We start from the raw sequence: 57671 nt of genomic DNA, 5'->3' as shown, positions 1-57671 counted from the left end.
TGATGCTGGTGCTGCCCGCCGACCACGTGATCGATGATCAGAAAGCCCTGCAACGCGCCCTGGCCCTGGCCACCGTGGCCGCCGAACGTGGCGAGATGGTGCTGTTCGGTGTACCGGCGACCCGTCCGGAAACCGGCTATGGCTACATCAAGTCCACCAACGATTCGCTGCTGCCCGAAGGCGTGAGCCGTGTGCAGCAGTTCGTGGAAAAACCCGATGAAAAACGCGCCGTCGAGTTCGTCAAAAGCGGCGGTTACTTCTGGAACAGCGGCATGTTCCTGTTCCGCGCCAGCCGCTTCCTTGAAGAGCTGAAAAAACACGACCCGGACATCTACGACACTTGCGTGCTGACCCTGGAGCGCAGTGAGCAGACCAATGACACCATAACCTTCGACGATGCCACCTTCGCCTGCTGCCCGGACAATTCCATCGACTACGCCGTGATGGAAAAAACCCAACGCGCCTGCGTGGTGCCACTGAGCGCCGGTTGGAGCGACGTGGGCTGCTGGGCCTCGCTGTGGGCGGTCAACGATAAAGACGCCAACGGCAACGTGAGCAAAGGCGACGTGGTGATCCAGGACAGCCGCAACTGCATGGTGCACGGCAACGGCAAACTGGTGTCGGTGATCGGCCTGGACAACATCGTCGTGGTGGAAACCAAGGACGCGATGATGATTGCCCACAAGGACAAGGTCCAGGGCGTCAAGCAGATGGTCAACACCCTCAACGAACAGGGCCGCAGCGAAACCCAGAACCACTGCGAAGTCTATCGCCCGTGGGGCTCCTACGACTCGGTGGACATGGGCGGGCGTTTCCAGGTCAAGCACATCTCGGTCAAGCCGGGCGCGTGCCTGTCCCTGCAAATGCACCACCACCGCGCCGAACACTGGATCGTGGTCAGCGGCACCGCCGAAGTCACCTGTGACGATAACGTGTTCCTGCTCTGCGAAAACCAGTCCACCTACATCCCGATCGCTTCGGTGCACCGCCTGCGCAACCCGGGCAAGATCCCGCTTGAGATCATCGAAGTGCAATCGGGCAGCTACCTGGGCGAAGACGATATCGAGCGCTTCGAAGATATCTACGGCCGCTCGACGCCGATTGAGCGTGGCGTGTCGGTGAAAACTATCGCGCAGTAAAACAGTCGTACAAGAAGCCCTCGCCCAGCCCATTGCGTCCCCTATCCGCAGTGGGTTGGGTGGGGGCTTTTTGTTTGGGATCTGCGCTGGCTGTGAGGGCGCCATCGGGAGCAAGCCCCCTCCTACAGTTTGACCGTATTCCAAGGCTGTAACCGGTCCAAATGTGGGAGGGGGCTTGCTCCCGATGAGGCTCGTGAGAACAATCGCCATCATTGACCCCTGCCCCCATCCTGCCTATCCTCGCGCCTGTCACGACTCATTCGTGATGAGGTTTGACGGCCTCGCTGTTCTCAAGATGCATAGTCCCTTTACTTTGCTCGTGCACTCATGTGCCCGCAGCACAGCGTTATGGCGACTGTGCGTGGGGCACCTTCGGGTGCGCCGGGTTCTTGAGACCGGTCCGTCAACCTGCGCACAGTTGCCACCCAATCGTTTGACGGCGATCAGAGGCAGCTTCTTTTTCTCAAGGAGCAAGACAATGCCCAAACAAACCACCCGCCCCACCCCCTTCGGCCCCTGCGAGCGCAGTGAAATACCACTGTTTCGCGTACAACCCGACATCCCCATCGAACATGCACTGGAACATGCCAGCTATGTACTGGGCACTGCCCGAGTCCTTACCTTGGCGGCTCAAGACCTGTGCACCGAACACCAGAGCTACCTGAACTGGGCCAGCCTGCAATTGGCGGAAACCGGCTTGGCCTTGGTTGAGGCTTCAATTGATGGTTTGCAGGCAGACTCTGCTGCTCAGTAAGTAAGTCATCGGGAGCAAGCCCCCTCCCACATTCGAATGTATTCACAATTTTAGTGTGGGAGGGGGCTTGCTCCCGATGGCGTCAGCCCAATCACCCCCCTCTCAAGGTAACCAATCCCACCTAAGCTTAAGTTAGGATGCTCGTTCCCTATTCGAGGCGGTCTCCATGTTCTTCGGCGTTCTACTGATCATCACCTGGCTGATCCTGCTGCTGCGCTACCCGGCCAGGGCCCTGCCGGTTTCCCTCGCAGCCTTGGCGGGCCTGGGTTGCGTGGCCGTCTGGGTGGTGTGGCTGGACAACCGCGAAGCCTCGCAGCTGGCGCGCCTGGAACTGCGCATCACCTACGCCCCGCAGGAATGCCCCGCCGACCGTCCGCTGAAACTGACCCTCAACAACGGCAACAACGTACCACTGACCGAACTGCGCTGGCGCGTCGCCGCCTATGCGCCGGGCGACACCGTAAACCTGGCCGACAACGTCTACGCCGCCCCGCGCTATCGCGGCCCCGGCGAGTTGCAGGCCGGCGCCACCTGGGACGACTGCCTGCCCACCCCACCGCTGCGCCCCGGCTACCGCCCGCAAACCCTGGAATTTCGCGCCGAGCACCTGCAAGGCAGTTTCTCGGACTGACAAAGGATTGAGCCATGCCCAACGTACTCATCACCGGTTGCTCCAGCGGCATCGGCCGCGCTTTGGCCGATGCCTTCAAGGCGGCAGGCTTCGACGTGTGGGCCAGCGCCCGCCGCATCGATGACGTCGCGGCCCTCACCGCAGCCGGCTTCCATGCCGTGCAACTGGACGTCAACGACAGCACCGCCCTGTGTCATCTGGCCGAACAGCTGGGCGAGCTGGATGTACTGATCAACAACGCCGGCTACGGCGCCATGGGCCCGTTGCTCGACGGCGGCACCGAGGCGATGCAGCGCCAATTCGAGACCAACGTGTTTTCCATCGTCGGCGTGACCCAGGCGTTCTTTCCCGCACTGCGTCGCGGCAAAGGCCTGGTGGTGAATATAGGCAGCGTTTCCGGGGTGCTGGTGACGCCATTTGCCGGTGCCTACTGCGCCTCCAAAGCGGCGGTGCATGCGTTGAGCGACGCATTGCGCATGGAATTGGCGCCGTTTGGGATTCGAGTCATGGAAGTCCAGCCCGGAGCCATTAATACAAGCTTCGCGAAAAACGCCGGCGCCCAGGCCGAATTGTTGATCAACGAACAATCGCCGTGGTGGCCGTTGCGCGAAGGTATTCGGGCACGCAGCCAGGCGTCACAGGACAAGCCGACGCCAGCCAGTGTGTTTGCGGCGGATGTGCTCAAGGCCGTGCAACAGGCTCAGCCGCCACGGCTGTTGCGTTCGGGCAATGGCAGCCGGGCGTTGCCCTTGTTGGCGGCGTTGCTGCCCAAAGGATTATTGGAAAGTGTGTTGAAGAAGCGCTTTGGTTTGAATAGGAGTTTGTAAATGATCGACTACAGCGAGTTTTTCGAAGAAGTGATCCAGACCCACGTCGAGATCGAGCAATGGTTTGCCGGCGTTGCGCCTGAAGGCACCCTGCAACATCTACTGGCGCGCTTCTCGCCCGAGTTCAGCATGGTCGCCCCCGCCACCGGCACGCGAGTGAATGCGGCCGGGGTCAACGCGCTGTTCACGCGCCTGGGCGGCATGCGCCCGGGGTTGAAGATCACCTTGAGTGAAATGGCCGGGATTGATCGGCATGCGCGCGGTGCGACGGTGACGTACCGCGAACATCAGGTGGATGACAGCGGTACACAGACGGACCGCCGGGCCACGGTGGTGTTTGAAAAGCAGGCCAATGGCGCGCTGTTGTGGCGACATTTGCATGAGACCTTTATCAAGGCCTGACTCTCACACTTTAGCCTGCATCCGGCCAGGTCCTACAGAAAACAGCGAACAGCCTGACATCATTATAAGCAGACTACCCTCAGGCTCTTTCACCTCTGTCGATTCACAGGTGAAAGGATGCCAAGCGATTTCCTGCGTAGCGGTGTGCCGGACGCGCACACTACAACCCGCCAGCGACTGACCGGTCTGCTGGACCTGCCCAAACTATATCGAACTATTGACGCCGACCCGGCCATCGTCGGGGCCGGTGTGGTGCATATCGGCAGTGATTATCAGGTGACGGTGCTGCGTGAGTTTGTGCCGCTGTGCAGCATCAGGCCCAAGCGGGTGATTCTGCGGGAGGTGGCGGGACCAATGATGACGACCGACGAATACGCGCAGTGGGTAGCGAACTTGCCACGTGAGTCGCAGCTATGGCGCGAGGCAGCGGGCATGACGCTGGCATGTGGTGGAGCTGTGATTGGCATTATCGTTGCCAAGGCAGGCATCGCGTCAGCGCCGCTCAGTGCAGGTTCCAGCCTTGCAGTTACTTACATTGCTTATACAGCGGCAGCCGCCAGCGCTTTGCAATGTGGCAACGGCGTATGGCGAACCTACAAAGAGCTGACCGAACCCGCTGAGAACGATTATTACGATAGCCTTGGTTGGTATCAGGCAATGACCGTAGCCTTGGATAGCATTTCACTGGTAGGCACGGGCAGCACGACGTTTGTCACGGTAAAAACTGTCATGGCTATCAAAAATACGTCAGGCCGCAACCTGACCGACATATTGAGGCACATGAGCCGCCAGGAGCGCGCAAAGCTGACAAACGAAGTTCTGCGTTTGCAGAACCCTCGTCATCCTCGCGAAATGATCCGGTTAAAGCAGTTGGCAGGAACACTGCCCAAGCGCTTCAGCAATGTCCAATTACGTCAGGACCTGCTCATTCAATTAGCTGATCAAGTGGGCTCCGCTCTGACGGTCACTGGCAGCGGCCTGTCCGGAAACATCAACTCTGTCGTTATTGGCCTTTATGAGGAGTTCGGCAACCATGAACAATGACATTATCAGCGCCCAGGATCCCCGAACCTTACGTTATTACACCCGACGTTTTGCGTTCACGGTGGGCATGGGGGTATCAATGAGCCTCGTCAGTACTTCCGGCAACTTGTCACATAGCCTGTCGTATTACACCCGAATATATTACCTGCCAAGCGAATATGCGGTTTTGGCGGCTCTGGTATTACTACTGGTCATCTGCATTGGGATGGCGCTGGTGGCGGCGGGGTTTCGTTTCGGCCCTGCCCTCCTGGTAGGCGTCGCAGCCTTGAACGCTATGCTTGCGGCCGACTACCTGGGTAACCAACGAGTGACGATGTTTGCAGTGTTCCCTTTATTTCAAGCGCTGTTCTGTTTGTTCCTTCTCCACACAAGAAACCACCGCCGCTACGTCGGTATGTTGCGGGTCAGGCGTCGACGAAAAATCAGAGCCTAAGTCCTCATCTGAGACAGAGTCCGATCTGCCTATCAACAAAAAAACGAATGTGGGCGCTTGCCAGCTCCCATAATTTAGTTTCGTGTCTGCTCAACGATCACCGTGCAAGTAATCCCCGCCGCCAACAACACCCCTTCCGACACCTCATCAATATGAATCCGCACCGGCACCCGCTGGGCCAATCTCACCCAGTTGAAGGTCGGGTTCACATCCGCAATCAGCTCACGGCTCTCGGGGTTGTCACGGTCGTAAATACCGCGCGAGATGCTTTCCACATGCCCTTTGAGGGTCTCGCCGCTCATCAATTGCATATCGGCTTTATCGCCGACCTTCACATGGGGCAACTTGGTCTCTTCAAAGAAGCCATACACCCAGAACGAGTTCATATCCACCACGGCCATCTTGGCGTCGCCGATGCGCGCATAGTCGCCGCGATGCACGTTGAGGTTGGTGACATAACCGTCCACCGCCGCCAGCACTTGCGTGCGTTTCAGGTTGAGTTCGGCGGCTTCCAACTGGGCCAGTGCGTGCTGGTAATCCGCCTGGGCCGAGTCGGCGATGTTGCTGGCGTCGTCGCGGTTTTCCCTGGAGATCACCAGGGCATCGAGGTCGGCGCGGCGGTGGGCGTTGAGTTTGCGCATTTCCCAGGTGGCCTTGCGTGAAGCGACCAACGACTGCGCCTGTTTGACGGCGATGCGATAGTGCTCGGGGTCGATCTGCATCAGCAGGTCGCCCTTTTTAACCAACTGGTTATCGCGCACCGGCACGTCGATCACAACGCCGGTGACGTCGGCCGCCACGTTGATGATGTCGGCGCGCACGCGGCCGTCGCGGGTCCAGGGGGTCTCCATGTAGTGCACCCACAATGTGCGGCCAATCCAGATCGCCAGGGCCAGTACGAGCAAGGTGGCGAGCAGGCTGAAAAACTTTTTCATCGGGGCATTCTCAACGGTAGACGCTCAGCGCCAGGGCGCCGAACAGGCAAACGAACAAACTCAGGCGCAGCAACGCCGGGTGCCAGAAAAAACGGTACAGGTCGAACCCGGCCAGGAAACGGTCCAGTGCCCAGGCCAGCACCGCGGCGATCAGGAACATCAGGGTCATGGTCGGCATGTACAGGCCGTGGAACGCGATTTCACGGGGCATGCGGGGCTCCTTTGAGGGCCGCCAACGGCGATTGCGGGTCGAGCAACGAGGTGCGGATAAAGTGCAGGTAGCTCTTCACCCGACGCAGGGCCGAGGTGTCGAAGTGCGGGGCGAAGGGTTCGTCGGTGGCCTGCACGCGGCTGATCGCATGGTCGACGGCGATCAGCCCACGCTCCAGATTGCTGGCGCTGGGTTGCAGGAACAGCCGCACCAATGAGCGGCCCATCACGCGGATCGCCTGGCGCCACGGCTGGGATTCGGCGTAGGCCGGATGCACCGGCAAAATCGCCTGTTCCTTGCGCAACTCGATGATCGCGTGGCCGACTTCCAGCACCACGAACATCCAGCGCAACAGGTCGCGCTGCACCTGCGGCTGGCCGACGGCGAGGCCGTAGGCCTGGTGCAGCAGGTCACGGGTACGGCTCTCGAAGCTCGACGTCAGGCCCTTGAGCTTGCCGCTGATCGCGTACACCACTTGCTCGCGCAGGTCCTGCTCCAGGCGGCGCCACAACCAGCGGCTGTTGGGCGGCAGGATGATCGCGCCGGCGGCTGCGCACACCAGCATGCCGAGGACCATGGCGATGTAGTCGTTGATAAAGGTGTAGGGGTTGTAGACCGTAAGGTTGTCCGGCACTGAACCGGTGCTGAAGAAGATCAACAGGCCCACGCCGACACCGGCGTATTGCGGGCGCGAAGCGAGGAAAGCACCGAGGATGATCACCGGCGCGAGCATTACGCATAGCAATGGGAAGCCGTCGATCAACGGAAACACGAAGAACATCTCGACAAAGCCCACCAGCGCACCGATCAAGGTGCCGCAGGCCATCTGGAACGCCATGCGCTTGGGGTTGGGCGTGGCGGCGGACAGGCCGACGGTGGCGGCGGCGATCAACGTCATGGTGGCGCCGCTGGGCCAGGCCGTGGCCACCCAGTAGCTGCCGAGCACGATCAGGATAAATGAGGCACGAATCCCCGAAGCGGCGCAGGCCAGCCAGTTGGTTTTCGGCGTGTAGGGCTCGTCCCAGTCTTCCCGCGCGTGGGAGTGATCGGCCAGGGAGGCGTGGGTTTGCGCGTAGTTGTGCAGGTCATCGACAAAGCGGTACAGCAACTCGTAGGCGGTATGAAAATCCAGTTGCTCGGCGTCGCTCGGATTGCCCTGCTGGAATGCCGTGCGCAGGCTGCGCACCGTGGCGGGCAGGCCGTCCTTATAGGCACTGAGCTGGCTGACCAACCGCGCGGCGTCGGGGCTGGTGAGCGCGCGACCGGAAAAACCGTCGAGCACTTCGGCCAGGTCTTGCAGGCCCGGTTTGATCGCGGCAACCACATGATCAGCCGCATCGCTGCGCAGCCGCTCCAGCAACTGGTGCAGGGCATTGAAGCGTGTGGTGATGCTCATGAATTCGCTGTTGAGGCGACTGAGCCGCCCGTTGCGCCGCCGCATGTGCGGGTCTTCGAACACAGTGATGCTGCGCAGCCCTTCCAGGCCCACGGCTTCGGCGATAAAGCGCACGTTGCTGGCCTCGAACCCTTCGCGCTGGCTGCGACCGCGCAGGCCGTCGGTGACGAACAACGCGAACACGCCGAAGCGCTGGTACAAGGCATTGCGCATGGCGGCGCTGGCGGTCTGCGGCAGAATCGCCGCGCTGACCAGCGTCGAGCAGATAATTCCCAGAGAGATTTCCAGCACACGCCACACCGCCGCCATGAACGCGCCGTCCGGATGGGCCAGGGCCGGCAAACCGACCATTGCGGCCGTATAGCCGGCCAGCACAAAACCATAGGCGCGAAAGTTGCGGTTACGCGTGGCGCCGGCCGTGCAAATGCCCACCCAGATCGCCAGCGCGCCAAGGAACAATTCGGTGTTCTGCGCGAACAAGGCGATCAGCAACACCATCACCGCCGAGCCCGCCAGGGTACCGAGGAAGCGATAAAAACTCTTGGCGAACACCTGGCCGCTTTGCGGCTGCATCACGATAAACACGGTGATCATTGCCGTGCGCGGTTGCGGCAGTTCCAGGCGCATGGCCAACCACAGGGTGAGAAACGCCGCGATCAGTACCTTGAAGATATACACCCAGGTCACGCCGTCGCTGCGTGCCCAGTCGAAAAAACCACGGCGCCACTCAAGGGCATACAGCCAGCGCAGCGGTGCAGGCAAGGGCGTCATCGCAACCTACTCAGTGATCGAACACGGCCAGCGCCGCCGGGGTTTTGCTCGGGAGGGTCCGGGCATCTTGGGGTACGTCCCTGCCGGCATCGAGGCCGCCGCCCAAGGCCGTCACCAGTTCGGCATGCACACTCAGGCGCGCCGCCTGTACCTGCTGTTCGATCTGTTGCTGGCGAAACAGCAGGGTCTGGGCGTTGAGCACATTCAGGTAATCGGTGAGGCCGCGCTGGTAAGCGACCGTCGCGATGTCATAGGTTTTCTGCGCCGAGGCCACCGACTGCGCGGCGAACAACGATTGCTTGTCCATCGATTCGCGGCGGATCAACTGGTCGCTGAGGCCCTTGAGTGCGTTGACCAGGGTCTGGTTGTATCGCGCCACGGCGAGGTCATAGCCCGCGCTGGCTGCACCCAGCTCGGCCCGCAGACGGCCGCCGTCGAAGATCGGCAGGGTGAGCGCCGGGCCGACGCTGTAGTTGAATTTCTTGCCGGCCAGAAATGCCAGCATGCCGCCGCCGGTGGCCATATAGCCAAGGCTGCCGACCAGGTCGACGTTGGGGTAGAACCCCGCATGAGCCACGTCGATTCCGCGCGCCTGGGCTGCGACTTGCCAGCGGGCGGCGACCACGTCCGGGCGCTGGCCGAGCAATTGCGCGGGCAAGGTCGATGGCAGTTTCAATGGCGCGGCCAGAGACAGACTCGGGCGTTGCAGCTGCGCGCCCTCCCCCGGTCCTTTGCCTGCCAATGCGGCCAACTGGTTACGGCTCAGGGCGATGGCTTCGTCGAGGGCGTCCAGTTGGCGGTGGGTTTCCGGCAACGGGCTTTCGGCCTGGCTCACGTCCAAATGCGTGCCGATGCCGGCATTCAGGCGTTTGTTGGCCAGGTCAAGGATCTGCTGTTGCTGGGCCAGGGTCGCCGCGACGATAACGCGATTGGCGTAGTGCAACGACAGCTGGATATAGGCGCGCACGACGTTGTTCTGCAGTTCAAGCCGGGCCTGGCGCGCGTCGGCGACGCTCATGTGCGCCAGGTCCACGGCGCGCTCGCTGGCGTTGCTTTCGCGGCCCCACAGGTCGAGGGGGTAGCTCAGGCCCAACGACGAATTGTTGTCCCAGGTGTTGGCACCGCTCAATTCGCCGGGGCCGTAGAACTGATCCTCGGGCCAGTTGTGGCGCTTGAGGGTGGTGTCGCTGTTGATCTGCAACGACTCGGCCGACTCGGCAACCCCGGCCATGGCCCGCGCTTCGCGCACCCGCGCGGCGGCCATGGCCATGCTCGGGCTGTCACGGGTGGCCAGCTCGACCCAGCGGTCGAGTTGCGGGTCGCCGTAGGCTTGCCACCACTGGGCGGTGGGCCAATGGGCATCCTGGGCGGCGCTCTGGATGGCTTCGTCGGTGGCCAGGGTATTGGCGTTGAGGGCCTGGCCCTGGGGGGCGATTCCTCCGGTTCCGATGCAGCCGCTGATAGCTAACGATAAAGCCCAAACACTGAGAGTCTTCAGCTCTCTGCTGATGCGACGCGGCACGGCAAGCGAATTCCTGAGGTGGTGATGCACGGTAGGTGGCGCAATTCTAGGCGGCAGCATGGGGCACGATAAGCAGGTATTCCTGTGATTCTTTATTACCGTTCAGGCGATAATCCATTGGTAGGGATCACTGGTCGACGTAACTTTCTGTCACAATTTGCTATCTCCCCAGAGAACACTCCATGGACACCTTGCAAAACATGCGCGCCTTCAGTTGTGTGGCCGACGCCGGCAGCTTCACCGCCGCCGCCGCGCAACTGGACACCACCACGGCCAACGTCTCGCGCGCGGTCTCCAATCTGGAGGCCCATCTGCAAACCCGCTTGCTCAACCGCACCACCCGGCGCATTGCCCTCACCGAGGCGGGTAAACGCTACCTGTTGCGCTGTGAACAGATCCTCGCCTACGTCGAAGAAGCCGAAGCCGAGGCCAGCGACGCCCATGCGCGCCCCGCCGGGCAGTTGAAAGTGCACACCATGACCGGCATCGGCCAGCACTTCGTGATCGACGCCATCGCCCGCTACCGTCGCACTCACCCGGACGTAACCTTCGACCTGACCCTGGCCAACCGCGTGCCGGACCTGCTCGACGAGGGCTACGATGTGTCCATCGTGCTGGCCAGCGAGCTGCCGGATTCGGGCTTCGTCTCCCAGCGCCTGGGCATCACCTACAGCATCGCCTGTGCCTCGCCGGATTACGTCAAGGCCAAGGGCTGCGCGCACCGTCCCCATGACCTGCTTAACCATGCCTGCCTGCGCCTGGTCAGCCCTGTGGTGCAGTTGGACAAGTGGACCTTCAACGGCCCCGAAGGCCAGGAGAGTGTGGCGATCAACACCTCGCCCTTTCTGGTGAACTCGGCGGACGCGATGAAAACCGCAATCACCAGCGGCATGGGCGTCGGCCTGTTGCCGGTGTACGCGGCCATCGAAGGCCTGCGCAACGGCACGCTGGTGCGGGTGATGCCCAACTACCGCTCCCAGGAGCTGAACCTGTACGCCATCTACCCGTCGCGCCAGTACCTGGATGCGAAGATCAAAACGTGGGTGGAATACCTGCGCGGTTCGTTGCCGGAAATTCTGGCGGCGCATCAGGCGGAGTTGGTGGCGTATGAATTGAGCGGCAGTTTGGGTGGGGCGCGGTTGTCGAACTGACTGATGTCTACCAGACGATAGAGATCAAATGTGGGAGGGGCGGTGTCCTGACAATTGACGACAAGAATGTTAGCGTGCTTGGCATTCTTCCGTAGTCGATGAGCCCGCCTGCCATGAAAAAGACTGTCCTCGCCTTCAGCCGTATCACCCCGCCAATGATCGAACGCCTGCAACAGGATTTCGAGGTGATCGCGCCCAACCCCAAGCTGGGTGACATCAACGCGCAGTTCAACGAAGCCCTGCCCCACGTCCATGGCCTGATTGGCGTGGGACGCAAGCTGGGCCGGACGCAACTCGAAGGCGCGAGCAAACTGGAGGTGGTGTCCAGCGTGTCGGTGGGCTACGACAACTACGACGTGCCATATTTCAACGAGCGCGGGATCATGCTCACCAATACCCCTGACGTGCTCACCGAAAGCACCGCCGACCTGGCCTTCGCCCTGCTGATGAGCAGCGCGCGCCGGGTGGCGGAGTTGGACGCCTGGACCAAGGCCGGCCAGTGGAAAGCCAGTGTCGGCGCGCCGTTGTTTGGCAGCGATGTGCATGGCAAGACCCTGGGCATCGTCGGCCTGGGCAATATTGGCGCGGCCGTGGCCCGTCGTGGTCGCCTGGGCTTCAACATGCCGATCCTGTACAGCGGCAACAGCCGTAAGGTCGAGCTTGAGCAGGAACTGGGCGCGCAGTTTCGCAGCCTGGAGCAGTTGCTGGCCGAGGCGGATTTCGTCTGCCTGGTGGTGCCTTTGAGTGACAAGACTCGTCACCTGATCAGCACCCGTGAGTTGGCGCTGATGAAGTCCAGCGCGATCCTGATCAACATCTCCCGCGGCCCGGTGGTAGACGAACCGGCGCTGATCCAGGCCCTGCAAAACCAGACCATTCGTGGCGCCGGGCTGGACGTGTACGAGCAGGAGCCATTGGCCGAGTCGCCGCTGTTCCAACTGAGCAATGCCGTGACCCTGCCGCACATCGGCTCGGCGACCCACGAAACCCGTGAAGCCATGGCCAACCGCGCCCTGGACAACCTGCGCAGCGCCCTGCTGGGCCAACGCCCGCAGGACCTGGTGAATCCGCAGGTGTGGAAGGGCTGATACAGACTCAATGTCGGAGGAGCTGGCCCAGTCCGACACAAAATCCGGTTAAAGCCTGGCTCTCCCAAGTCGATAACCTTCCATAGAAGATCGTCATCCCTGATCCACAGAAGGTTCTTATGCCCACCACTAAAGCCCGCGCAGACTCACTCTCGCTTCTGCTCTTTACCTTGCGCAGCGGCAAGCTGATGGCCATCAACCTGCTGAAAGTCAGCGAAATCATTCCCTGCCCGCCGCTGACCAAGCTGCCGGAGTCGCACCCCCACGTCAAAGGTATCGCCACCTTGCGCGGTAACTCGTTGGCGGTAATCGACCTGAGCCGCGCCCTGGGGGAAATGCCCCTGGAAGACCCGGACGGCGGTTGCCTGATCGTCACCGACGTGAGCCGTTCCAAGCAGGGCCTGCATGTGCAGGCGGTGAGCAAGATCGTGCACTGCCTGACCACCGATATCCGCCCGCCGCCCTACGGCTCCGGCGGCAACCGCGCGTTCATCACCGGGGTGACCCAGGTCGAAGGCGGGCTGGTGCAGGTGCTGGATATCGAAAAGGTCATCCATGGCATTGCACCGGCACCGATTGAAGTGGCGCCGACCGACCTGACCATGGAAGAAGCGGAAGTCTTGGGCCACGCGCGGATTCTGGTGGTAGACGACAGCCAGGTCGCCCTGCAGCAATCGGTGCATACCTTGCGCAACCTCGGCCTGACGTGCCATACCGCGCGCAGTGCCAAGGAAGCCATCGACGTGCTGCTGGAGCTGCAAGGCACGGCTGAGGAAATCAACGTGGTGGTGTCGGACATCGAGATGTCAGAGATGGACGGTTACGCCCTCACCCGCACCTTGCGAGAAACCCCGGATTTCCAACATCTCTATGTGCTGTTGCACACCTCCCTGGACAGCGCGATGAACAGCGAAAAAGCGCGCCTGGCCGGGGCCAACTCGGTGCTGACCAAATTCTCCTCGCCGGAATTGACCAAGTGCCTGGTGATCGCCGCCCAAAGCGTCGCGCAACAAAGGCGGTAAGGGTTGGCCGAGTATTACCAGCTGCTGCGCCGTCACCTTACCGGCAGCCTGCCTGCGCCACAGTGGCCGGCCAATACCCGGCTGGATCATTATCGCGACGACCTCGCGCCAGCGATTCATGCCGTGTTGCGCATGACCCAGGAGCAGGGTGGCGGCCGGGTGCCCAGCCTGCAAACCTGGCAGCGACAGTTCACCACCGATGCCGAGTTCGACCCCAGGCTATGCCTGGTGGCCAGCAACGACGAGGGCATCCTTGGCGTGGCGCAGTGCTGGACCAGCGCGTTTATCAAGAACCTGTCCGTGCACCCCTGTGCCCAGGGCCAGGGGCTGGGCCGGGCCTTGTTGCTGCATTGCTTCCAGGTGTTCAAGCAACGCGGCGAACCCTACGTGGATCTCAAGGTGCTGGAAAGCAACCTGCGCGCCCGGCATCTGTACGAAAGCGCAGGCATGGTGTTTGTGCTGCGCGATGTCGTCGCCGAGGACTGACGGACGCTGGCGCATAACTTGCTTCCAACAGAGGCGCAAGGGTGCAAAGAGGTGAAAACCCGTCGCCCATGCTGCATGCCCTCTGACCTAGCCTGGTGACAGATCTGCCCATGAACACCCACTTTTCCTGCGTCGGTTGCGGCAAATGCTGCAGCGACCACCATGTGCCCCTGACCCTCGACGAAGCCCGTATGTGGGCGGCGGACGGCGGTAATGTCATCGTGCTGGTGGAGGGGTTCCTGGGCAATGGCCTGGGTCTGCCGGTGCAACAGCGCGAGCACGCCGAACGCCGTTCGGTGGTGGTGCCCAGTGGCGGCGCCGAGGCCTTCGTGGCGATCACCTTTGCCGCGTACAACGCCGGTCGCTGCCGGAATCTTGACGAAGACAACCTGTGCCGCATCTATGAGCGCCGCCCGCTGGTGTGCCGGATCTACCCGATGGAGATCAACCCGCATATTCCATTGACCCCCGCCGCCAAGGATTGCCCACCCGAGTCCTGGGAACAGGGCCCGGCATTGATCGTCGGTGGCGAGTTGGTGGACCTGGAACTGACGGAGCTGATCCGCCGCTCGCGCCAGGCCGACCGGGATGACGTGCAGACCAAAGAAGCGGTGTGCGCCTTGCTGGGTATTCGCACCACCGCACTCAAGGGTGACGGGTTTACCGCGTACCTGCCGGATATGGGTGCGTTTGCCCAGGCGATTGAACTGGCGGTTGAGCGGCCGTCCATGGCCAGCGAGTGGGTGTTTCATGTGTCGGGCATGGACATCGCCGAACAGTTGCTGGACGCCGGGGCGCAGATTGCCACCGAGGTGCCGGCCAACTATGCGTTTATCCCGTTGCGGGTAGCGTAAGCCGAAATCAGCCGCCTGTGGGTTCGGTCCAATCCATTCTCAATAGCTGGCCAGGCACTCGATTTCGACACGAGCGTCAAGCGCCAGCCCTGCCGCTGCGAACGTGGTTCGGGCGGGCGGATGATCGATGGAAAAGTAGCGGGCATACACCTTGTTCATGGCGGCAAACTCTTTGATATCGGCAAGGATGACGGTGCATTTGACGACGCGCTCCATCGACAACCCGTTTTCCCGGAGGATCGTTTGCATGTTTTCCAATGCCCTGGCTGTCTCGGCCTCTACTCCGCCAGGTACGCGCTTGCGGTTTTCATCCAGCCCAAGCAGGCCGGACAAGTAAAGAAAAGACCCCGCCCGCACGGTCCGCGAAACAGGAAAGCCCGGCGCGGCGGGTGAAAAGCGCAGGGGACTTCGCTCGGTACTCTGCGCGTCTGAGGCCGCGACCGGATAGCCCTGGATGATGGCATCGAAACGACCCGCGTCAAGCGCCGCCAGATTGGTCGCGCTGTCCTGCTCAACCCACTCGCAGCGCACCTTGGGCTCGGTGCACAGCGCATTGCCCGACTCTATATTCCGCCCCACCCGTTCGCCTTGGACGTTACGGCTTTCGAAGGGCGGCACCCGCGATTCCACGCCAGAGTGTATGACATTCCATGGCGTTTGCCGCGCGTAGGCAGGAGCCCACAGCACACCGGTCAGGGTGCATAAAACCAGCGCCAACATCAGTCGGTTCAGGGTCATGATTCAGTCCTTGCAAAGAGTGGGAAGGTGTCCAGGCATCGATCATCGACCGCCCGAATACCGCAAACTCTTTAGCAGGCCTATGCACCCTATTGAATCGAGCCGCTTCCTCTAATGTTGTGGGAAACAGCCTAAACAGCGGACTGCATTAACCTCACAGCGGCCATCAAGGCGTCGTGATGCCTGCATCCAAGTGGTAAGGCTGGATAATTCGTTGGTACTCACCGTTCTTCTTAAGCGCCTCAAGCGCACGGTTGAGTGCGTTACGCAAGGCGGTATCGGGCCTGCGCACTGCAATCGCCACACCATCGCCCAACAGCGCCGCCGTGACAGGATCGCCCACAAAATCGAAATCCTGGCCGGCCTCGGTGTCGAGCAGGGCTTGTCGAATTTCCACGGTGCCCTGCAAGGTTGCATCGATCTCGCCGGCGACCAGGCTGCGGACCAGATCGTCATTGAGCCAGAAGCTCTTGACGATGACGCCCCTGGGCGCCCACTTCGAGTGGGCAAAGGCTTCGCGATTGCTGCCCAGCAAGACACCGACCCGCTTGCCCTTGAGCGACTTTGCGCTGGGCAACAGGCCGGATCGGCGGCGAGCCACCAGGCGCGTGGTGAAGGGGTAGAGGTTATCGGTGAAGCTTGCCCAACGTCGCCGTTCGGACGTGGGCGCCATGCCCATGATCGCGTCGAACCGGCGGGCTTCAAGGGCGCGAAAATCTTCGACCTGCACCTGGTCGACCCAGGTGCAACGCCTATTCAGTTGCGCACACAGGGCGTTACCCAACTCGATGTTCAAGCCAACCAACTGCCCTTGCGGGTTGCGGCTCTGGAAGGGCGGGAAAAGCGCTGCGACGCCAAAACGGATCTCACCCTGGGGGTGTTCATCCGCCGCAACAGTGCCAACCGAGAGCAAGAGGGCAAGCGCTACACCGATGTGTATCAGGGCCACAGGAAACGTCCTTTTCCGCAGAGACAAGCTTCACCACGCCCTACCCGGCAATCAGCAGGACAGAGCAGCAACGCAGCAAGCTTTCAAGAAACGGTCGTCCGCATACAATAAGAAGATTCAGCAGATGCTGTAGGCAACAGTCGACACAGACTTCGCCTTATTAATCTCAGCGTTTACCCATCGAACGACGTGTACCGGGTGGCGGCATGCCCGGCGACTGGGTGTGGCCGTTCTTCGCGCCGTTTTTGTACCAAGGCTGCCCCGCCCCCTTGGCGCTGGCCAACTCACCTGGTTTGAACGGAAACTTAAACGCTGGGATTTCGGCTTTTTCAACGCCGTCAGGGCTGGCCGGATCGACGATGTCGATCGCTTCAACAGGGGGGTGTGTCGGGGAAGTCATAGGGGCTCCGGTGCAGCTATTTGTGTGAAAGCGCGAGTATAGCGAGGCCGGGGCGGCAAGCGGTAAGCTTCAAGCGGCAAGTTACGAGCGCTAGCTGTCCGCTCTGTCAGTTTGGCGTCACGCTCCTGACCGAATCACAGCGCTATAAAGCTTCTCTCCAATCTCCAACTTGCAGCTTGCAGCTTGAAACCTGCAACTGCGCCTCTGGCGCCTATCTATGCATATTCAACGCAAAACCGTCCTGATAGTGGGGGCCATCGTGGTGCTGGCGGTTGCGGCCTGGGCGCTGACCCGACCGCCCAAGGCCAGGCTGGCGGCGCCCGCCGCGATCCCGGTGCGCGTGGTGAGCGTGGCGCAGCAGGACGTTCCACGCTTTGTCAGCGGCATCGGCACGGTGTTGTCGCTGCACAGTGTGGTGATTCGTCCGCAGGTCGACGGCATCCTTACCCAAGTGCTGGTCAAGGAAGGCCAATTGGTCAAGGCCGGAGACCTGCTGGCCAGCATCGATGACCGTTCGATTCGCGCCAGCCTTGATCAGGCCAAGGCGCAACTGGGCGAGAGCCAGGCGCAATTGCAAGTGGCGCTGGTCAACCTCAAGCGCTACAAGCAATTGAGCGTCGACGACGGCGTGTCCAAGCAGACCTACGATCAACAACAAGCCTTGGTCAACCAGCTCAAGGCCACCGCCCAGGGCAACCAGGCCGCCATCGATGCGGCCAAGGTGCAACTGTCCTACACACAAATTCGCTCACCGGTCAGTGGCCGCGTCGGTATCCGCAACGTGGATGAAGGCAACTTCCTGCGCACCAGCGATGCCCAGGGTTTGTTCTCCGTGACCCAGATCGACCCGATCGCCGTCGAATTCTCGCTGCCGCAACAGATGCTGCCGACCCTGCAAGGCCTGATCGCCGCGCCCACACGGGCCAGTGTCGACGCGTACCTGGGCGCCGACACCGACGGCCAGACCGGCGACCTGCTGGGCGAAGGCCACTTGAGCCTGATCGACAACCAGATCAGCTCCACCACCGGCACGCTGCGCGCCAAGGCCGAGTTCAACAATGCTGCGCAACGCCTGTGGCCGGGCCAACTGGTGACCATCAAGATCCAGACCGCCCTCGACAAGAACGCCTTGGTGGTGCCGCCGACGGTGGTACAACGCGGCCTGGATTCGCACTTTGTGTACCGGGTCAACGCTGACAAGGTCGCGGTGGTACCCGTGCAGGTGACCTATCAGGACAGCGATGTGAACATCATCAAGGGCGTACAGGCCGGGGATGTCCTGGTCAGCGATGGCCAGTCGCGGCTCAAGGCCGGTGCGCAGGTGGAGGTGCTCAAGGAACCGCCGCAGGTGATCCAGACCGTCGACGCCAAGGTGCAGCCGTGAGCCGCTCGCCGTCGGCCTGGTGCGTCGATCACCCGGTCGCCACCCTGTTGCTGACCTTTGCCCTGGTACTGCTCGGGACGATCGCCTTCCCGCGCTTGGCCATCGCGCCACTTCCAGAGGCGGAATTTCCCACCATCCAGGTCACCGCCACGCTGCCCGGCGCCAGCCCCGACACCATGGCGTCCTCAGTGGCAACGCCCTTGGAGGTGCAATTCAGCGCTATCCCCGGCATGACCCAAATGACCTCCAGCAGCGCCTTGGGCTCCAGCCAGTTGACCCTGCAATTCACTCTAAACAAGAGCATCGACACCGCCGCCCAGGAAGTACAGGCGGCAATCAATACGGCGTCCGGCAAACTGCCCAGCGACATGCCGAGCCTGCCGACCTGGAAGAAGGTCAACCCGGCGGACAGCCCGGTGCTGATCCTCAGCGTCAGTTCCGACAGCATGCCCAGCACCGAGCTGAGCGACTACGTGGAAACACTGCTGGCCCGACAGATCAGCCAGATCGACGGCGTAGGCCAGATCAACATCACCGGTCAGCAGCGCCCGGCCATCCGTGTGCAAGCCTCACCCGACAAACTCGCCGCCATCGGCCTGACCCTCGCCGATCTGCGCCTGAGCATCCAGCAATCGAGCCTCAACCTGGCCAAGGGCGCGATCTATGGTGAGAACAGCGTGTCAACCCTGTCGACCAACGACCAGTTGTTTAAAGCGCAGGACTACGCGCAACTGATCGTGTCCTATAAAAATGGCGCGCCGGTTCAACTGCGCGACATCGCCAAAGTCATCAATGGCTCGGAAAACGCCTACGTACAGGCCTGGTCCGGCGATACGCCGGGGGTCAACCTGGTGATTTCGCGCCAGCCCGGCGCCAACATCGTCGAGACGGTCGACCGTATCCAAGCTGAGCTTCCACGCTTGCAAGCCATGCTGCCGGCCTCGGTGCAGGTCAACGTATTGACCGACCGCACCAAGACTATCCGAGCCTCATTGCATGAGGTGGAAGTCACCTTGCTGATCGCGATTTTGCTGGTGGTGGCGGTGATGGCGCTGTTCCTGCGCCAGCTGTCGGCGACGCTGATTGTGTCCAGCGTGCTCGGTGTGTCGCTGGTAGCCAGTTTTGCACTGATGTACGTGATGGGTTTCAGCCTGAACAACCTGACCCTGGTAGCGATCGTGATCGCCGTCGGCTTTGTAGTGGACGACGCCATCGTGGTGGTGGAGAACATCCACCGGCATCTGGAGGCGGGGCTCGACAAACGCGAAGCGGCGATCAAGGGTGCCGGCGAGATTGGTTTTACCGTGGTGTCCATCAGCTTCTCGCTGGTGGCGGCGTTTATCCCGCTGCTGTTCATGGGCGGCGTGGTCGGGCGTTTGTTCAAGGAATTTGCGCTGACGGCGACCTCGACCATCCTGATTTCGGTAGTGGTGTCCCTGACCCTGGCGCCGACACTGGCCGCGCTGTTCATGCGTGCGCCGAGCCATCGCGCCCACGACAAACCCGGCTTCAGCGAACGCCTGCTGGCCGGTTACGCACGCAACCTGCGCCGCGCGCTGGCCCATCAACGCTCCATGGCCGCCATCTTCATCGTGACGTTGGCCCTGGCCGTGGTCGGCTACGTGTTTATTCCCAAGGGATTCTTTCCGGTGCAAGACACCGGCTTCGTGCTCGGCACCAGCGAAGCGGCGGCCGACGTGTCGTACCCGGACATGGTCGCCAAGCACAAGGCCCTGGCCGAGATCATCAAGGACGACCCGGCGGTGCAGGCGTTTTCCCATTCGGTGGGGGTGACCGGCAGCAACCAGACCATCGCCAACGGCCGCTTCTGGATCGCCTTGAAAGACCGCGGTGATCGCGATGTGTCCGCCAGCCAGTTTATCGACCGCATCCGCCCGAAACTGGCGAAGGTACCCGGCATCGTGCTGTATCTGCGTGCGGGCCAGGACATCAACCTCAGCTCCGGTCCCAGCCGTGCGCAGTACCAGTACGTACTCAAGAGCAACGACGGCCCGACGCTCAATACCTGGACCCAGCGCCTTACCGAAAAACTGCGCGCCAACCCGGCGTTTCGCGACCTGTCCAACGACCTGCAACTGGGGGGCAGCATCACCCACATCAGCATCGACCGGCAGGCCGCCGCGCGCTTCGGCCTGACCGCCACCGATGTCGACCAGGCCCTGTACGACGCCTTCGGCCAACGCCAGATCAACGAGTTCCAGACCGAGATCAACCAGTACCAGGTGGTACTGGAGCTGGACACCCAACAACGCGGCAAGGTCGAGAGCCTGAACTACTTCTACCTGCGCTCACCGCTCACCAACGAGATGGTGCCGCTGTCGGCCCTGGCCAAGGTCGACCCGCCCACCGTGGGGCCGTTGTCCATCAGCCACGATGGCATGTTCCCGGCCGCCAACCTGTCGTTCAACCTGGCCCCCGGCGTGGCGTTGGGCGATGCGGTGATCATGCTCAACCAGGCCAAGAACGACATCGGCATGCCGTCCACCCTTATCGGCAATTTCCAGGGCGCGGCCCAGGCGTTCCAGAGCTCGTTGTCCAGCCAGCCGTGGCTGATCCTCGCGGCGTTGGTGGCGGTCTACATCATCCTGGGGGTGTTGTACGAGAGCTTCGTGCACCCGTTGACGATCATTTCCACCTTGCCCTCGGCGGGTTTGGGCGCACTGATCATGCTGTGGCTGATGGGCCAGGATTTTTCGATCATGGCGCTGATCGGCCTGGTGCTGCTGATCGGCATCGTCAAGAAGAACGGCATCCTGATGATCGACTTTGCCCTGGAGGCACAACGTGTTCGCGGATTGGCGCCGGAAGAAGCGATCTACGAAGCCTGCGTGACGCGGTTCCGGCCGATCATCATGACCACCCTCGCCGCCCTGCTCGGCGCCGTGCCGCTGATGCTCGGCAGTGGCCCCGGCGCGGAGCTGCGCCAGCCGCTGGGTATCGCGGTGGTGGGCGGCTTGCTGGTGAGCCAGGCACTGACGCTGTTCACCACGCCGGTCATATACTTGTACCTCGAGCGTTTTTTCCACCGGCCCACACCCACGCCTGCGTTGGCGACCACAGATTGAGGCGGTGTCATGCGCATCCTGATTGTTGAAGATGAAGAGAAAACCGCGGACTACCTGCATCGCGGCCTGACGGAACAGGGCTACACCGTCGACGTGGCACGCGAAGGCGTCGAGGGGCTGCACCTGGCGCTGGAAAACGATTATGCGGTGATCGTGCTGGATGTGATGCTGCCCGGCCTCGACGGCTTTGGCGTGCTGCGCGCCTTGCGTGCGCGCAAGCAGACGCCGGTGATCATGCTCACCGCTCGCGAACGTGTGGAAGACCGCATCCGCGGCCTGCGCGAAGGCGCCGACGATTATCTGGGCAAGCCGTTTTCGTTCCTGGAACTGGTGGCGCGCCTGCAAGCCCTCACGCGCCGCAGCGGCGGGCATGAGCCGGTGCAAGTCACGGTGGCCGACCTGTGGATCGACCTGATCAGCCGCAAGGCCAGCCGCAATGGCGTGCGCCTGGACCTGACGGCCAAGGAGTTCTCGCTGCTCAGCGTATTGGCGCGGCGCCAGGGTGAAATCCTGTCGAAGACGGCGATTGCGGAGATGGTCTGGGACATCAATTTCGACAGCGACGCCAATGTGGTCGAGGTGGCGATCAAACGCCTGCGCGCCAAGCTGGACGGCCCGTTCGAACACAAACTGCTGCACACCATTCGTGGCATGGGCTATGTGCTGGAGAACCGTAGTGTCGGCTAATTCCATCGCCCTGCGCCTGAGCGGCATGTTCACCCTGGTGGCGCTGCTGATCTTTGTGTTGATCGGCGGCGTACTCTATCAGCAGGTAGACCGTGGCCTGGGCCTGTTGCCGGGGGCGGAGTTGGACGCGCGCTACAGTGTGCTGGAGTCTTCGGTGAATCGCTTTGGTACACCGGACCATTGGGTGAAGATCAAGGCCAAGCTCAAGCTGTTGGGCGAGGAAGACAAGCGCATCCGCTTCTGGGTAGTCAGCAGCGACCCGAACTACGAATACGGTGAGCCGGACGCGCAGATCCGTGCCTTTGCCCAGGGTCCCACGGGTAAACGCGACTTGCGCCTGCCCGGTCACGCTGACCCGTTCAAGGTGCTGGTGAGCCAGTTTCCGGCCAAGGAGCAACGCCCGCCGCTGCGCTTCATGATTGCCATCGACACCGAGAATTTCCGGGCGACCCAGCACCATCTGCTGATGGCGCTGGTCAGCCTGGCGTTGGTTGGCGTGGTGCTGGCGGCACTGCTGGGTTTCTGGGTCTCGCGCCTGGGCCTCAAGCCGCTGGAAAAGCTCTCCGAGGAAGCGCAAAAACTTGCCCCGCCCAAACTCTCCGGGCGCCTGCAACTGTCGCCGCTGCCGCCAGAGCTCAAGCAATTCGTCAACTCGTTCAATGCCACTCTCGACCGCGTTGAGCAGGCCTATTCGCGTCTTGAATCCTTCAATGCCGACGTCGCCCATGAGCTGCGCTCGCCGCTGACCAACCTGATCGGCCAGACCCAAGTGGCCCTGACCCGTGGGCGGTCCGCCGAACACTACCTGGAAGTGCTGGAATCCAACCTGGAAGAGCTGGAACGCCTGCGCTCGATCATCAACGACATGTTGTTCCTCGCCAGCGCCGACCAGGGCAGCAAGGCCACCAAGTTGAGCGAAAGCTCGCTGGCCGATGAAGTGGCGACCACCCTCGACTACCTGGACTTTATCCTGGAAGACGCTCAGGTCCAGGTGCAGGTCCACGGCGATGCCCAGGTGCAGATCGAAAAAGCCCACCTGCGCCGCGCGCTGATCAACCTGCTGAGCAATGCTGTGCAGCACACGGCGCCGGGGCAGGTGATCGAAGTCAACATTCAGGTGCTGGAACACCAGGTGGCGATCGACGTAACCAACCCTGGCGAGGCGATTGCCAGCGAGCACCTGCCACGGCTGTTTGAGCGTTTCTATCGGGTGGATGCGTCGCGCAGCAACAGCGGGGCCAATCATGGGTTGGGGCTGGCGATCGTCAAGGCAGTGGCGTTGATGCATGGTGGCGATGTGTTCGTGCGCAGTGACAGCCGCGGCAATACCTTTGGCATCACCCTGCCCTTGTAGTCGCTTCGGTCAAGTGTGGAAGCCGAAGTTCAGGCTGTTGCGAATCGCTATCATCCACTATCCGTTTGAGGTGTTCCAAGGCACTGATCTTTCTTTTCAGCCCACTATTTAAATTTCAGCGCGTAGAACTAAACTGCCAGCATTCACACCGCTGAAGTCCGCCTGATGAGTCAACGCCGTCGTCGTACCCCGTCTGCACACCCCGAGCTGCTACTGATGTTCGGCAGTGGCCTGACCGTTGTCCTGATCGTGATCATTGTCGCGGCATTGTTGATTCGCGAACACGCCAGCACCCTGCAGGCGGCCACGCGCTCGACGGGCAACATTGCCCAGTTGATCAATGCCGACGTGCTGCGCAACGTTGAGCTGTACGATCTGGCCCTCAAAGGGCTGATCGCGGCCAGACAACGCGAAGACCTGTCCCAGGTCACACCGACTATCCAGCATCTGGTGCAGTTCGACTTATCCACCGCCGCGCCATTCAAAGGCGAAGTGCTGATGCTGGACGCCGGTGGCAATGTCATCGCCGACTCATCGACCCTCAAGCCCACGCCGCGCAACTTTGCCGACCGTGATTATTTCAAGGCGCATGTCAGCGATCCCGAGTCGGGCTTGTTTATCAGTCGGCCATTTAAAGTCCACTGCGAGTGCGATCAGATATGGCGCATGGCATTCAGCCGACGCGTCTCAGGCCCCAACGGCGAGTTCGTCGGCGTGGCGGTGGCGACCATGCGCCTGGCGTATTTCGACCAGCTGTTCAGCACCCTCACAATCGGCAACAGCAGCAGCGTCAACCTGCTCAACAACCGGGGCATCCTGCTCGCCCAACAGCCGCTGCTCGAACGGGACATGATCGACAAGGACTTGAGCGAGCGACCGAACTTCAAGCGCATCCTGCGTGAAGGGATGGGCAGCTTTCAGGCCATCTCCGCCATCAGCGGCAAGGAACGCTTGTATACCTTCACCAACGTCGGAGAGCTGCCGCTGATTGTGGTGGTGGCGTTGTCCAGCGACGATGTCTTCGCCCCTTGGAGACGTGCGGCGATGCTGACCAGCGGCGCTACCGGCATCCTGTGTATTGGCCTGCTATGGCTCACTTGGATGTTACGTCGCGAGCTGCGGCGCCGCTTTCGCGCCGAACAGGTGCTGTCGGAACTGGCAGCCACCGACGCCCTGACCGGCCTGGCCAACCGACGCATCCTCGATGAGCGCCTGCGTCTGGAATGGGACCGTGCCCAACGCTCGACGGAGCCACTGACGCTGCTGATGATCGATGTGGACCACTTCAAGGCGTTCAACGATCGCCATGGTCATCAAGGCGGTGACGAGGCATTGCGCACCGTCGCCCAGGTGATCGGCAGCAACATCCGCCGCCCCGCCGACCTGGCGGCGCGGTACGGCGGGGAAGAGTTCGCGGTGGTGCTGCCGCATACCGATACCAAGGGTGCCCTGGTCATCGCCGAACATATCCGCAGCAGCGTCGAGCGTCTGCCACGGGTAGCCGGGGATGAACGGCCGATCACCGTCAGCATTGGCTTGAGCACGTGGCACAAACGCAGCCGCCTGTCGCTGGAAGCATTGCTGTTGAGCGCGGACCAGGCGCTGTATGAGGCCAAGCGTGCAGGGCGTAACCGGATAGTGAATGCCATCCAGCCGTAGCAGATGCGCCGCGAAAGGGGCGTAATCGTTCACGATAAGCACGACTTTGCGGATAAAAAAAGGCCACCCGAAGGCAGCCTTTAAAAACTAAAGAAAGAGAGTTGTGACTTACACCGCCGCAACGGGACGCATGTAAGAGATCGGTGCGGTGCTGGCATCTTCGAAGGTCACGACTTCCCAAGCGTCTGTCTGCTCAATCAACTTGCGCAACAGCTGGTTGTTAAGGGCGTGGCCCGACTTGAAGCCTTTGAACTCGCCTATCAGGCTATTGCCCAGCAGGTAGAGGTCACCGATTGCGTCGAGGATCTTGTGCTTCACGAATTCGTCTTCATAGCGAAGGCCGTCTTCGTTCAGTACACCATCCGCGTCGACCACAATGGCATTTTCAACGCTGCCGCCGAGTGCGAGGTTGTGCTTGCGCAGGTACTCGATGTCACTCATGAAACCAAAGGTACGGGCGCGGCTGACTTCTTTTACGAACGAAGTGCTGGAAAAATCCACGCTTGCACTTTGGGTGCGGTCACGGAATACCGGGTGATCGAAATCGATCTCAAAGCTCACTTTAAAACCTTCGAACGGGACGAAGGTGGCGCGCTTGTCGCCGTCTTCTACTGTCACTTCCCGCAGAATGCGAATGAACTTCTTGGCTGCGTCCTGTTCTTCCAGGCCGGCAGATTGAATCAGGAATACGAAGGGTCCAGCGCTGCCATCCATGATAGGGACTTCGGACGCGGAGAGCTCGACGTAGGCGTTATCGATGCCCAAACCGGCCATGGCCGAGAGCAAGTGCTCCACCGTGTCCACCTTGACGTCACCGTTGACCAATGTGGTCGACATAGTGGTTTCGCCAACGTTTTCCGCGCGAGCAGGAATCTGCACCACAGGGTCAAGGTCGGCACGCACAAACACGATGCCGGTGTCGACAGGTGCAGGCTTGAGGGTCAGGTAGACCTTTTCCCCGGAGTGCAGACCTACACCTGTGGCACGAATAATATTCTTCAGGGTGCGTTGTTTAATCATGGCTTGGACCGCTTCAGCGCAAATTGCGAACTGGTATCAACAAAGGCTGGCGATAATAGCAGACCAGACCTTTGCTGAACACCAATCACCTTCATAGCCCTGATACATTCCATCAATCGGCCTGACGACGCAGGAATGCCGGGATGTCCAGGTAGTCCAGATCGTCTTGCGGATTCGGGCTACGGGACGCCGCAGCACCGGCCTGAGCCTGATTGCGCATCACGGTCGGACGGTCCAGGTCACGGTAGTTGACCGACGGCAGTTCCTGGCGCGCAGGCGCTGGAGCGGCAGCCGCTTGGCTCGTCTGGCTGCCGTGCAGCGTATTGTCGATGACCTTCACAGGCTTCTCGATTTTTGCGCCCAGGCCGGTGGCAACCACGGTCACGTGCAGCTCGTCGCGCATGTCCGGATCGATCACGGTACCGACTTTGACCATGGCGTGCTCGGAAGCGAAGGCTTCGATGATGCTACCCACGTCGGAGTACTCACCCAGGGACAGGTCGGGACCGGCGGTGATGTTCACCAGGATGCCGCGTGCGCCTTGCAGGTTCACGTCTTCGAGCAACGGGTTGCGGATGGCCGCTTCGGTGGCTTCGCGTGCACGGTTCGGACCGCTGGCGCAGCCGGTGCCCATCATCGCCATGCCCATTTCGCTCATCACGGTACGTACGTCGGCAAAGTCGACGTTGATCATGCCCGGACGCTTGATGATGTCGGAGATACCGCGAACGGCACCGGCCAGTACATCGTCAGCCTTGGCGAACGCGGACAGCAGGCTCGCGTCCTTGCCCAGGATGGTCAGCAGCTTCTCGTTGGGGATGGTGATCAACGAGTCGACGCTTTCAGACAGCAGACGGATACCTTCGTCGGCGATCTGCATGCGCTTGCGGCCTTCGAACGGGAACGGACGGGTCACGACCGCAACCGTCAGGATGCCCATTTCCTTGGCCACTTCGGCAATGATCGGCGCAGCACCGGTACCGGTACCGCCGCCCATGCCGGTGGTGATGAACACCATGTTGGTGCCCTGCAGCACTTCGGCAATACGCTCGCGGTCTTCCAGGGCGGCTTGACGGCCGACTTCCGGATTGGCGCCAGCGCCAAGGCCCTTGGTCACCGCGGTGCCCAATTGCAGGATGGTTCGTGCGCCGATGCTTTTCAGCGCCTGAGCATCAGTGTTGGCGCAGATGAATTCAACGCCTTCAATGTTGCTCTTGACCATATGGTTGACAGCGTTGCCGCCGCCACCGCCGACACCGATCACTTTGATGACCGGGCTGGCGGGGATGTTGTCTACGAGTTCGAACATGTTCCCTCTCCTTTCGTTTTCTCTAGTTTTTTCGCCTACTGCTTCTTTCGGTGTTGCGGTGTCGCGGTAAATCTTTAGAAATTGCCTTTTACCCAAGCCTGCAACCGCTCGAACAATGGCGCTTTGGCCTCATCGTCGCTGCGGTAGCTGTCACGGTGGCTCGGGCTCGACAGAGAAATGCCGTCGGTCTGCTTTTGCAGGCCGTACAACAGCAAGCCCACGCCGGTGGAATAAATCGGGTTGCGCACCACATCGCCCAACCCCTTGACGCCATGAGGCACGCCCAGGCGCACCGGCATGTGGAAGATTTCCTCGGCCAGTTCGACCGCGCCTTCCATCTTCGAGGTGCCACCGGTCAGCACGATGCCGGCCGGGATCAAATCTTCGTAACCGCTGCGACGCAGTTCAGCCTGGATCAGGGTGAACAGCTCGTCGTAGCGCGGCTCGACCACTTCGGCCAGGGCCTGGCGCGACAGTTCGCGCGGTGGCCGGTCGCCCACGCTCGGCACTTTGATGGTTTCACCGGCACCGGCCAGCTTGGCCAGGGCGCAGGCGTAGCGGATCTTGATTTCTTCGGCGTACTGGGTCGGTGTGCGCAACGCCATGGCGATGTCGTTGGTCACCTGGTCGCCGGCAATCGGGATCACGGCGGTGTGACGGATCGCACCCTCGGTGAAGATCGCGATGTCGGTGGTGCCGCCGCCGATGTCGACCAGGCACACGCCCAGTTCTTTTTCGTCGTCGGTCAGTACCGAATACGCGGAAGCAAGCTGCTCCAGAATGATGTCGTCGATTTCCAGGCCGCAGCGGCGCACGCATTTTTCAATGTTCTGTGCGGCGTTGACGGCGCAGGTCACCACGTGAACCTTGGCCTCCAGGCGCACGCCCGACATGCCCAGCGGCTCGCGAACACCTTCCTGGTTATCGATCACATAGTCCTGCGGCAGGGTGTGCAGCACGCGCTGGTCAGCCGGGATCGCCACGGCCTGGGCAGCGTCGAGGACGCGCTCAAGGTCGGCCGAGCTGACTTCACGGTCGCGGATCGCCACGATGCCGTGGGAGTTCAGGCTGCGGATATGGTTCCCCGCCACGCCGACGAACGCCGAGTGGATCCGGCAACCGGCCATCAGCTGCGCTTCTTCGATGGCGCGCTGGATCGATTGCACGGTGGACTCGATGTTCACCACCACGCCCTTCTTCAGGCCCCGGGACGGATGCGTGCCAATACCGACGATTTCGATCGTGCCGTCTTCCCCGACCTCGCCCACCAGCGCCACCACCTTGGAGGTGCCGATATCGAGACCGACGATCATTTTGCCGCTTTGCACGTTTGCCATGGGTCCTGCCTCTTCTTAATTCTTCGCGACAGCGGGTTGCGCTGCCGTGGGCGCAGCCGGTTCACGCCAGCCGACGGCAAGGCCGTTGGCGTAACGCAGGTCGACGCTCGCAATGTTCGTAATCTGTTCTTTCAAGGTCTTGTCATAGATGGCGATAAAGCGGCGCATCTTTTCCACCAAGCGGTCGCGTCCCAGCAACAACTGGATACCCGGGCCGGAACTGCCTGCCCCGGTCGTCAAAAACCAGCTGCCCCGTTCACGCAGTTCCAGGCGTGCAATGGAGAAGCCCAGTGGCCGCAGCATCTGGCTCAAGGCCTGGTACTGCTGCATCACTTGCTGTTGCGCCCGCTGCGGCCCGAACAGCTGCGGCAGGTGCTCGTAGTTGGCCAGTTCACGCGGGGTGAACGCCTGGCCCTGGTTGTTCAACAGCGCTTCATCGCCCCAACGGGCCACGGGCAGTTGTTCTTCCAGGCGGATCGTGACCTGGTCGGGCCATACGCGGCGCACTTCGGCGTGGGCGATCCACGGCATCTGTTCCAGCTCCGAGCGCATACCGGCCAGGTCGATGGTAAAGAAGCTCGCGGCCAGGTACGGGCCGATGCGCTGCTGTACCGCCTGCTGGCTGATGTAGCTCAAGTCGCCCTGCACGCTGATCTTGGTGATGGGCCGGTCGGCGTACGGCAACAGACGCTGCGCGCCTTCATACGTGCCGAAGCCCAACACCACCAGCAACACCGGCCAGAACAGCGCCTTGAGGAAACCAAAGTTGGCTTTCGGCAGGCGCGCCGACATCGGCTCTTTAGCCACCATTCGGCTGGCACCCCGTGGCACCGGCTTGCGGCTCGGTGCTTGGGGGGGCTGATGACGAAGCGATGCGCCTTTCATGTCTTAGCCTCGTTTCCTTTCTTCACCGGCGACGCTTGCCGCCAGGATCGCCAGCACCAACTGCTGGAAATCCAGACCGGCGGCGCGAGCGGCCATCGGGACCAGGCTGTGGTCGGTCATGCCCGGTGCGGTGTTGACTTCCAGGAACCAGAAATTCCCCTGGTCATCCTGCATCACGTCTGCCCGTGCCCAACCGGCGATACCCAGCGCCTCACAGGCTTTCGCCGTGAGGTCCATCAATTCCTGTTCCTTGGTTGCGTCAAGGCCACATGGGATCCGGTACTGGGTATCGGAGGCCACATACTTGGCGTCGTAATCGTAAAAAGTGTGGGGCGTGCCCAATGCGATGGGCGGCAATACCTGGCCACGCAGGGTGGCGATGGTGTACTCGGGACCCTGGATCCACTGTTCCACCAACACTTGCGAATCGTAGGTACTTGCCGCTTTCCATGCGTCGATCAATTCGGCGGCCGAGTTCACTTTGGCCATGCCGATACTGGAGCCTTCATGGGCTGGTTTGACGATCAAAGGCAGGCCCAGTTCCTTGGCCGCAGAAATACAATCGTCTTCGCTGCACAGCACGCTGTGACGCGGGGTGGGAATCCCCAGGCTGTGCCACACCTGCTTGGTGCGCAACTTGTCCATCGCCAATGCCGAGGCAAGGATGCCGCTGCCGGTGTAAGGGATGCCGGCGCACTCCAGCAGGCCCTGCATGCTGCCGTCTTCACCGCCACGGCCATGAAGAATGATGAAGGCGCGGTCGATCTTCTCGGCCTGCAAGCGCGCCAGGAAGTCATCGCCCACGTCGATACCGAACGCATTCACGCCGGCGCTTTGCAGCGCCGCGAGCACGGCATTGCCGGACTTGAGCGACACTTCGCGCTCGGCGCTCTTGCCGCCGAACAACACGGCCACGCGGCCGAAGTCGGCAGGCGCAATCGTAGAAAACAGAGAGGCGTAGTCAGTGGTCATTTCGACGCCCCCTTCTTGGCCGCAAACAGCGGGCTCGCCAGCAATTTGGGAGCAAGGCCGCCGATATCACCGGCACCCTGACACAGCAGAATGTCGCCGGCACGCAGCAGCGGCTTGACGATTGGCGCCAGGTCGACACCGCGCTCGATGTAGATCGGGTCCAACTGGCCACGCTGACGGATGCTGTTGCACAACTTGCGGCTGTCGGCACCCGGGATCGGTTCTTCACCGGCGGGGTAGACCTCCATCAGCAGCAGTACGTTGGCATCGGCCAATACATTGACGAAATCGTCGTACAAGTCGCGGGTGCGGCTGTAGCGATGTGGCTGGTACACCATCACCAGACGGCGCTCCGGCCAGCCGCCACGCACGGCCTTGATCACGGCGGCGACCTCGGTCGGGTGGTGACCGTAGTCGTCCACCAGCATCACATCACCGCCGTCTACCGGCAGTTGGCCGTAGACCTGGAAGCGACGGCCGACACCGGCAAAGCGCGACAGGCCTTCGACGATGGCTTCATCGCTGACGCCTTCGTCGGTGGCGATGCAGATGGTCGCCAGGGAGTTCAATACGTTGTGGTTGCCCGGCATGTTCACCGACACATCCAGCGGCTCGCGGTCGGGACGCAGCACGGTGAAATAGGTTTGCATGCCTTCCTGGCGCACATTGATCGCACGCACGTCAGCGTCTTCGCTGAAGCCGTAGGTCACGGTCGGGCGTTTGACCTGCGGCAGGATCTCGCGCACCACCGGGTCGTCCAGGCACACCACCGCCAACCCATAGAACGGCAGGTTATGCAGGAACTCGACGAAGGTTTTCTTCAACTTGTTGAAGTCGCCGTCGTAGGTCGCCATGTGGTCGGCGTCGATGTTGGTGACCACGGCCACCAGCGGTTGCAGGTGCAGGAAGCTCGCATCGCTTTCGTCGGCTTCGGCGATCAGGTAGCGGCTGGTGCCCAGTTGGGCATTGGTACCGGCTGCATTCAGGCGGCCACCGATCACGAAAGTCGGGTCCAGGCCACCGGCGGCGAACACCGAGGCGATCAGGCTGGTGGTGGTGGTTTTGCCGTGGGTACCGGCGACGGCGATGCCGTGGCGATAGCGCATCAGCTCGGCCAGCATTTCGGCGCGCGGTACCACGGGAATACGGCGCTCAAGAGCGGTGGCCACTTCCGGGTTGGAGGTGTTCACGGCGCTGGACACCACCAGCACGTCGGCCTCGGCGGCGTTCTCGGCGCGGTGGCCGATAAAAATCTGTGCGCCAAAGGACTTCAGGCGCTCGGTGACCGGCGAATCCTTCAAGTCCGAACCGGAGACCTGGTAGCCCAGGTTCAGCAGTACTTCGGCAATACCGCACATGCCCACGCCGCCGATCCCGACGAAGTGGATGCGACGGATACGGCGCATTTCCGGTTGTGGCATGGCTTTCTGATTCTCAACCATGGGCCACCTCCAGGCAGATATCGACCACGGTGCGGGTTGCGTCAGGTTTGGCCAGGCGGCTTGCGGTGCTCGCCATGCGGTTGAGTCGTTCCGGTTGCATCAAAACCTCGGTCAGGCGTGCGGCCAAATCGGCGGCGCCAGTCGTTCTTTGCGGCAGCAGGAAGGCAGCGCCCTCCCCGGCCAAATATTCGGCGTTGCGGGTCTGGTGATCGTCGATCGCATGGGGCAAAGGCACCAGCAACGACGGCAGACCGGCGGCGGCCAGTTCACTGACGGTCAGCGCACCAGCGCGACAGACCACCAGGTCGGCCCAGCCATAGGCTTGGGCCATGTCTTTGATGAAAGGCTGTACGTTCGCCTCGACACCGGCGTCGCGGTAACGCGTGGCGGTGACTTCATCGTGGTTCTTGCCGGCCTGGTGGAAGATTTCCGGGCGCACTTCCTGAGGAAGTTGCGCCACCGCTTCCGGCAGCAACTTGTTCAACGGCTCCGCGCCCAGGCTTCCGCCCAGGATCAGCAGATGCGCCTTGCGCCCGGCCAGGGCCTGACGCGCGATATCCATGAACAGTTCGGTGCGCACCGGGTTGCCGGTGGTGCGACGTTTGCTCGATGCACCGAAGGTGTTCGGGAACGCTTCACACACCCGCGCGGCCAAGGGCACCAGCAAACGGTTGGCGGTACCGGCGACGGCGTTCTGCTCGTGCACGATCACGGGCACACCGGCGAGCCTGGCGGCGACGCCACCGGGGCCGGTCACATAACCACCAAAACCGAGTACACACACCGGCTTCACGTCACGGATGACCTTGCGCGCCTGCCATACGGCCTTGAGCAACACGAACGGCGCCTTGAGCAGGGACAATTTGCCCTTGCCGCGCAGGCCGGTGACGTTGATCAGATGCAGCGGCAAACCGGCGGCCGGCACCAATTCGTTTTCGATGCCACGCGGCGTTCCCAACCAGTGCACGGTGTAACCACGGTTCTGGAACTCACGGGCACAGGCCAGGGCCGGGAACACATGCCCCCCAGTACCGCCGGCCATGATCAGCACATTAGCGCCCATGGGTCGGCTCCTCGGCGAAGTCGCTTTCGCTGAACTCCATCTCTTCGCTGCCCAGGTGGGTTCGACTCTCCCACTCGATGCGCAGCAACAAGCCCAGACAGGCGCAGCAAATCACCAACGAACTGCCGCCGTAGCTGAGGAACGGCAAGGTCAGGCCTTTGGTCGGCAGCAGCCCGACGTTCACGCCGATGTTGATCAGGAACTGGCCGATCCACAGGAACGACAAACCATAGGCCACATACGCGGCGAAATATTGCTTGGCCTTCTCGGCCCACAAGCCGATGTACATGCCGCGTACGCAGACGAATACGAACAGCGCCACGGTGCACAGCGAACCCACCACGCCCAGTTCTTCGGCAAGCACCGAGAACACGAAGTCGGTGTGCGCTTCGGGCAGGTAGAACTGCTTCTGCACGCTGTTGCCCAGGCCCACGCCCAGCCACTCGCCGCGACCGAAGGCGATCAAGGCCTGGGTCAGTTGGTAGCCGGAACCGAACTGATCGGACCACGGGTCGGTAAAGGTGATAAGACGCGCCATCCGGTAGGGTTGCGCCTGCACCAGAACAGTCACCGCGGCCACCGCCAGCACCACCATCAAGGTGAACCGGAACAAGCCGACGCCGCCGAGGAACAACATCGCCGCCGCGGCGCCCATCATGACCACGGTGGCGCCGAAGTCGGGTTCCATCAGCAACAGGCCAGCCATGGGCAGCAGCACGATGAACGGTTTGAAGAAGCCCATCCAGCTTTCGCGCACTTCTTTCTGGCGACGGACCAGGTAACCGGCCAGGTAAATCACCACGAACACCTTGGCGATTTCCGACGGTTGCACGTTGAACGCACCGAAGCCGATCCAGCGCATGGAGCCGTTCACTTCGCGGCCGATGCCCGGCAGGATCACCATGACCAGCAAGCCGAACGCACCGATCAGCATCAGCCAACCCAGGCGTTGCCAGGTGGCGATGGGGATCATCATGGTAACGATGCATGTGCCCAGGCCGATGATCAGGTACACCAGGTGTCGGATCATCATGTACAGGGTGTTGCCCGACTGCACGGCGGCCACTTCAGAGGATGCCGAGGTGATCATCACCAGGCCCAGGCCCAGCAGCGCGAGGCAACCGGCGAGCATCGGGAAGTCGAGGTCGATACCGCGCCCGGTAATGATCGGCGACGGGTACGGCTTGATGATGTTTCTGAAGTCGATACTCATGCCAAGGCCTCCACGGCGCGGGCGAACAGCTGGCCGCGCTCTTCGTAGTTCTTGAACATGTCGAAACTGGCGCACGCCGGCGACAGCAGCACCGCATCGCCTGGCTGGGCCAGGGCTTTGCACTGGGCGATCGCGTCGTCCAGGGACGTGGCGCGCACTTGCTGCACGGCATCACCCAGGGCAGCGGCGATCAAATCGGCATCGCGGCCCATCAACACCACGGCGCGGCAATGCGCGGCAACGGGCGCTTTAAGGTCTTTAAAGTCGGCCCCCTTGCCATCGCCACCGGCGATCAGTACCAGCTTGCCGTCGATATCGGCGCCCAGGCCTTCGATAGCGGCCAATGCCGCGCCGACGTTGGTGGCCTTGGAGTCGTTGTAATAGCTGACGCCGTCCAGGTCGCGCACCCATTGGCAACGGTGTTCAAGGCCGCCGAAGGTGCGCAGGCTCGACAGCATGGCGTCGAACGGCAAGCCGACGGCATGCCCCAACGCCAACGCGGCCAGGGCGTTGGACTGGTTATGGGCGCCACGAATTTTCAACTCGCGCACCGGCATCAGGTTCTGAAATTCGAAGGCCAGGTATTTCTCGCCGTTTTCTTCGCGGATGCCGAAGGCCTTGAAGTCAGGTTTGCCCAGGCCGAAGGTCCAGCAGGGCATGCCCTCGCCAATCAGCGGACGGCTCAGGGCATCCTGGCGGTTGACCACAAACTGCTTGGCGCCGCGGAAGATCCGGTGCTTGGCCAGGTGATACGCAGGCAGGCCGCTGTAGCGGTCCATGTGGTCTTCACTGACGTTCAACACGGTGGCCACTTCAGCGCCCAGGTCGTGGGTGGTTTCCAGCTGGAAGCTCGACAGCTCCATCACGTACAGCTCGACCTCATCGCTGAGCAGGTCCAGTGCCGGCGTACCGAGGTTGCCGCCCACGGCCACGCGTTTGCCGGCCGCCACGGCCATCTCGCCAACCAGGGTGGTCACGGTGCTTTTTGCGTTGGAACCGCTGATGGCCACGATCGGCGCCTTCGCGTGACGCGCAAACAGGTCGATATCGCCCGACAGCTTCACGCCACGCGCCGCAGCGGCTTGCAGGGCCGGTGTCGCCAGGGCCAGGCCAGGGCTCACGTAAAGCTCATCGGCGCGGCATAGAAACTCGACATCCAACTCGCCACAACGCACTTCCACGTGCGGGTAGTCACGGCGCAGCGTGACCAGCTCCGGTGGATTTTCCCGCGTATCGGCCACGGCAAACGACGTGCCCCGGTTCGCCAGGAAGCGAACCAGGGACATGCCGCTCTTGCCGAGGCCGACAACGATGCGGAAGTGGTCTGAAGCGATCAGGGACACTCGTTTCTACCTCAGTTTCAGGGTGGCAAGGCCGACCAGGACCAGAATCACGGTGATGATCCAGAAACGGACAATCACGCGTGGCTCGGGCCAGCCCTTGAGTTCAAAGTGGTGGTGGATCGGCGCCATGCGGAACACACGGCGCCCGGTCAACTTGAAGGACGCCACCTGGATGACCACCGACAGGGTTTCCATCACGAACACACCGCCCATGATGAACAACACGATTTCCTGGCGAACGATCACTGCGATGGTGCCCAGGGCCGCGCCCAGCGCCAGCGCGCCGACGTCGCCCATGAAGACTTGTGCCGGGTAGGTGTTGAACCACAGGAACCCCAGGCCGGCACCGATCAGCGCGCCGCAGAACACGATCAGTTCGCCCGCGCCCGGCACGTAAGGAATCAGCAGGTATTCGGCGAATTTCACGTTACCCGACAGGTAGCAGAAGATACCGAGCGCACCGCCCACCATCACCGTCGGCATGATCGCCAGGCCGTCGAGGCCGTCGGTCAGGTTCACGGCGTTGCTGGAGCCGACGATCACGAAATAGGTCAGTACCACAAAGCCAATACCCAGTGGAATGCTGGCGTCCTTGAGCATCGGGATGATCAAGGTGGTTTCCACCGCGCTTGGCGCCGTGGTGTAGAGGAAGATCGCGGCGGCAAGGCCGAACACGGACTGCCAGAAATACTTCCAGCGACTCGGCAACCCCTTGGAGTTCTTCTCGATCACCTTGCGGTAGTCATCGACCCAACCGATGGCGCCGAACAACAGCGTCACCAGCAGGACCACCCACACGTAACGGTTATGCAGATCGGCCCACAGCAAGGTGCTGATGCCGATGGACGACAGGATCAGCGCGCCGCCCATGGTCGGGGTACCGGACTTGGACAGGTGCGACTGCGGGCCGTCATTACGAACCGATTGACCAATTTGCAGGTTCTGCAGGGTGCGGATCATCCACGGCCCTAAAAACAGCGACAGCGACAGCGCGGTCAGTACACCCAGGATCCCGCGCAGGGTCAGGTACTGAAAGACCGCAAAGCCTTTGTGGAACTGTTGCAGATACTCAGCCAGCAGCAGCAGCATTAATGTTTCTCCGTACTTGAGCCACACAAGGCTACGACGACGTTTTCCATCACCGCGCTGCGCGATCCCTTGATCAAAATGGTTGTGTGTTTATCGTGTTCGGCCGCCGTCAGCGCCTGGATCAGCTCGGCCTGGGTGGCGAAGTGCTGCGCACCGGGGCCAAAGGCATTCACGGCGTAGGCCATGTTCGGGCCGACGGCGTAGAGCGCGTCGACTTTACCGGCGGCATACGCGCCGACTTCGCGGTGGCCTTGTTCCGCCCATTCGCCCAACTCACCGATATCGCCCAGGACCAGCACCTTGCGGCCGTCGAAGCCTTTAAGCAGATCCACGGCGGCATTGATGGAGGACGGGTTGGCGTTGTAGGTGTCATCGATCACGCGCATGCCGTTGGTCGCCAACTGCGCGACGGTGCGGCCCTTGACCGGCTGCACCGCCCCCAGGCCAGTGGCGATACCGAACAGCGACACGCCCAGGGCATGGGCGGCTGCGGCGGCGGCCAGGGCATTGGCAACGTTATGGTTGCCGAGCAGGTTCAGTTGCACCGGCTCGCGACCCTGCGGGGTGTGCAGGATGAACGACGGACAGCCACGGGCATCGACAGTGATGTCGGATGCATGGAAATCGGCGGCGGCGTTCAGCACGGCAAACGTCAGGACCTTGCGACCGGCGGCGCGGGCACGCCAGGTCTCGAAGGCCTTGTCGTCGAGATTCAATACCGCAGTACCCGAAGCATCGAGGCCTTCAAGGATTTCGCCCTTGGCTTCGACGATCTTTTCCGGACCACCGAACTCACCCACGTGGGCGGTACCGGCGTTGTTGATAATCGCCACGTGAGGCTTGGTCAACGCCACGGTATAGGCGATTTCACCGACACGCGAAGCCCCCAGCTCGATCACGGCCGCCGTGTGTTCCGGGGCCAGTTCGAGCAGAGTCAGCGGCGCGCCGAAATCGTTGTTCAGGTTGCCACGGGTCGCCAGCACCGGACCACGGGTACGCAGTACACCGGCGAGCAGTTCCTTGACCGTGGTCTTGCCGCTGGAGCCGGTGACGGCTGCAACCGGCTTATCGAACGCGGCGCGATTCAGCGCACCCAGTTGGCCCAGGGCCAGGCGGGTATCGGCGACCAGCAACTGCGGCAAGGTCGACTCAGGCACTTCGCACTGCACCAACGCGCCGACGGCGCCTTTGGCGGCGACATCATTAAGGTAGTCGTGGCCGTCGAAGCGCGGCCCGGTCAAGGCGACAAACAATTGCCCCGGTTTGATCGCGCGGCTGTCGATACTCACGCCGTCGAAGCGGCAATCGCTCGACAGGACGCGGGCCGACAGGGCCTGGGACAGTTCGCTGAACGTCATGGCCTTAAGCATGGGCAACCTCCCAGGCGGTCAGGGCATGATCGGCCTCGACCAGATCGGAAAAGGCGTGACGCTCGCCGTTGATTTCCTGGTAGTCCTCGTGACCTTTACCGGCCAACACCACCACGTCGTCAGCACTGGCGCTGGCGATCAATTGGGCAATGGCGGCACCGCGACCGGCAACAAAGGCGGCCTTGGACGCGTCTTTGAAACCTGCGCGGATATCGTCGAAAATCTGGCCCGGGTCTTCAGTACGCGGGTTGTCATCGGTGACCAGCACGCCATCGGCCAGGCGCTCGACGATCTCGGCCATCAACGGGCGCTTGCCGCGATCGCGATCACCGCCGCAGCCGAACAGGCACAGCAGCTTGCCTTTGGCGTGAGGGCGCAAGGCTTCGAGGACTTTTTCCAGGGCATCCGGGGTGTGGGCATAATCGACCACCACCAGCGGCTGCTCACCGCCGCCCAGGCGTTGCATGCGGCCGGCCGGGCCTTCGAGCTTGGGCAATACGTTGAGAATTTCGTCGAGGGCGTAGTCCAGGCCAAGCAAGGCGCCGATGGCGGCGAGCACGTTGCTCAGGTTGAAACGACCGAGCAAGGTGCTGCGCAGGTGGTGCTCGCCTTGTGGCGTCACCAGGGTGGCGCGCACGCCTTCGTCGTTGAACTGGGCTTCGCGGCAATACAGGTACGCGCTGGAATCCTGCAGGCTGTAGCTGATCAGGCGCGACTCGCTGTCTTGGGCGGCCAGGTGGCGTCCGAACTCATCGTCCAGGTTCACCACCCGGCACTTGAGGTCATTCCAGGCAAACAGCTTGGCCTTGGCGGCGGCATACGCCTCCATGGTGCCGTGGTAATCCAGGTGATCGCGGGACAGGTTGGTCATCACTGCCACGTCAAATGCCAGGGCGGTGACGCGGCCCTGGTCCAGACCGTGGGACGACACTTCCATGGCAACCGCCTTGGCACCGGCCTTCTTCAGGTCAGCCAGGGTCGCTTGCACGGCAATCGGGTTCGGTGTGGTGTGCAGGCCGCTTTGCAGGGCGCCGTAGAAACCGCTGCCCAGGGTGCCGACGATGCCGCAATGCTGGCCCAGCAGATCGAGGGCCTGGGCGACCAATTGGGTCACGCTGGTCTTGCCGTTGGTGCCCGTCACGCCCACCAGGTTGAGGTGGCGACTCGGTTCGCCATAAAAGCGGCCGGCGATATCGGACAGTTGCTTGGCCAAGCCCTTGACCGGAATCAGCGGCACGTCGGTGATCGGCAGCACGGTGGCGCCGTCCACTTCATAGGCCACGGCCGCCGCGCCGCGCTGCAAGGCATCGGCGATGTGCGCACGGCCATCGAACTTCCCGCCCGGCACCGCCAGGAAGAGGTCACCGGCGCGCACATTACGGCTGTCCAGGGTCAGCTCGCGAATCAGCAGATCGCGGCCGGCGTGGGCAAAAATCTTGTTCAGGCTAAGAGACATCAGCCGCGCCCTCCATTGGCTTTGACTGCAGCGGCCGGTGGCGCGGCGTTCGCTTGCTGGGTCGGCGGCAGGTTGTCCGGCGTGATGTTCATCAGGCGCAGGGTGCCGGACATCACTTTGCTGAACACCGGCGCCGATACCAGGCCACCGAAGTAACCGGCCTTGCTCGGCTCGTCGATCACCACGACGATGGCATAGCGCGGGTCGCTCATCGGGCCGAAGCCGGCGAACAGCGAACGGTATGAGTTTTCGGCATAACCCTTGGTGCCCACCGAGGTTTTACGCGCGGTACCGGACTTGCCTGCCACGTGATAGGCCGGCACCTGGGCGCGGAACACACCGCGCGGCGCTTCGATCACTTGTTGCAGCATGCCTTGCATGGTCTTGGCGACGTTTTCCGGAATTACCTGGGTGGCTTTCGGCGCTTCGTCGACGTGGATCAGGCTCAACGGCACCATACGGCCATTGTTGGCCAATACCGAGAAGGCGTGCGCCAGTTGGATCGCGGTCACCGACAGGCCGTAACCATAGGAAAGCGTGGCGGTCTCGGCTTTTTTCCAGTCGCGGTAGTTCGGCAGGTTACCGACGCGCTCACCTGGGAAATCCAGGCCGGTGGGTTGGCCCAGGCCGATTTTTTGCGCCAGGTGGTAGATGGTCTCGCCGCCGATATCGAAAGCAACCTTGCTCATGCCCACGTTACTGGAGTTGATCAGGATACCTGTCAGATCCAGCACCGGACCTTCGGTGCGCGACACGTCTCGAATGGTGTATTTGCCCAACTGCAAGGTGCCTGGATACACCTCGACTTTGTCGCTGGGTTTCCAGCGTCCGGTTTCGAGGGCGGCACTCATGGAGATGGCTTTCATGGTCGAACCCGGCTCGAACACGTCGATCATGGCGCGGTTGCGCATCATCGCCGGTTGCAGGTTGCGACGGTTGTTCGGGTTATAGGTCGGCTGGTTGACCATGGCGAGGATCTCGCCGGTCTTGACGTCCATGATTACCAGGCTGCCGGCCTTGGCGCCGTTCTCGATGATCGCGTTGCGCAGCTCGCGGTTGGCCAGGTACTGCAGGCGCAGGTCAATCGACAACGCCAAGGGCTTGCCGGCCTTGGCGTTTTTGGTGACCTGGACATCCTTGATCAGTCTGCCGCGCCGATCCTTGATGACTTGTCGTTTGCCGGGAACGCCGGCCAGCCATTCATCGTAGGCCAGCTCCACACCTTCGCGACCGTGATCGTCGATGTCGGTAAAGCCCACCATATGCGCCGTGGTCTCGCCGGCCGGGTAGAAACGACGAAATTCCTCGATGCCATAGACACCGGGGACTTTAAGGTCGAGCACCTGCTGGCCTTGTTCGGGGGTGAGCCCACGAACCAGGTAAATGAATTCTTTATTGGCCTGGGCGTCAAGGCGTTCGGCCAAGGCTTTAGGGTCTTGCCCCAGGGCTGCGGCGAGCGCCGGCCAGCGATCCTTGGCGACCTGCAATTCCTTGGCGTTGGCCCACAGGGTAGTGACCGGCGTACTGACCGCCAGAGGCTCGCCATTACGATCGGTAATCAGGCCGCGATGCGCAGGAATCTGGATATGACGCAGGCTGCGCGCATCGCCTTGACCGATCAGGAAGTCACGGTCGACCACCTGCAAGTCGAAGATGCGCCAGACGATCGCGCCCACCATCAAGGCCAGCAAGCCGAGCATCAAGCGAAAGCGCCATGGGTAGAGTGCCCCTTCGAGTTTCATCATGGCGCCACCATCCGAACTTCGGCCGCGCCCGGAATGTGCATTTTCAGCTGCTCGGTGGCCAGCACTTCGATACGGCTATGGGCCGTCCAGGTGCTTTGTTCCAGAATCAAGCGGCCCCACTCGGCCTGCGCCTTGTCACGCACGCTCAACTCCCCGTACAGGGTGTTAAGCAACTGGCGATTCCAGTGGGCGCTGTAGGACACCGCGATCGCGGACACCAGCACGCCGATAAACAGCAGCAACATGAAGAAGCTGCCGCCCGGGAGGGGCTTGGCGAACAGCTTGCTCACCGCAACTTCTCCGCGACACGCATGACGGCACTGCGCGAGCGTGGGTTGGCCTTGAGTTCGGCTTCAGAGGCGAACTGCGCTTTGCCATGGATCTTGATTTTTGGCACAAAGGCTTCGAAACGTACCGGCAGGTTGCGCGGCAGGTTGTCGGATTCGCCCTTGACCAGGCGACGCATGAACAGTTTGACGATCCGGTCTTCCAGGGAATGGAAGCTGATCACCACCAGACGACCGCCCACTTCCAAGGCATCCAGCGCAGCCTCAAGGCCGGCTTCCAGATCACCTAATTCGTTATTGACGTGAATGCGCAGGCCCTGGAACGCACGGGTCGCCGGGTTCTTGCCCTTTTCCCAGGCCGGGTTGGCAACCTTGAGCACTTCGGCCAGGTCGGCGGTGCGCTCGAACGGCTGGAGCTCGCGGCGCTCGACCACGGCACGGGCCATGCGCCCGGCGAAGCGCTCTTCACCGTACTCTTTGAATACGCGGGCAATTTCTTCCACCGGCGCGGTGGCGATGAATTGTGCGGCGCTGACCCCACGGGTAGGGTCCATGCGCATGTCGAGGGGGCCGTCGTTCATGAAACTGAAGCCGCGCTCCGGATCATCGAGCTGTGGCGACGACACGCCAAGGTCGAGCAGAACCCCGGCCACCTTGCCTGCCATGCCGCGCTCGGCCACTTCGGCGCCCAGCTCGGCAAAGCTGCGCTGCACAACGACAAAGCGGCCGTCTTCGGCCGCCAGCGCTTGCCCGGTGGCAATCGCTTGAGGGTCTTTGTCAAACCCGAGAAGTTTGCCGCCGGGCCCGAGCTGGCTGAGTATCAACCGGCTATGCCCACCCCTGCCGAAGGTGCCGTCCAGATAGCAGCCATCCGCGCGTACGGCGAGAGCCTCAACGGCTTCGTCAAGCAGTACGGTGATGTGGTTAAAGCCGCTATCAATAGTCACAGGATCAAATCACGCAGTTCATCAGGCATGGCGCCCGGTTGTTGAATAGCAGCCAGGTCAGCTGCTGAAACAGCATCCCAGGCATCTTCGTCCCACAATTGGAACTTGTTCAGTTGGCCGACCAGCATTGCGCGCTTATCCAGCTTGGCGTACTCGCGCAGACGCGGCGGCACCAGGAAACGACCGCTGCCATCGAGTTCGAGGTCGACGGCATTACCGATCAGCAAACGCTGCAGGCGGCGGTTTTCTTCACGCAATGAAGGCAGGGCGCGCAACTTGGTTTCAATCAACTCCCACTCATCGAGGGGGTAAACACATAAACAAGGGTCAACGGCATCGATCGTGATGATCAATTGTCCGGAACTTCGCGAAATCAGCTCGTCACGATACCGGCTCGGCATGGCGAGACGGCCTTTTGCATCGAGACTGATAGCGTTAGCTCCGCGAAACACAGATGCGTTTCTCCAAATTTTAGCGTTTTACGTCAAAAAAACCCACTTTGTGCCACTTTCCGCCACTTGCGCACACTATAGGAATGCGCCCACCACACCGTCAAGGCACGGATTCAAGGAAAAGCCTTACAGAACGGAGATTTAGGAGCGTAAAAGGAGGAGAAACCAGAGTTAGGCGAGGTTTTTGACTCAGCAAGCGCTGACAGCTCAAAGAGCTGCGACTTAAAGTTAAAGTGATTTATTAAGAGTAAGATTTTTTTGGTATTACGAAGACGCATCTGCCATTGATTTGGCAGGGAGGGATTCTTGCGTTACTACCGGTTTTCTGCCAGAGGCCTGACAGAAGAAAAAGGTGGAGAGTCGATCTGTAAGCCGGGTTCTGTCTTGAACAGTCATTCGTCTACGATGGCCATCACTGGACATCTTTAGCAACCTACCCGGTCCCAGCGCGGGCCACGCCTTGGGACCCTATTTGGTCTTGCTCCAAGTGGGGTTTACCTAGCCACGAACTGTTGCCAGTCGTGCGGTGCGCTCTTACCGCACCTTTTCACCCTTACCGGCACCGAAGCGCTTAGGCGGTTATTTTCTGTGGCACTTTCCGTAGGCTCACGCCTCCCAGGCATTACCTGGCACTTCGCCCTATGGAGCCCGGACTTTCCTCCCCCCCCTAATTTTCATAGAGGGCAGCGACTGTCCAATCGACTCTCCGCCGCGCAGGTTAACGGCACGACGGCCTCAGGACAAGTATTAAAAGTGGGCCATTGCTATCACGTTCAGACGAAATACCGGTTCAAACCCGGAACTATTCGGCTTTCTGCTTATCCAGCGCCACCTGATACAACACGTTCTTGCGCACGCCGGTTATCTCCGCAGCCAAGGCGGCCGCGCGCTTGAGCGGCATTTCCTTGAGCAGCAGGTCCAGCACGCGCATGGCCTCGCTGCCGACGGCGTCTTCAGCCTCCGGCGCGGTCCAGCCCGCCACCAATACCACGCACTCACCGCGCTGCTGATTGCTGTCACCCTCGACAAACGCACGCAGCTCTTCAAGCGGCAGGCCTTTGAGCGTTTCAAAAGTCTTGGTCAGTTCACGCGCCAGCAACGCCAGGCGCTCGCCACCGAAAACCAGCTCCATGTCCTGCAGACACTCCAGGATGCGGTGCGGGGCTTCATAGAAGATCAGCGTGCGCGGTTCTTCCTTTACCGCCTGCAGACGGGCACGCCGTCCCACCGCCTTGGCCGGCAGGAAACCTTCGAAAATAAAACGATCGGAGGGCAGTCCCGCCGCGGACAATGCCGCGATCAGCGCGCACGCACCCGGAACAGGCACTACATTGATACCAGCCGCCCGCGCCTGGCGCACCAGGTGGTAGCCGGGATCGGAAATCAGCGGCGTCCCCGCGTCGGAGATCAGCGCCACATCGTCACCGGCCAGCAGCCGAACGATAAAACGACTGCCCTCTTCGCGCTCGTTATGCTCGTGGCATGCCGCTAGTGGGGTGCTGATACCAAAATGCTGCATCAACCGTTGGGAGTGTCGCGTGTCTTCCGCCGCGATCAATTTGACCTCGCGCAGCACTTTCAGCGCACGGGCACTGATGTCGTCCAGGTTGCCAATGGGCGTCGCCACGACAAAAAGCGAGCCTGCAGTGGAATTCAAAGGACCTGGAGCAGTCAAAACGCACACCTCGATGGTTGGCAAAAGCCACATTGTAGCGCGTAGAGGCGTTTAAAATATGCCAGCACGGCCGATACCCTTTCAGCCGTTGATCACCCATAGCAACATTTGCACGACCTAAATCGACGGTTTCACGCCAGTAACATCGCGCCTGGGCCAGTGCTTGGGTACACTTCCACGCTAATTTGATCGGTATCAGGAACACTTACATGATCGCTTGCCTGCGGCTGCTCTCCGCCCTCTGCCTCGCTGCCTTGCTGGCCGCCTGCGCCAGCTCGCCCTCGTCCAGCCTTGGCGACCTTCCACGGACCCCAGACGCCAGTATCGAGCAACTGCTCGAACAGGCCGCCACCGCCAAGACGCCAGAAAAGGCCGCATTGCTGCGCCTGAGTGCGGCTGACATGGCCTACCGCCAGAACAACCCTGGCCGCTCGTCGCAGATTCTTGCGCAAGTGCCCCTGGATATCCTCAAGCCTGCCGCGCAGATATTCGCCAGCACCCTCGCCGCCGAATTGGCCATGGGTCGCAACCAGCCGAAGGCGGCGTTGACCGCCTTGAACCATCCGAGCCTGCAGAGCCTCAAGGAGCTGCCGGCAGAACAGCAGATCCGGACCGGCACCGTGCACGCCCGCGCGTATGAAGCCGATGGCCAGATCCTGGCCGCGGCTCGCGAGCGTGTGGCCATGGCGCCATTACTGACGGGGGATGCCGCCAAGAGCAATCACGAAGCCATCTGGACCTTGATTGCCGCCTTGCCTGCCGAACAGTTGCAGACCAGTGGCAACCCTGTGTTGGACGGCTGGATCACCTTGGCCCAGGCGGTCAAGGGTGCCGGCACGCTGGAGCAGCAACAAGCGGCCATCGACACCTGGCGCGCGCAGAACCCTGGGCACCCTGCTGCGGTGCAACTGCCGACTCCGCTGACCAAGCTCAAGGAACTGGCCAGCCAGCCACTGAACAAGATCGCCTTGTTGCTGCCACAGGACGGCCCCCTCGCCTCCGTCGGCAAGGCGCTGCGCGAAGGCTTCATGGCCGCCCACTACCAGGCCGAGCAAGCGGGGCAAAAGCCGCCGGTGATCGAGTTCTATGACAGCTCGCGCCTGACCTCCATCGACGACTTCTACGCCAAGGCCCAGGCCGCCGGCGTGCAATTGGTGGTCGGTCCGTTGGAGAAACCGCTGGTCAAGCAACTCAGCGCACGCGCCCAATTGCCGATCACGACCCTGGCACTGAACTACAGCGAAACGGATCAAGGCCCGGCCCAATTGTTCCAGTTCGGTCTGGCCGCTGAGGACGAAGCCCGCGAAGTGTCGCGCCGTGCCCGCGCCGATGGCCTGCACCGTGCCGCGGCCATGGTGCCGCGTGGTGAATGGGGTGAGCGTGTCTACAAAGCTTTCCGCCAGGACTGGGAAGCCAATGGCGGCACCGTCATGGGTGTCGAGTATGTCGACCAGCCGGTGGCCCTGGCCCAGCAGATCGCAGACCTGTTCCAACTGCGCAAGAGCGAAGGCCGCGCCAAGAGCCTGCAAAGCACCGTCGGTACCGACGTAGCGGCACAACCGTCGCGTCGCCAGGACATCGAGTTCATCTTCCTGGCCGTCACCCCGCAACTGGCCCAGCAGATCAAGCCGACCCTGAACTTCCAGTACGCCGGTGACGTGCCGGTGTATGCGACATCCCATGTCTTCAGTGCCAGCGGTGACCGCAACCAGTACCTGGACATGACCAACGTGATGTTCTGCGAAACCCCTTGGCTGCTCAATACCACCGACCCGCTGCGCAACCAGGTCGCCGCACAATGGCCACAAGCCAATGGCAGCCTTGGTCGGCTGTACGCGATGGGCGTCGATGCCTACCGCCTGGCGCCACGCCTGGGCCAGCTCAAGGCTCTGCCGGACACACGCGTTGACGGCCTCTCGGGCAACCTGGGCATCAGCGCCAACCAGCGTGTTGACCGCCAGATGCCATGGGCAAAGTTTGTCGGTGGCGAGATCCAACGCCTGCCGGACACCCCGCGCTGATGCCCGAGCGGTCCAGCGCGCAAAGCGGCAAGGACGCCGAACAACAAGCGCTGCAACACTTGCAGCAACAGGGTCTGCGCCTCCTGGCGCAGAACTGGTTGTGCAAACGCGGCGAGCTTGATCTGGTCATGCTTGACGGCGATACAGTAGTATTCGTCGAAGTCCGCTACAGAAAACACGCACAATGGGGTGGCGCGCTCGCCAGTATCGACGGGCGCAAGCGTCAGAAGCTGATACTCGCCGCGCAGTTTTTCCTGCAAAAAGAGTCTCGCTGGGCCGATTCCCCCTGCCGTTTCGATGTGGTTGCCATGGACAGCACCCCGTCAGGCACAGCTGATCTGACCTGGCTCAAAGATGCCTTCGACAGCTGATTCGCCGGACATTTTCACCACACACTTTTGCTCTTTGCTTTGCGGGCTGCACATTCCTGTGCCAAACAGCCGCGCTACTTAAGGTCACACAGATGGACATGCAATCCCGAATTCGCCAGCTATTCCAGGCCAGCATCGACACCAAGCAACAGGCGATGGACGTACTTGCACCGCACATCGAGCAAGCCAGCCAGGTCATGGTCAACGCCTTGCTCAACGAAGGCAAAATGCTTTCTTGCGGCAACGGCGGTTCGGCCGGCGACGCCCAGCATTTTTCCTCCGAGCTGCTCAATCGCTTCGAGCGTGAACGCCCGAGCCTGCCGGCCATTGCCTTGACCACCGATTCGTCGACGATCACCTCGATCGCCAACGACTACAGCTACAACGAAATTTTCTCCAAACAGATCCGCGCCCTGGGCCAACCGGGCGATGTGCTGCTGGCGATTTCCACCAGTGGCAATTCGGCGAACATTATTCAAGCGATCCAGGCCGCACATGATCGCGAAATGATTGTCGTAGCATTGACCGGACGCGACGGCGGCGGCATGGCCTCGCTGCTGCTGCCCGAAGATGTGGAGATTCGCGTCCCGGCCAATGTCACTGCACGTATTCAGGAAGTCCACCTGCTGACGATCCACTGCCTGTGCGATCTGATCGACAGCCAACTGTTCGGGAGTGAAGAATGACCGTTAACCGCCTCAGTCTCATGGCCATTACGCTGTGCCTTGCCATCAGCGGCTGCAGCACGGCAATCACCGCGACGCGTGACACCCCTATTCAGGACGACAAGGGCACCCGTACCTTCGGCAGCAAGATCGACGACTCGTTGATCGAAACCAAGGTTGAAGTCAACGTTGCCAAGGCCGCCACGGATTTGGGCAACGGTGCTTCGCGCATCGTCGTGACCAGCTTCAACGGTGTGGTGCTGCTGGCTGGCCAGACACCACGCGCCGACCTCAAGGCCCAGGCCGAACAAGCCGCCTCGGCCGTGCAGCGGGTCAAGAAGGTCCATAACGAATTACAGGTCATGGAGCCGATCACCCTGCTGGCCATCAGCAACGATGCCCTGCTGACGACCAAGATCAAGGCGCAGATGCTGACCGACAATGCAATTCCCGGCTCGCGCATCAAGGTCGTGACCGATAACGGCATCGTTTACCTGATGGGCCTGCTGACCCAGGCCGAAGCCACTCGCGCCGCCAACCTGGTACAGGGCGTGTCCGGCGTGCAGAAGATCGTGAAGGTGTTCGAATACATCGATTGATGTAACCGACAGCCACAAAAAAGGGCGCCGTGCATTGACTGCACGGCGCCCTTTTTAGTGGTCAGGGTTTATTGGTACTGCTGGTATGGATTGCCCTGGAACTGGTTGTTTTGCTGAGGTGCCTGCTGCTGGCCCGACGGCTGGCCATACTGCTGGCCTGGGATCGGGCCGAGGTTGACCTCTACGCGACGGTTCTGCGCACGACCGTTGACATCGGCATTGCTGGCAATCGGGTTATCCGGGCCGGCACCACGGGCGCTCAGGTTGGCACCATTGACGCCTTGGGACGTCAGGTAATTGGCCACGCTCTGCGCACGACGCTGGGACAGGTCCATGTTCAATTGGCGACTGCCGGTGCTATCGGTGTAGCCAACGATCTGGATCGTATTCTGGTTGAACTGCTTGAGGGAGTTGGCCAGATTGTTCAGCGGCTGGTAGAAGCTGCTGGAAATCGCGTCCGAATTGGTAGCGAAGGTGATGTTACCCGGCATGATCAGCTTGATCTGATCACCCTGGCGCTGCACTTCCACACCGGTATTGGCCATGCTTTCACGCAGTTTCTTCTCTTGCTGATCGGCGTAGTAGCCATAGCCGGCAGCGCCGGCACCGGCAACGACTGCGCCGATCAACGCGCCCTTGCCGCGGTTGTTATGGTCGATGGCGGCACCGGCCAACGCACCGGCCAGGGCACCGAGGCCGCCGTACTTGGCGGTTTTGCTCATGCCGCTGGGTTCATTATTCGCCTGTCCCTGGCTGCCGTCATAAGGATTAGGTGAAGCGCAGCCGGACAACAGGGCTACGGCGGTAGCGACAACAAGCAGACGACGCGGAGTGAACATTAAGGTGAGCTCCTACTTTTGCATTCTGTGGTGCAGAGGACAATTGGCAATGGACCTGTGCCGAGTTTGGAACGCGACAAACGGCAAAGATTCCGTTGGCGCGTCCCGAGCTGTAACAAAACATTCCGGCTTGCCGTTGCTGTAGAAACCGTAGCAGACCCACGCTGAACGCGACCTGTGTTTTTGCTACAACAGGTTGCCTGCTCGCCCTTCACGCCCGCACAAACGGGTTCTCACGCATTTCATCACCCAGCCGCGTATCGGGCCCATGCCCCGTGACTACCGTGGCACCCTCGTCCAGCGTGTAGAGGCGCTGCTTGATCGAGCGCACGATGGTCGCCTGGTCGCCGCCCCACAGATCCGTACGCCCTACGCCACGCCGGAACAATGTGTCGCCGGCAATCAGCAGCCGGGCATCGGCAAACCAGAAACTCATCGAGCCGGGCGTGTGACCCGGTGTGTGCAACGCGACACCGCAGCCGCAGGCCAGCTCTTCGTCATCTTCCAGCCAGCGGTCCGGAGACGGTACCGGCGTGTAAGGCACGCGAAACATCTGGCACTGCATTTCCAGGTTGTCCCACAGAAACTGGTCGTCCTTGTGCAGGTGCAGGGTGGCGCCGGTTTTTTCTTTCAACTGGCCGGAAGCGAGGAAATGATCCAGATGGGCGTGGGTGTGGATGATGCTGACTACCTTCAGGCCCAAGGCGTCGAGACGAGCCAGGATCAGTTCATGGTTACCGCCCGGGTCGACAACAATGGCTTTTTTGGTGATGGGGTCGCCGATGATGGTGCAGTTGCACTGCAACGGGCCGACGGGGAAAGTTTCGCGGATAAGGGCCGGCTTTGCGGTCGTCATAAATGGGCCTCTGTGCAAGTCGATTGGGTTTCCCAGGGGAATATCGCCAGAATACTTGCACTATAAAGCAGACCGGACTGCTTTGCGGTCCAGCGCGAGCAAGCTCGCTCACCACAAAAAGCCGGCTCGTCATGCGCCTTGAGGCGCTAACCAATCAACCTCAACTCCTGCGCTCGCGCCACCGCCTGCGTACGTCGCTCCACGCCCAGCTTGCTGTTGATATGGCTGGCGTGGGTCTTGACCGTGTGCAGGGAAATAAACAAACGGTTGCTGATTTCCTGGTTGGAACAGCCTTCGGCGATCAGTTGCAGGACGGCCAGCTCGCGCACGCTCAGGGTTTCGTGGACGGGCGAGGTCCCGATCTGCTCCGCCGCCGGCAACAGCGCCAACAGGCTTTGGTTCAGCAGGCCTTGCGGGTCTTTACTCAGTTGCTCGCGCATGCAGTCCGGGTGGCCGTCCAGCAGGCGCTGAAAGGGTTGCAGTGCCCCTCCCGCGCCAGCCTCAAGGGCTCGCGCCAATACCGGCCGCGCCTTGGCCTCCTGCCCCCCCAGCAGCAGAAGCTGCGCCAGTTGAGTCAGCGCCAGCAGCGCGATCATCTGACGCCCGCAGTGATGGGCGTGTTGCGCCAGTTCTTCAAGTCGTTGGAGTGCCGCTTCGGGCTGATGCCGGACGGCGTCGAGTGCGGCTTGTTGCAGTCCGATATGCTGCGGCAGGTGCGGGTGAAATTCTGGCGCCGCAGCGGCGTGCTCGCCGTTGTAGGTCTGCCCCAGCCGCGTCAACCAGGCATCGGCCAGGTCGGTGCGGCCCTGGGCCAGCCACAGCTCGCATTTGATCAGGGTAATCATCGCCAGGTAGTAGATCGGCGGCACATCCCAGATATGCATTAAACGCTCCGCCTCGGCGAGTTCGGCGAAGGCCGTGGGAAAGTCGCCGCACCGCCCTTCGAAGCTGGCGATCACGCAATGACCGATCAGCACGCTGATATCGCGGCAGGCGCGCGCCTCGGCCAGGCCGGCGCGCAGGAGGGTGAGACCGGCGTCGGACTGGTTGCGCATCAACAGCAAATAGCCTTCGTAGAGCGAGAGGCGGGCACGCACTGCATATAACCGCTGCGGCGCCAGGCCGTGCAGGCGTTGCAGCCCCTGACGCACTTCATCCAGGGCCCGCAGGATTTCACCCCGCGCCTGCAAGACCCGCGCACGATCGTAATGGGCCAGGGCCTCGAACAGCGGGTTGCCGACGCGCTGCGCCAGCTCCAGTGATTCGCGGTTCAAGCCACGGGCGCGCCACAAGTCGCCATCGGCGATGGCGAGGTTGGACAGGGTCGACAGGCACACCAGGCGCTGGCCGTAGCGCCGCTGCGGCAGACTTTCAAGGGCTTCGCTGCAATAGCGCAAGGTCAACTCACGGTCGCCCCGGCCCCGGGCAATGATGCCGCTCAGCGCGAGCCATTGGGCCAGCATCGACTTCTGTGCGGTAGCCGACGGCGCCGGCAGGAAGCGGCTGAGGTAGCCGGACAACTCTTGCGCCGCATCCAGCTGGCAAGCCAGCCCCAGCGCCCAGCTGTACAGCACGATCAGGCGCGGCGTGCTGATCAACAGGCTGTCGGGCAGGTCCATCTTCCAGCGCAGCAGCATGCCGACGTTCTGTTCGGCCAGCAGTTGTTCTTCGGAGAGGTTTTGTACCAGGTTCGCCGCCACGTCGAGGTGGCCGGCGCGCAATGCCTGCTCCACCGCCTCATCGATCAAGCCCTGGGCGTTGAACCAGCGGCAGGCGCGCAGGTGCAAACTCGCGGCCGGCAGCACATTGCTGCTGGCGCGCCGGGTACGCAGCAGGTCCGAGAATAAATGATGATAGCGGTACCAGTGGCCCTGCTCGTCCAGCGGCACCAAAAAGACTTGATGGGCTTGCAGGTAGCGCAGGATTTCGGCGCTGTCATGGGCTTCGCGCACCGCGTCGCACAGCTCGCTGCAAAAGCGTTCCTGAGGGGCGGTGTCGAACAGGAACGCCTGCACTTCGGGCGGCAGGCAGTCGATCACTTCTTCCAGCAGGTAGTCACGGATCAGCCCTTCCCCACCGTGCAGGCTTTGCGGCAAGGCGCCTTCGCTGCCTGCTTCGGAAGCCGCCAGCAGCCAGAAGCGCAGGCCGGCGACCCAGCCTTCACTGCGGCGGATCAGGTTATCGAGGGCCTCGCCCTTCAAGGAACTGCTGTGGCGGTCCAGCAGCGCCAGGGATTCGGCATGGGTCAGGCGCAGGTCCTGCTCGTGCAACTCCAGCAAATGCCGCGACAGGCGCAAGCGCGCCAGGTGCCAGTCCGGACGCTGGCGACTGGTGACCAGTACCAGCAGCCCGTCAGGCAGATGATTGAGGAAAAATTGCAGGCAACGGTCCAGCACCGGGCCCTGGGCCAGGTGGTAGTCATCCAGCACCAGCAACAGCGGGGCATGGATGGACAGGTGCTCAGTCAGCTCATCGAGCAGGCCATCGAGCCACTCTTCAAAGGCAAAGGGTTGGTGACGCTGACGCATTTTCAGCAAGCCCAGGGACTGGGCGCCGAGGTGCGCAAAGTACTGCTGCAAACCTTCGAGCAGGCGCTCCAGGAAACGCCCCGGGTCACTGTCCCGTGGGCTCAGGCCCAGCCACAGGTTTTGCCAGTGGCCCGGCAGGCTCTGGCAGAACTCCACCGCCAGCGAACTCTTGCCGAACCCCGCCGGTGCGCTGACCAGCAACAGTCGCCCCTCCAGCCCGGCGCGCAGCCGTTCGCACAGCCGCGGACGCGGCACGTAGCCGTCAGGCAGCGGAGGCCTGTAGAAGCGACCTTCCAGGGTCGGGATTACCGCACTGGCAGGCCCTTGGATTCGGGACAGATCAGTCATCGCCGGGCTCTTGTAGAAGGCTGTTGTCGGCATTGCAGATGTCCGCAGACTAGCGGTAAAAGCCGCCGCTTTGTAGATCTTTGCAACATTGGCCTGAAAAAGAACTGCGACAAAAAATATCTTAACCAACAAAAAGTGGGAGGGGCTTGCCCCCTCCCACATTGGGTTACAGCTTTCGTTTAGCGAACGCCATCCTGGCGCAGGGCCGCCGGAGTGAAGTCGCTGGTGGTGGCGGTGAAGCCGAAGTCATAGGCCTGCTTCTCTTCGTTCTTCATGCCCAGGGCCAGGTAGCGGCCGGACTGCAGGTCGTAGAGGGTTTCCAGCGCGTACCACGGCACTTGCTTGTCGTAGTAGTTCTCGCCATGGGCTTCGGCGACGCGCCACAGTTGACCGCGACCGTCGTAGTGATCGATCACCGCGGCTTGCCAGGTGTCTTCGTCGATGTAGAAGTCACGCTTGGCATAGATATGACGCTGGCCTTCCTTCAACGTGGCGACCACATGCCAGACGCGGCGCAGCTCATAACGCGTGAGGTCCTGGTTGATGTGGCCGGCCTTGATGATGTCGGCGTACTTGAGCTTCGGATCGTCGATCTTGTAGCTGTTGGAGGCGATATAGATTTCTTTCTTGCCTTCCAGTTTCCAGTCGTAGCGGTCCGGCGCACCGTTGTACATGTCGAGGTTGTCGGAGGTACGCAGGCCGTCGGCGGCGGTACCCGGACCATCATAGGACACTTGCGGCGCACGGCGCACACGGCGCTGGCCGGCGTTGTAGACCCACGCCGAACGCGGTTCCTTAACCTGGTCCAGGGTTTCGTGCACCAGCAGCACACCACCGGCCAGACGCGCCGGCGCGGTCACTTGCTGCTTGAAGTAGAACAGGATGTTGCCAGGATTTTTCGGGTCGAAATCCTTCATCTTGTCGCGGAACACGAACTGGTCGCGGAAGTACACCAGGCTGTAGGAACCGTTGGTTTGCGGTGTGGCCTGGGTGACCAGACGGGTCACGCTGCCACCGCGATAACGGGTGATGTGGTTCCAGATGACTTCGACACCGCTTTTCGGGATTGGGAACGGCACGGCGGTTTCAAAGTTTTCCAGGCCGTTGCCGCCGGACACCAGGTTGGTGGTGGTGGCGTTCTTCTTGATGGAAGCGAACACATCCGCCGGCACGGTGGCGCCGCGATGGGTCGGGTAGACCGGCATCTTGAAGGTTTCCGGGTAACGCTTGAACATCGCGTATTGCCCCGGCGCCAGCTTGTCTTTGTACTGCTCGACGTTCTGCGCGGTGATGGTGAATTGCGGTTGCTCACTGGCGTAAGGGTTGGCCAGGAAGCCTCTGGCATCCACAGCGCCGGCGTTGGTCGCCATTGGCGACCATTTCGGAATGGTGCCGGCTGCGTTACCGGCCATTTCGGCGCCCATCGGCGTCAGGGTCGTGCCCAGCTTGGCGGCTTCATCCGCCGACACCGCCGCCATGACGTTGCTCGCCAGGATCGACAGCCCAAGCACACCCACGTGCAACAGACTTTTGGTTATTTTCATGTTCTGGTCTTCCTGAAATGCCTGCAACTTGGAAAAAGTGTGCTTAGAAGTTGGCGCCGAAGCTCAAAGCGACAAAGTCGCGGTCATTCACGGTGCTGAAATCGCCACCGAAGAAGTTGGTGTAGTTGAGGCTGGCGGTGTAGGTGTTCTGGTATTCGGCATCCAGGCCCAGGCTGACGGCCTTGCGCCCCTCTTCGAAGTTGGCGCCAGGACCCGGCGAGTAACCCTTCACGTCGTGGGACCACGCCACGTTTGGCTTGAGGTTCACACCCGAGAAGACGTCCGGGTATTCCCAGATTGCACGGGCGCGGTAACCCCAGGAAGTGGCGGTGGTGAAGCCATCGTTGTTGCAGTTGGTATTGAGCCCGTTGGCGTTACCCAGGCCGGCACCGACGGCGGTCGAGTTATTGAGCGTATTACAGAAACCACCCGGCAACGTGCCTGGACCAAACACCGGGTCGCGGCCATAACGTGCCTGGGATTTGCTTTCCAGACCGCCCACGTGAGTCACCCCGATCTCACCCACCGTGGTCAAACGGCTGGCGCCCATCACCTGATCGAAGAAGTGCGTGAACGTGGTCTGGAACTGGGTGACTTCCTTACGGTTGTAACCATGCAGGTCCTGACCCGGCGAGCCTTTGAGCACCGAGGCATTGCCAAAACCTGGAATCGGCGTGACGCCGGCATAAAGGATGTCGGTGGTACTCAGTTGCACCGGGGCATTTGGCCGATAGCTCAACTCACCACTCCATGCGGTGCCCGTAGGCAGCGTGGTGGAGAAGCTCAAGCCGTAGAGGCGGATATCTTCCGGGTATTCGACAAAGTAGTTAGAGCTGCCCGCCACGATCACGGGGCGCAATGCCGCCAAGGGGCCCAGAGGCCGGGTGTAGGCCGACGATGGCGCACCCTGCGCACTGAAAATCGGCGCACGGCTGTGATAGTTCATGAAGTACGCGCCGAACTCGGTGTCCAGCGGTTCAAAGTTGTAGTGCATCGCTACGCCGAATTGGCCGCTGTCACGCGCATCGCGGTCGGGGCCACGGCGCACCAGCACGCCCTCTTCGTTCACATCAACCCCTACAGCATTGAGGGTTGGATAGGCCAGAGGCGAAATGCGCGAGCGCTTGCTCAAGACCCGAAGGTTGTTATCGCAACCATCAGAGATCACGTCCGGCTGGGAGAAGAACGTCCCGCAGTTATCGGTAACCGTCTGGTCCCATTCCAATTGATAAAACGCTTCGGCCGACAGGTTATCGGTCAAGGTCTGCGACACATAGAACATATTGACCGGAATCAAGCCTTCCTTGACCTCGGCACCCGGACGACGGAACGCGGACACGTCGATCGGGTTGATGGAGTTGATACCGCCACCGATGAAGGTACTTTCGCCCCAGCTCACGACCTGCTTACCGAACCGCACGCTACCCGGCTGATCGGCAATCGCATAGTTGTGGTAAACGAAGGCATCGAGGATTTGCCCGCCAGAGGACTTGGCGCCCTCTTTGCGGTTGTTGTCACTGATGTCCTTGAACTCACGACTTTCATCCTTGAGTTCGAAGTCATACCAGTACTTGCCACGCACAAACACGCCGGTGTCACCGTACTTCAGTTCCAGGTCGTGAATCCCCTTGAAGATCTTCGAGAACGTTTCACCGCGCTTGAAGTTCAGGTGGCCGTCATCGGAAGTCTGGGACAGACCATTGCCACCATTGTTGGCACCGATCAGGTCCTTGTTGGGTTTGGCTGTGGACCAGCTCGCCCCCACGGACAGCGAGGAGTCAAAACTCCCTTCGATTTCACCAATGTTGAAACTGACGCCGAATGCGGGCCCGGCGAGCGTAGAAGCGAGACTGACGGCCAGGGGCAGTCTTGCCCGGCGCCAGAACTGGTTTACTGAGGTCATCGACGCTACTCCATGTGCATTATTGTTATGGCAGTGAGTTCTTTCTGTTGATGCTTGTAACGGCCGGAATACAACGATTCCAATGCCGCCTGGCAACTGAACCTCCATGGCCCGAAGCGACGCATCCTTGAAAAACCCATGGGCGGACTATAGCCAGCAGGGGGTACGGCTTGATCCCTCTAAAGTGTGATTTGCATCACCGACCCGTCTGCCACAGTCCTTTCGCCATGTCGACGAAGGCCGACGCGCAGAGGATGGCTGAAAATCGGCAAATCACAAGTAAAGGCTCAAGATAGAGCATTGCCGTGCCCGAACGGGCACGGCGAAGGGCGTCAGAGGGTGGACAGGAAGGTGCTGTTGTTGGCCTGCCATTCAATGATGTCGATCCGGATACGTTTTTTATCGAGCTTGCCGACGCTGGTCTTGGGAATTTCAGTAACAACGGCGATCTGGCTCGGAATCGCCCACTTGCTCAAATGGCCCAATTCGACAAAAGGCTTGAGGTGCTCCTTGAGTTCGCGGGCCCCTATCACATGGCCATCATGCACCACCAACAGCGCAAACGGGCGCTCGCCCCACTGTGGATCGGCGATGCCCACCACCGCTACTTCGCGTACCGCCGGGTGACGGCTGACCAAGTCTTCGAGGGCCAGGGAAGAGATCCACTCGCCACCGGTCTTGATCACATCCTTGATGCGGTCGCGGATATCGATCACGCCGAACGCATCCAGCGTGGCCACGTCGCCGGTGTGCATCCAGCCACCCGCCCACAGCTCGGCGCCCTTTTGCGGCTCATTGAAATAACCTTCGCTGAGCCAGGGCGCGCGTAGCACCAACTCGCCCTGGGATTCACCGTCGGCGGGCAGGAAGTTGCCCTCACCGTCGACGATCGCCGCTTCGACCAACGGCCCCGGCACGCCGGCCTTGATGCGATAGGTGATGCGTTCATCTTCGCTGCCGGCCATCAACTCGTCGTTGAGGTGCGCACAGGACACCAGCGGCCCGGTTTCGGACATGCCGTACGCAGCGGTCAGCTGAATACCCCGCGCCTTGGACGCTTCGTACAGCGACCGGTTGAGCGCGCTGCCGCCGATGACGATTTTCCAGCCGCCAAAATCCACGCCTTGGGCGGCCTTGGCGTTGAGTACCATTTGCAGGATGGTCGGCACGCAGTGCGAGAACGTAACCTTCTCCTTGCGCCACAACTGCACCAGGTATTCCGGGTCGTAGCGGCCGGGATAGACCTGCTTCAAGCCAAGCATGGTCGCCACATACGGCAGGCCCCAGGCATGCACATGGAACATCGGCGTGATCGGCATGTACACATCGTTGGTGCCCAGCAACCGCACGCTGTCGATGCTGCCCATGATGGTCGCCACCCCGATGGTGTGCAGCACCAGTTGGCGATGGGTGAAATACACGCCCTTGGGGTTACCGGTGGTGCCGGTGGTGTAGAAGGTGGTGGCGAC

General features: G+C 61.5%; 51 protein-coding genes and 1 other RNA gene (2 of these 52 cut by a window edge). 21 read left to right on the top strand and 31 right to left on the bottom strand.

Annotated features, from left to right (window positions below; translation table 11 throughout):
* The 7 genes from PSH66_RS05595 to PSH66_RS05565 all read left to right on the top strand — a co-directional run.
* On the top strand, positions 1 to 1139 hold the 3' portion of the coding sequence (locus PSH66_RS05595) for a mannose-1-phosphate guanylyltransferase/mannose-6-phosphate isomerase (RefSeq protein ID WP_305428532.1). Its footprint begins 313 nt before the window's first position; only the last 1139 of its 1452 coding nucleotides appear in the window; the start codon falls outside the window, past its left edge; its stop codon occupies positions 1137 to 1139.
* Between the two features lie 478 nt (positions 1140 to 1617).
* Positions 1618 to 1893: a DUF3077 domain-containing protein gene (locus PSH66_RS05590; RefSeq protein WP_017526203.1), complete on the top strand. Its 276-nt coding sequence runs from the start codon at positions 1618 to 1620 to the stop codon at positions 1891 to 1893.
* A 166-nt stretch (positions 1894 to 2059) separates the two neighbouring features.
* Positions 2060 to 2524 (top strand): multidrug transporter, encoded by a 465-nt coding sequence (locus PSH66_RS05585; protein WP_305428531.1) that lies wholly within the window; start codon positions 2060 to 2062, stop codon positions 2522 to 2524.
* A 14-nt stretch (positions 2525 to 2538) separates the two neighbouring features.
* Complete coding sequence (locus PSH66_RS05580; protein ID WP_305428530.1) at positions 2539 to 3351, top strand: SDR family oxidoreductase; 813 nt, start codon at positions 2539 to 2541, stop codon at positions 3349 to 3351.
* Positions 3352 to 3753, top strand: coding sequence for a DUF4440 domain-containing protein (locus PSH66_RS05575; RefSeq protein ID WP_305428529.1), 402 nt, complete (start codon positions 3352 to 3354; stop codon positions 3751 to 3753).
* Between the two features lie 117 nt (positions 3754 to 3870).
* On the top strand, positions 3871 to 4797 hold the full coding sequence (locus tag PSH66_RS05570) for an NAD synthetase (RefSeq protein WP_305428528.1): 927 nt from the start codon (positions 3871 to 3873) through the stop codon (positions 4795 to 4797).
* Positions 4787 to 5230 (top strand): hypothetical protein, encoded by a 444-nt coding sequence (locus PSH66_RS05565; protein ID WP_305428527.1) that lies wholly within the window; start codon positions 4787 to 4789, stop codon positions 5228 to 5230. The genes PSH66_RS05570 and PSH66_RS05565 overlap by 11 nt, the downstream gene beginning before the upstream one ends.
* Positions 5231 to 5304: 74 nt before the next feature.
* Here PSH66_RS05565 and PSH66_RS05560 read toward each other — a convergent pair whose 3' ends face one another.
* The 4 genes from PSH66_RS05560 to PSH66_RS05545 are packed head-to-tail and all read right to left on the bottom strand — an operon-like array spanning position 5305 to position 10065.
* Positions 5305 to 6165: an HlyD family secretion protein gene (locus PSH66_RS05560; protein WP_305428526.1), complete on the bottom strand. Its 861-nt coding sequence runs from the start codon at positions 6163 to 6165 to the stop codon at positions 5305 to 5307.
* Between the two features lie 10 nt (positions 6166 to 6175).
* On the bottom strand, positions 6176 to 6376 hold the full coding sequence (locus PSH66_RS05555; RefSeq protein ID WP_003171907.1) for a DUF1656 domain-containing protein: 201 nt from the start codon (positions 6374 to 6376) through the stop codon (positions 6176 to 6178).
* Positions 6366 to 8543: an FUSC family protein gene (locus PSH66_RS05550; RefSeq protein WP_305428525.1), complete on the bottom strand. Its 2178-nt coding sequence runs from the start codon at positions 8541 to 8543 to the stop codon at positions 6366 to 6368. Before PSH66_RS05550 ends, PSH66_RS05555 begins: the two co-directional genes overlap by 11 nt.
* Positions 8544 to 8553: 10 nt before the next feature.
* A complete protein-coding gene (locus PSH66_RS05545) occupies positions 8554 to 10065 on the bottom strand; it encodes an efflux transporter outer membrane subunit (protein WP_305428524.1) in 1512 nt (503 codons plus the stop codon).
* A 182-nt stretch (positions 10066 to 10247) separates the two neighbouring features.
* Here PSH66_RS05545 and PSH66_RS05540 point away from each other — a divergent pair, with 182 nt between their 5' ends.
* The 5 genes from PSH66_RS05540 (at position 10248) to PSH66_RS05520 (ending at position 14666) form a co-directional block, all read left to right on the top strand.
* Positions 10248 to 11216, top strand: coding sequence for a LysR family transcriptional regulator (locus PSH66_RS05540; protein ID WP_078731632.1), 969 nt, complete (start codon positions 10248 to 10250; stop codon positions 11214 to 11216).
* 113 nt (positions 11217 to 11329) lie between these two features.
* On the top strand, positions 11330 to 12304 hold the full coding sequence (locus PSH66_RS05535) for a D-glycerate dehydrogenase (protein WP_003171901.1): 975 nt from the start codon (positions 11330 to 11332) through the stop codon (positions 12302 to 12304).
* Between the two features lie 119 nt (positions 12305 to 12423).
* Positions 12424 to 13326, top strand: coding sequence for a chemotaxis protein CheV (locus PSH66_RS05530; RefSeq protein ID WP_003171900.1), 903 nt, complete (start codon positions 12424 to 12426; stop codon positions 13324 to 13326).
* A gap of 3 nt (positions 13327 to 13329) precedes the next feature.
* Positions 13330 to 13812 carry an N-acetyltransferase gene (locus PSH66_RS05525; RefSeq protein ID WP_003171899.1) on the top strand — a complete coding sequence of 161 codons (483 nt, stop codon included), beginning with the start codon at positions 13330 to 13332 and terminating at the stop codon, positions 13810 to 13812.
* Between the two features lie 110 nt (positions 13813 to 13922).
* On the top strand, positions 13923 to 14666 hold the full coding sequence (locus tag PSH66_RS05520; RefSeq protein ID WP_003171898.1) for a YkgJ family cysteine cluster protein: 744 nt from the start codon (positions 13923 to 13925) through the stop codon (positions 14664 to 14666).
* Between the two features lie 39 nt (positions 14667 to 14705).
* Here PSH66_RS05520 and PSH66_RS05515 read toward each other — a convergent pair whose 3' ends face one another.
* The 3 genes from PSH66_RS05515 to PSH66_RS05505 all read right to left on the bottom strand — a co-directional run bounded on the left by PSH66_RS05515 (position 14706) and on the right by PSH66_RS05505 (position 16753).
* Positions 14706 to 15404: a Rid family hydrolase gene (locus PSH66_RS05515; protein WP_003171896.1), complete on the bottom strand. Its 699-nt coding sequence runs from the start codon at positions 15402 to 15404 to the stop codon at positions 14706 to 14708.
* A 166-nt stretch (positions 15405 to 15570) separates the two neighbouring features.
* Complete coding sequence (locus tag PSH66_RS05510; protein ID WP_305428523.1) at positions 15571 to 16353, bottom strand: transporter substrate-binding domain-containing protein; 783 nt, start codon at positions 16351 to 16353, stop codon at positions 15571 to 15573.
* 166 nt (positions 16354 to 16519) lie between these two features.
* Positions 16520 to 16753 carry a hypothetical protein gene (locus PSH66_RS05505; protein WP_003171893.1) on the bottom strand — a complete coding sequence of 78 codons (234 nt, stop codon included), beginning with the start codon at positions 16751 to 16753 and terminating at the stop codon, positions 16520 to 16522.
* 217 nt (positions 16754 to 16970) lie between these two features.
* Here PSH66_RS05505 and PSH66_RS05500 point away from each other — a divergent pair, with 217 nt between their 5' ends.
* The 5 genes from PSH66_RS05500 to PSH66_RS05480 all read left to right on the top strand — a co-directional run bounded on the left by PSH66_RS05500 (position 16971) and on the right by PSH66_RS05480 (position 24923).
* Positions 16971 to 18137, top strand: coding sequence for an efflux RND transporter periplasmic adaptor subunit (locus tag PSH66_RS05500; protein WP_003171892.1), 1167 nt, complete (start codon positions 16971 to 16973; stop codon positions 18135 to 18137).
* On the top strand, positions 18134 to 21223 hold the full coding sequence (locus PSH66_RS05495) for a multidrug efflux RND transporter permease subunit (protein WP_305428522.1): 3090 nt from the start codon (positions 18134 to 18136) through the stop codon (positions 21221 to 21223). Before PSH66_RS05500 ends, PSH66_RS05495 begins: the two co-directional genes overlap by 4 nt.
* Before the next feature lie 9 nt (positions 21224 to 21232).
* Positions 21233 to 21910: a heavy metal response regulator transcription factor gene (locus tag PSH66_RS05490; protein ID WP_003171890.1), complete on the top strand. Its 678-nt coding sequence runs from the start codon at positions 21233 to 21235 to the stop codon at positions 21908 to 21910.
* Positions 21900 to 23264 carry a heavy metal sensor histidine kinase gene (locus PSH66_RS05485; RefSeq protein ID WP_003171889.1) on the top strand — a complete coding sequence of 455 codons (1365 nt, stop codon included), beginning with the start codon at positions 21900 to 21902 and terminating at the stop codon, positions 23262 to 23264. The genes PSH66_RS05490 and PSH66_RS05485 overlap by 11 nt, the downstream gene beginning before the upstream one ends.
* Before the next feature lie 165 nt (positions 23265 to 23429).
* Complete coding sequence (locus PSH66_RS05480) at positions 23430 to 24923, top strand: sensor domain-containing diguanylate cyclase (protein WP_003171888.1); 1494 nt, start codon at positions 23430 to 23432, stop codon at positions 24921 to 24923.
* A gap of 108 nt (positions 24924 to 25031) precedes the next feature.
* Here the strand turns inward: PSH66_RS05480 and lpxC are convergent, their stop codons facing one another.
* The 18 genes from lpxC to rsmI form a co-directional block, all read right to left on the bottom strand.
* Entirely contained in the window at positions 25032 to 25943 is a 912-nt protein-coding gene (gene lpxC / locus PSH66_RS05475) for a UDP-3-O-acyl-N-acetylglucosamine deacetylase (RefSeq protein ID WP_003171886.1), read from the bottom strand.
* A gap of 112 nt (positions 25944 to 26055) precedes the next feature.
* On the bottom strand, positions 26056 to 27252 hold the full coding sequence (gene ftsZ / locus PSH66_RS05470) for a cell division protein FtsZ (RefSeq protein ID WP_003171884.1): 1197 nt from the start codon (positions 27250 to 27252) through the stop codon (positions 26056 to 26058).
* A gap of 74 nt (positions 27253 to 27326) precedes the next feature.
* Entirely contained in the window at positions 27327 to 28589 is a 1263-nt protein-coding gene (gene ftsA, locus PSH66_RS05465; RefSeq protein WP_003171883.1) for a cell division protein FtsA, read from the bottom strand.
* Positions 28590 to 28604: 15 nt separating this feature from the next.
* Entirely contained in the window at positions 28605 to 29474 is an 870-nt protein-coding gene (locus PSH66_RS05460) for a cell division protein FtsQ/DivIB (protein WP_003171882.1), read from the bottom strand.
* A gap of 3 nt (positions 29475 to 29477) precedes the next feature.
* Positions 29478 to 30446: a D-alanine--D-alanine ligase gene (locus tag PSH66_RS05455; protein WP_003171881.1), complete on the bottom strand. Its 969-nt coding sequence runs from the start codon at positions 30444 to 30446 to the stop codon at positions 29478 to 29480.
* On the bottom strand, positions 30443 to 31888 hold the full coding sequence (gene murC, locus PSH66_RS05450; protein ID WP_003171880.1) for a UDP-N-acetylmuramate--L-alanine ligase: 1446 nt from the start codon (positions 31886 to 31888) through the stop codon (positions 30443 to 30445). Before murC ends, PSH66_RS05455 begins: the two co-directional genes overlap by 4 nt.
* On the bottom strand, positions 31881 to 32951 hold the full coding sequence (gene murG / locus PSH66_RS05445) for an undecaprenyldiphospho-muramoylpentapeptide beta-N-acetylglucosaminyltransferase (RefSeq protein ID WP_003171878.1): 1071 nt from the start codon (positions 32949 to 32951) through the stop codon (positions 31881 to 31883). The genes murC and murG overlap by 8 nt, the downstream gene beginning before the upstream one ends.
* Entirely contained in the window at positions 32941 to 34164 is a 1224-nt protein-coding gene (gene ftsW / locus PSH66_RS05440; RefSeq protein ID WP_003171877.1) for a putative lipid II flippase FtsW, read from the bottom strand. The genes murG and ftsW overlap by 11 nt, the downstream gene beginning before the upstream one ends.
* Positions 34161 to 35507 carry a UDP-N-acetylmuramoyl-L-alanine--D-glutamate ligase gene (murD, locus tag PSH66_RS05435; protein WP_305428521.1) on the bottom strand — a complete coding sequence of 449 codons (1347 nt, stop codon included), beginning with the start codon at positions 35505 to 35507 and terminating at the stop codon, positions 34161 to 34163. Before murD ends, ftsW begins: the two co-directional genes overlap by 4 nt.
* 6 nt (positions 35508 to 35513) lie before the next feature.
* On the bottom strand, positions 35514 to 36596 hold the full coding sequence (mraY, locus tag PSH66_RS05430) for a phospho-N-acetylmuramoyl-pentapeptide-transferase (RefSeq protein ID WP_003171875.1): 1083 nt from the start codon (positions 36594 to 36596) through the stop codon (positions 35514 to 35516).
* Positions 36596 to 37966, bottom strand: a complete 1371-nt coding sequence (gene murF / locus PSH66_RS05425) for a UDP-N-acetylmuramoyl-tripeptide--D-alanyl-D-alanine ligase (protein WP_305428520.1) — start codon at positions 37964 to 37966, stop codon at positions 36596 to 36598. The genes mraY and murF overlap by 1 nt, the downstream gene beginning before the upstream one ends.
* Positions 37959 to 39422: a UDP-N-acetylmuramoyl-L-alanyl-D-glutamate--2,6-diaminopimelate ligase gene (murE, locus tag PSH66_RS05420; RefSeq protein WP_141064038.1), complete on the bottom strand. Its 1464-nt coding sequence runs from the start codon at positions 39420 to 39422 to the stop codon at positions 37959 to 37961. Before murE ends, murF begins: the two co-directional genes overlap by 8 nt.
* Positions 39422 to 41164, bottom strand: a complete 1743-nt coding sequence (locus PSH66_RS05415; protein ID WP_003171872.1) for a penicillin-binding protein 2 — start codon at positions 41162 to 41164, stop codon at positions 39422 to 39424. Before PSH66_RS05415 ends, murE begins: the two co-directional genes overlap by 1 nt.
* Entirely contained in the window at positions 41164 to 41457 is a 294-nt protein-coding gene (gene ftsL / locus PSH66_RS05410) for a cell division protein FtsL (protein ID WP_003171871.1), read from the bottom strand. The genes PSH66_RS05415 and ftsL overlap by 1 nt, the downstream gene beginning before the upstream one ends.
* Positions 41454 to 42401 carry a 16S rRNA (cytosine(1402)-N(4))-methyltransferase RsmH gene (gene rsmH / locus PSH66_RS05405; protein WP_003171870.1) on the bottom strand — a complete coding sequence of 316 codons (948 nt, stop codon included), beginning with the start codon at positions 42399 to 42401 and terminating at the stop codon, positions 41454 to 41456. The genes ftsL and rsmH overlap by 4 nt, the downstream gene beginning before the upstream one ends.
* Positions 42398 to 42853: a division/cell wall cluster transcriptional repressor MraZ gene (mraZ, locus tag PSH66_RS05400; RefSeq protein ID WP_003171868.1), complete on the bottom strand. Its 456-nt coding sequence runs from the start codon at positions 42851 to 42853 to the stop codon at positions 42398 to 42400. Before mraZ ends, rsmH begins: the two co-directional genes overlap by 4 nt.
* Before the next feature lie 352 nt (positions 42854 to 43205).
* Positions 43206 to 43559: RNase P RNA component class A (rnpB, locus tag PSH66_RS05395), an RNA gene on the bottom strand.
* A 96-nt stretch (positions 43560 to 43655) separates the two neighbouring features.
* Positions 43656 to 44561 carry a 16S rRNA (cytidine(1402)-2'-O)-methyltransferase gene (rsmI, locus tag PSH66_RS05390; protein ID WP_141064037.1) on the bottom strand — a complete coding sequence of 302 codons (906 nt, stop codon included), beginning with the start codon at positions 44559 to 44561 and terminating at the stop codon, positions 43656 to 43658.
* A gap of 176 nt (positions 44562 to 44737) precedes the next feature.
* On the opposite strand from rsmI, the gene PSH66_RS05385 reads away from it, so the two are divergent.
* The 4 genes from PSH66_RS05385 (at position 44738) to PSH66_RS05370 (ending at position 48184) form a co-directional block, all read left to right on the top strand.
* Positions 44738 to 46549, top strand: a complete 1812-nt coding sequence (locus PSH66_RS05385) for a penicillin-binding protein activator (protein WP_003171866.1) — start codon at positions 44738 to 44740, stop codon at positions 46547 to 46549.
* Positions 46549 to 46920 carry a YraN family protein gene (locus tag PSH66_RS05380; RefSeq protein WP_003171864.1) on the top strand — a complete coding sequence of 124 codons (372 nt, stop codon included), beginning with the start codon at positions 46549 to 46551 and terminating at the stop codon, positions 46918 to 46920. The genes PSH66_RS05385 and PSH66_RS05380 overlap by 1 nt, the downstream gene beginning before the upstream one ends.
* 92 nt (positions 46921 to 47012) lie before the next feature.
* Positions 47013 to 47606: a phosphoheptose isomerase gene (locus PSH66_RS05375; RefSeq protein ID WP_003171862.1), complete on the top strand. Its 594-nt coding sequence runs from the start codon at positions 47013 to 47015 to the stop codon at positions 47604 to 47606.
* Positions 47603 to 48184 carry a BON domain-containing protein gene (locus PSH66_RS05370; RefSeq protein WP_003171861.1) on the top strand — a complete coding sequence of 194 codons (582 nt, stop codon included), beginning with the start codon at positions 47603 to 47605 and terminating at the stop codon, positions 48182 to 48184. Before PSH66_RS05375 ends, PSH66_RS05370 begins: the two co-directional genes overlap by 4 nt.
* Positions 48185 to 48252: 68 nt before the next feature.
* Here the strand turns inward: PSH66_RS05370 and PSH66_RS05365 are convergent, their stop codons facing one another.
* The 6 genes from PSH66_RS05365 to PSH66_RS05340 form a co-directional block, all read right to left on the bottom strand.
* Positions 48253 to 49023 (bottom strand): OmpA family lipoprotein, encoded by a 771-nt coding sequence (locus PSH66_RS05365; RefSeq protein WP_003171859.1) that lies wholly within the window; start codon positions 49021 to 49023, stop codon positions 48253 to 48255.
* 211 nt (positions 49024 to 49234) lie between these two features.
* Positions 49235 to 49879 (bottom strand): MBL fold metallo-hydrolase, encoded by a 645-nt coding sequence (locus PSH66_RS05360; RefSeq protein ID WP_003171858.1) that lies wholly within the window; start codon positions 49877 to 49879, stop codon positions 49235 to 49237.
* 146 nt (positions 49880 to 50025) lie between these two features.
* Positions 50026 to 52755 carry a LuxR C-terminal-related transcriptional regulator gene (locus PSH66_RS05355; protein WP_305428519.1) on the bottom strand — a complete coding sequence of 910 codons (2730 nt, stop codon included), beginning with the start codon at positions 52753 to 52755 and terminating at the stop codon, positions 50026 to 50028.
* A 179-nt stretch (positions 52756 to 52934) separates the two neighbouring features.
* Entirely contained in the window at positions 52935 to 54299 is a 1365-nt protein-coding gene (locus PSH66_RS05350) for a DUF1329 domain-containing protein (RefSeq protein WP_003171855.1), read from the bottom strand.
* Between the two features lie 43 nt (positions 54300 to 54342).
* The gene (locus PSH66_RS05345; protein WP_003171854.1) at positions 54343 to 56202 is read right to left on the bottom strand and encodes a DUF1302 domain-containing protein; all 1860 of its coding nucleotides are present in this window, start codon (positions 56200 to 56202) and stop codon (positions 54343 to 54345) included.
* Positions 56203 to 56534: 332 nt separating this feature from the next.
* On the bottom strand, positions 56535 to 57671 hold the 3' portion of the coding sequence (locus PSH66_RS05340) for a fatty acid--CoA ligase (protein WP_003171851.1). It continues 546 nt past the right edge of the window; 1137 of the gene's 1683 nt are visible here — the last part of the coding sequence; its start codon lies off the right edge, out of view; the stop codon is at positions 56535 to 56537.

It is taken from the genome of Pseudomonas sp. FP597 (assembly GCF_030687435.1).
GTDB lineage: Bacteria > Pseudomonadota > Gammaproteobacteria > Pseudomonadales > Pseudomonadaceae > Aquipseudomonas > Aquipseudomonas lactucae.
The sequence above is the reverse complement of the archived record's forward strand: the minus strand, read 5'-3'. Positions and strand labels throughout refer to the sequence as shown.

Excerpts from the sequence above, each read along its gene's own strand:
- mraY (WP_003171875.1), bottom strand. The coding sequence starts at position 36,596 with ATGCTGCTGCTGCTGGCTGAGTATCTGCAACAGTTCCACAAAGGCTTT.
- PSH66_RS05550 (WP_305428525.1), bottom strand. The coding sequence starts at position 8,543 with ATGACGCCCTTGCCTGCACCGCTGCGCTGGCTGTATGCCCTTGAGTGG.
- PSH66_RS05380 (WP_003171864.1), top strand. The coding sequence starts at position 46,549 with ATGCCCGAGCGGTCCAGCGCGCAAAGCGGCAAGGACGCCGAACAACAA.
- murC (WP_003171880.1), bottom strand. The coding sequence starts at position 31,888 with ATGGTTGAGAATCAGAAAGCCATGCCACAACCGGAAATGCGCCGTATC.
- PSH66_RS05460 (WP_003171882.1), bottom strand. The coding sequence starts at position 29,474 with ATGAAAGGCGCATCGCTTCGTCATCAGCCCCCCCAAGCACCGAGCCGC.
- ftsZ (WP_003171884.1), bottom strand. The coding sequence starts at position 27,252 with ATGTTCGAACTCGTAGACAACATCCCCGCCAGCCCGGTCATCAAAGTG.
- PSH66_RS05555 (WP_003171907.1), bottom strand. The coding sequence starts at position 6,376 with ATGCCCCGTGAAATCGCGTTCCACGGCCTGTACATGCCGACCATGACC.
- ftsA (WP_003171883.1), bottom strand. The coding sequence starts at position 28,589 with ATGGCAAACGTGCAAAGCGGCAAAATGATCGTCGGTCTCGATATCGGC.
- murF (WP_305428520.1), bottom strand. The coding sequence starts at position 37,966 with ATGCTTAAGGCCATGACGTTCAGCGAACTGTCCCAGGCCCTGTCGGCC.
- PSH66_RS05535 (WP_003171901.1), top strand. The coding sequence starts at position 11,330 with ATGAAAAAGACTGTCCTCGCCTTCAGCCGTATCACCCCGCCAATGATC.
- PSH66_RS05365 (WP_003171859.1), bottom strand. The coding sequence starts at position 49,023 with ATGTTCACTCCGCGTCGTCTGCTTGTTGTCGCTACCGCCGTAGCCCTG.
- PSH66_RS05385 (WP_003171866.1), top strand. The coding sequence starts at position 44,738 with ATGATCGCTTGCCTGCGGCTGCTCTCCGCCCTCTGCCTCGCTGCCTTG.
- PSH66_RS05580 (WP_305428530.1), top strand. The coding sequence starts at position 2,539 with ATGCCCAACGTACTCATCACCGGTTGCTCCAGCGGCATCGGCCGCGCT.
- murG (WP_003171878.1), bottom strand. The coding sequence starts at position 32,951 with ATGGGCGCTAATGTGCTGATCATGGCCGGCGGTACTGGGGGGCATGTG.
- PSH66_RS05345 (WP_003171854.1), bottom strand. The coding sequence starts at position 56,202 with ATGACCTCAGTAAACCAGTTCTGGCGCCGGGCAAGACTGCCCCTGGCC.
- PSH66_RS05370 (WP_003171861.1), top strand. The coding sequence starts at position 47,603 with ATGACCGTTAACCGCCTCAGTCTCATGGCCATTACGCTGTGCCTTGCC.
- PSH66_RS05480 (WP_003171888.1), top strand. The coding sequence starts at position 23,430 with ATGAGTCAACGCCGTCGTCGTACCCCGTCTGCACACCCCGAGCTGCTA.
- rsmI (WP_141064037.1), bottom strand. The coding sequence starts at position 44,561 with ATGTGGCTTTTGCCAACCATCGAGGTGTGCGTTTTGACTGCTCCAGGT.
- PSH66_RS05505 (WP_003171893.1), bottom strand. The coding sequence starts at position 16,753 with ATGACTTCCCCGACACACCCCCCTGTTGAAGCGATCGACATCGTCGAT.
- ftsW (WP_003171877.1), bottom strand. The coding sequence starts at position 34,164 with ATGAGTATCGACTTCAGAAACATCATCAAGCCGTACCCGTCGCCGATC.
- PSH66_RS05560 (WP_305428526.1), bottom strand. The coding sequence starts at position 6,165 with ATGAAAAAGTTTTTCAGCCTGCTCGCCACCTTGCTCGTACTGGCCCTG.
- PSH66_RS05350 (WP_003171855.1), bottom strand. The coding sequence starts at position 54,299 with ATGAAAATAACCAAAAGTCTGTTGCACGTGGGTGTGCTTGGGCTGTCG.
- PSH66_RS05375 (WP_003171862.1), top strand. The coding sequence starts at position 47,013 with ATGGACATGCAATCCCGAATTCGCCAGCTATTCCAGGCCAGCATCGAC.
- PSH66_RS05590 (WP_017526203.1), top strand. The coding sequence starts at position 1,618 with ATGCCCAAACAAACCACCCGCCCCACCCCCTTCGGCCCCTGCGAGCGC.
- PSH66_RS05355 (WP_305428519.1), bottom strand. The coding sequence starts at position 52,755 with ATGACTGATCTGTCCCGAATCCAAGGGCCTGCCAGTGCGGTAATCCCG.
- PSH66_RS05530 (WP_003171900.1), top strand. The coding sequence starts at position 12,424 with ATGCCCACCACTAAAGCCCGCGCAGACTCACTCTCGCTTCTGCTCTTT.
- PSH66_RS05575 (WP_305428529.1), top strand. The coding sequence starts at position 3,352 with ATGATCGACTACAGCGAGTTTTTCGAAGAAGTGATCCAGACCCACGTC.
- PSH66_RS05520 (WP_003171898.1), top strand. The coding sequence starts at position 13,923 with ATGAACACCCACTTTTCCTGCGTCGGTTGCGGCAAATGCTGCAGCGAC.
- PSH66_RS05500 (WP_003171892.1), top strand. The coding sequence starts at position 16,971 with ATGCATATTCAACGCAAAACCGTCCTGATAGTGGGGGCCATCGTGGTG.
- murE (WP_141064038.1), bottom strand. The coding sequence starts at position 39,422 with ATGTCTCTTAGCCTGAACAAGATTTTTGCCCACGCCGGCCGCGATCTG.
- PSH66_RS05565 (WP_305428527.1), top strand. The coding sequence starts at position 4,787 with ATGAACAATGACATTATCAGCGCCCAGGATCCCCGAACCTTACGTTAT.
- lpxC (WP_003171886.1), bottom strand. The coding sequence starts at position 25,943 with ATGATTAAACAACGCACCCTGAAGAATATTATTCGTGCCACAGGTGTA.
- PSH66_RS05540 (WP_078731632.1), top strand. The coding sequence starts at position 10,248 with ATGGACACCTTGCAAAACATGCGCGCCTTCAGTTGTGTGGCCGACGCC.
- PSH66_RS05570 (WP_305428528.1), top strand. The coding sequence starts at position 3,871 with ATGCCAAGCGATTTCCTGCGTAGCGGTGTGCCGGACGCGCACACTACA.
- PSH66_RS05490 (WP_003171890.1), top strand. The coding sequence starts at position 21,233 with ATGCGCATCCTGATTGTTGAAGATGAAGAGAAAACCGCGGACTACCTG.
- PSH66_RS05455 (WP_003171881.1), bottom strand. The coding sequence starts at position 30,446 with ATGACCACTGACTACGCCTCTCTGTTTTCTACGATTGCGCCTGCCGAC.
- PSH66_RS05515 (WP_003171896.1), bottom strand. The coding sequence starts at position 15,404 with ATGACCCTGAACCGACTGATGTTGGCGCTGGTTTTATGCACCCTGACC.
- PSH66_RS05585 (WP_305428531.1), top strand. The coding sequence starts at position 2,060 with ATGTTCTTCGGCGTTCTACTGATCATCACCTGGCTGATCCTGCTGCTG.
- PSH66_RS05360 (WP_003171858.1), bottom strand. The coding sequence starts at position 49,879 with ATGACGACCGCAAAGCCGGCCCTTATCCGCGAAACTTTCCCCGTCGGC.
- PSH66_RS05415 (WP_003171872.1), bottom strand. The coding sequence starts at position 41,164 with ATGAAACTCGAAGGGGCACTCTACCCATGGCGCTTTCGCTTGATGCTC.